This window comes from Shimazuella kribbensis DSM 45090, from assembly GCF_000428065.1.
Lineage (GTDB): Bacteria > Bacillota > Bacilli > Thermoactinomycetales > Thermoactinomycetaceae > Shimazuella > Shimazuella kribbensis.
In genome coordinates, this window is the sequence record NZ_ATZF01000011.1 from 57,672 (window position 1) to 115,342 (window position 57,671).

The window sequence follows — 57,671 nt, forward strand, 5'->3', positions numbered from 1 at the left end:
AGATGGATTACACGATAAGAGCCATTTCAGCCGATGGCTATGTTCGAGGGTTTGCGGCTTTGACAACAGATCTCGTCCAAGAATTACAAAGACGGCATTTTACCTTTCCCGTAGCAAGTGCAGCTCTAGGGAGAACTGCAACGATGGCTTCTTTGCTTAGTTTAACGATAAAAGATAAAAAAGAGCGTATCACCATCCAAATAAAAGGAGATGGACCGCTCGGAAAGATCGTAGCTGAAGCAGATGGTGATAGTGTTATTCGTGGGTATGTAGATAATCCAGATGTGTTGTTGCCGCTCAATGACAAGGGAAAACTCGATGTAGCCAGAGCAGTGGGACAAGGTTCTCTTTATATAACCAGAGACTTAGGATTGGGTACCCCTTATCAAGGAGCATCTCCAATTGTCTCGGGGGAGTTAGCAGAAGACTTTACTTACTATTATTCTTCATCTGAGCAAACCCCTACTTCTGTTGGGCTGGGTGTATTGGTAAATCGAGACAAAATTATTGTCTCTGGGGGATATATGGTCCAGCTTTTACCGAATGCTCCTGATGAAGTGATTGATGTTTTAGAGGAAAGAATCAGCAAAATAACCTCCATAACAGATTTGCTTGCTAAAGGGATTACACCTGAACAACTTTTGCAACAAATCATGGGAGAAGATGCACGCTTTCTAGACAAAAAAGATACTCGTTTTGGTTGCACCTGCTCAAGAGAAAAAGTAAAAACGATGCTGATTAGTTTAGGAAAGAAAGAGCTGAATGCCATTGTAAAAGAAGATGGTCAGGCTGAAATCGTGTGTCATTATTGCAATGAGAAATATCAGTATAATAAAGAAGAGCTGGAAGAGATCATAAGTTCCTTGTAGATAAGAAAGTATTAGGTGCAAAGCGAGCCCTATCTGAGGTACATAAGTGCAATTAGGCCTCTGTCTGCGCCTTGAAAGGCTAGCCAACCGGCAAGTTTTCTTTCGATTGACAAATTATTCATGTAGTTGTTAAGATAATCTCATATATTCCTGTTTTATTAATCGGAATTAGGGGGATTAAAATGAGAGTTGCGAACAACATCCTTGAATTAATCGGACAGACACCTTTGGTGAAGTTAAATCATATTGTTGGCAAAGCAGATGCTGATGTTTATTTAAAATTAGAGTTTTTTAACCCTGGTGGTAGTGTCAAAGATAGAATTGCTTTGAGTATGATTGAAGGTGCAGAAGAACGTGGTGAACTAAAACCAGGAGATACGATTATTGAACCAACAAGTGGAAACACAGGTATTGGGTTGGCAATGGTAGCTGCAGCAAAAGGTTATCGTGCTATTTTGGTTATGCCTGAAACAATGAGCATGGAGCGTCGAAATTTATTGCGTGCATATGGTGCAGAACTTGTACTAACTCCAGGTGCCGAGGGGATGAAAGGTGCAATCGCCAAAGCCGAAGAACTAAAAAAAGAGCATCCTGCGTATTTCATGCCGCAGCAATTTCAAAATACAGACAATGTAAAAATTCACCGTGAGACAACTGCTAAAGAACTTGCCAGCCAAGTGGATGGGAAAATAGATGCATTCATTTCAGGTATAGGAACTGGCGGTACCATTACAGGTGTTGGAGAAATATTAAAAGAATCATTCCCTGATCTGCATGTGGTTGCAGTCGAACCAACTGATTCTCCTGTACTATCAGGTGGAAAACCCGGTCCTCACAAAATCCAAGGGATTGGTGCAGGTTTTGTACCTTCTATTCTTAATACCGAAATATATGATGAAATTATCAAAGTAGAAAACGAAGATGCATTTACATGGGCACGTAAGTTAGCTAGAGAAGAAGGGATACTAGTCGGTATTTCTTCAGGAGCAGCAGTGTTAGCAGCCCTTAAGGTAGCACGTCGACTTGGCGCTGGTAAAAAGGTAGTTGTAGTGATACCAAGTAATGGAGAACGTTACTTGACCACACCTTTGTATCAGTTCGAAGAAAACAAATAGATGAAAAATTATAGATTGCGAGTGAGAAAACCCACGGTTTAAATCGTGGGATGAAAGCAAGCGTTGGACGAGAAAGGGTTCAGCCCTCTCACAAGTCCAACACTTTTTTCAGAAAATATATTTACAAACATACATTCTGATGATAAACTACCATCAATTACATTTCTTGGATAGTTTGAAATGCGAAAACCAAGCAGTAGGACTATTCTGTTGTAATGAACCGTGGGGCTCACGGGGTTAGCTTGGTAATGAAGTAGTCATGAGACTACCGTCCCAAGAATCCTACGGCTTTAGCCGTATGGAGTGTCAAAACTTTCTATTGACGAGAGGTAGATTTCTCATATAGTTAGGATACGAAGGCGGTCGACTTCGACCCCTCAAACTCTTAGGAGCAGTGATGTTATTCCAACCCTAGCTCGACTTCGCAGTACTGCGAAAGTCGAGCCCTAACTTCGCGACTTCTAGCGCAATGCCTTGCCGGCGGCAAGTAGTCCGGCGATGATCGAAGGAGTTCGGATGTGGGTTCGTGCGCCCTGAAGAGATCTACCCCCCAGCAGGGGGCGCTAAAAACAATGTACTTATCCATAAACGACAAAAATTCTTAGGAGAACCTAAGTTTTTTTGTCGTTTTCTGATGAAAGTGATTGTCTCATCCCACTTGAGGATCGTTTTTTCTTTGGATTTTGCTCGTTGTATGTTAAAATGGAGCATTATGGCGTAATTAGCAGAGAGAGCTTAGAGGAGTGGAGTAGAGATGATTGTAATGATTGATAACTATGATTCTTTTACGTACAATCTGGTGCAGTATTTTGGAGAATTAGGGGAAGATCTACGTGTTATTCGTAACGATGAAATGACCATAGAAGAGATTCGTAATTTATCCCCTAAAATGATCGTCATTTCCCCAGGACCAGGTACACCAGATGATGCAGGGATAACGCTCCGTGTAATTGAAAAATTGGCAGGAGACATTCCTATTTTTGGCGTTTGTTTGGGGCACCAATCTATCGGTCAAGCGTTTGGTGGTAAAATTATACGTGCTTCACAGTTAATGCATGGAAAAACATCCGATATCCATCATGATGGCAAAGGGATATTCCAAAATCTGCCCACACCATTTACTGCCACTCGATATCACTCATTAATCATAGATCCAGCATCCATACCCGAAACACTGGAGATAAGTGCACAAACCGAATCAGGAGAGATTATGGCAGTGCGTCACCGTTTCTTACCTATTGAAGGTGTTCAGTTTCACCCAGAATCCCTTTTGAGTCAATATGGTAAACAAATTTTGACTAACTTTATTCGAACGTATGCATCTTAGGAGGTATTTTGTTGCTAGTAGCTGGTCCATACTCCCTGCCTTTGGGAAAGCGCACCCTAGTCATGGGGATATTAAATGTCACACCAGATTCGTTTTCCGATGGTGGGAAATTTAATTCCTTAGACCGGGCATTGAGGCATGCCGAAAAATTGAAAGCAGATGGTGCAGATATCCTCGATATAGGAGGAGAATCTACAAGACCCGGTGCGGATGATGTCTCTACAGAAGAAGAGTTGGAGAGAGTGATCCCAATCATCGAGCAAATATCAAAGAGAATTGACCTTCCTTTGTCTATTGATACTTACAAAGCAAAGGTAGCCAAGGAATCGATTCAAGCAGGGGCGCATATCATCAACGATGTTTGGGGAGCAAAAAGAGATGATGATATGCCTAATGTAATGGGAGAGTTACAAGTTCCAGTAATTTTGATGCATAATCGAATGCCTTCTCCTTATCAACATCTCATAAAAGATGTCTTGCAAGATTTACAAATATCCATTGATCTTGTAAAACGCGCTGGTGTAACGAAGGACAAAATTATTCTCGATCCTGGTATCGGATTTGCTAAGAATGTAGAAGAAAACATTCAAGTTATGCAACATTTGAATCGAATTGTGAACCTTGGTTACCCTGTATTGCTAGCTACTTCACGCAAATCTTTTATTGGTCATACCTTGGATTTGCCACCAGAGGAAAGAGTGGAGGGAACCTTGGCCACTGTAGGTTGGGGTATAAATCAAGGCTGTCATATCGTGCGTGTTCATGATGTTAGGCAGACGGTTCGTTTTTGTAAGATGATGGACGTTTTAAAAGGAGCCGTAAGGGAAAATGGATAAAATTATTCTCAAGCAAATGAGCTTCTACGGATATCATGGTGCTTTCCCTGAGGAAAACAAACTTGGTCAACGCTTTCTAGTGGACTTGGAGCTTCGTTTGGATTTACAAGCAGCAGGAACAACAGACCAATTGAACAACTCCATTGATTATGGGGACGTTTTTCAAGTAGTACAACAAATGGTAGAACACCAACGATTTCGTTTGATAGAAGCTTTAGCAGAAAATATAGCAGATGAACTTCTTACCAAGTTTCCAGTGCCAGAAGTTTTGGTAAGAGTGACCAAGCCTGATCCACCTATCCCTGGTCATTATGAATCTGTTGGAGTAGAGTTGGTTCGCTCTAGATGAGTAAGCGAATTATTGCCTATCTGGGACTTGGAGCAAATTTAGGCGATCCTTTGAGTCAATTGCAACAGGCATTGGCACTTTTACATCATTCACAGGGGATATCAGTTAGACAAATATCTTCCTTGTATGAAACATCACCTGTTGGCTATGTGGACCAACCTAATTTCTTTAACTTAGTAGCAGAAATAGACACTGTCTTACCACCTTCGCAATTGCTATGTGCAACACAAAGGGTAGAGCAATGTTTGCATCGTGTGAGGAAAGAGCGTTTTGGACCTCGAACCATGGATGTTGATATTTTGTTGTATGATCAACGTATCGTTGAAATGCCTGAGTTAACGATTCCGCATCCAAGGCTGTTGGAACGTGCTTTTGCATTGATCCCGTTATATGAATTAGCTGGAGAAATGACGATTCCATCTGGTCAAAAGATAAAAGAAGCAATCGATGCATTACCCCAAGATCAATGGATAAAAAAACAGCCATTTTCTTGGTAGATAAGTTACCTGTTTATAAGGAAGCGGATTTTTATTTTTTAAAGAGGGAGGGAAGGACATGTTAAAAATCGGTTCGATTACGATGAAAAATAAGGTTGTACTAGCTCCAATGGCAGGGGTTTGTAATCCGGCCTTTCGCTTGATTGCGAAAGAATTTGGAACAGGCCTTGTTTGTGCGGAGATGGTGAGTGACAAAGCTATTTTGCACGGGAATAAAAGAACCAGAGAGATGTTGTTTGTTGATGAACGGGAGAAACCACTTAGTTTACAAATCGTTGGTGGTGATCGAGAAACATTGGTAGAAGCAGCCAAAGTAGTAGATCAAGAAACCAACGCAGATATCATTGATATTAATATGGGTTGTCCAGTACCTAAAGTCGTTAAATGTGATGCTGGAGCAAGATGGTTATTAGACCCTAGTAAGATTTATGAGATGGTCTCTGCTGTTGTGGAAGCTGTTGATAAACCAGTGACAGTGAAAATGCGTATTGGTTGGGACGATGAACATATCTTTGCGGTGGAGAATGCGCGAGCAGTCGAACGTGCAGGTGGATCTGCTGTTTCGGTTCATGGACGCACAAGAGTCCAGATGTACAAAGGAAAAGCCGATTGGGAAATGATTCGTCAAGTGAAAGAGGCAGTGAAAATTCCTGTAATCGGAAATGGAGATGTATTTACACCCGAAGATGCGAAGGCCATGCTCCATAAAACAGGTTGTGATGGAGTAATGATAGGACGAGCTGCTTTAGGTAACCCTTGGATGTTGTATCGCACTATACACTATTTGCAAAATGGTATTCTAAAACCAGAGCCAAATGCAAAAGAAAAGATGGAAATTGCGATCCTTCATATGGACAGGTTGATCGCCCTTCGTGGCGAAGAGGTTGCTGTCCGGGAAATGAGAAAACATGCTGCTTGGTATTTGAAAGGATTACATGATAGTGCAAAATTGAAAGATATCATTAATAGAGCGACTACACGTGATGAAATGGCTGGTTACTTGTTAACATTTGCACAAGAAGTTGAGGAAACCGTCGCATAAGGAACGGATCAAGGAGTGAGGAAGTTCATGATAGATCAAGCAGAACAAAGTGAACAAATGCAGGTTAGAAGAGAAAAAGTAGATGTATTAAAAGAAAAAGGCGTAGATCCATTTGGCAAAAAGTATGTCCGCACACATGTGAGCAAAGATTTAGAAGCGCATTATGATGGATTGACGAAAGAAGAATTAGCAGAAAAAGAAATAAATGTTTCGATTGCTGGTCGTGTGATGACCAAGCGTGTACAAGGGAAAGCATCTTTTGCTCACATCCAAGATACGAGTGGTCAAATTCAAATTTATGTACGTTTGGATCAAGTGGGGGAAGAACAGTACGATGTATTTTCTCAAAGCGATATGGGGGATTATTTAGGGATATCTGGGATCGTTTTTAAGACCAATCGTGGCGAATTAAGTGTTCGTGCGAAAGAATTAACTTTCTTGTCCAAAGCACTGCGCCCTCTCCCTGAAAAATATCATGGACTAAAAGATGTAGAGCAACGTTATCGCAAACGTTATTTGGATTTGATTATGAACCCTGAAGTAAAACAAACGTTTATTACAAGAAGCCAAGTACTCACTACCATGCGGCGTCATTTGACAGATTTGGGATATTTGGAAGTAGAAACCCCTACTCTGCATGTACTTGCAGGTGGAGCATCAGCTCGTCCATTTGTGACACATCATAATGCTTTGGACATGCCTTTGTATATGCGTGTGGCATTGGAACTTCATTTGAAACGTTTGATGATTGGCGGCGTAGAAAAAGTATTTGAAATCGGTAGATGCTATCGAAATGAAGGGATTTCTACACGTCACAATCCAGAATTCACCATGTTGGAACTGTATGAAGCATATGCAGATTTCGAAGATATCATGAACTTGACAGAAAACTTAATCGCTTATATCACCAAACAAGTACGTGGGACTTCGCTTATCACTTACCAAGGTCAAGAAATAGATCTTTCTCCTGGTTGGGCTCGTCGTTCGATGACGGATTTGATCAAAGAACATGTCGGCATTGACTTTACTGAGCAAATCTCTGATGAACAAGCTCATCAATTGGCTCGCGAACATGGAGTAGAAGTAACTCCAAATATGACATTTGGTCATATTGTCAATGAGTTTTTTGAACAAAAGATAGAGCACCTTCTCATACAACCTACTTTTGTTTATGGACATCCTGTTGCAATTTCTCCCCTTGCAAAACAAAATGCGGAAGATGATCGTTTTACAGATCGCTTTGAATTGTTTATTTATGGAAGGGAACACGCAAATGCCTTTACCGAATTGAATGATCCAATTGAACAACGGATTCGTTTTGAGGCTCAGATGGCAGAAAAAGCAGCAGGTAATGATGAAGCTCAACCTTTAGATGAAGATTTCTTGGAAGCAATGGAACATGGCATGCCTCCAGCAGGTGGACTCGGTATCGGTATTGACCGTCTTGTTATGCTATTAACAGATAGTCCATCCATTCGGGATGTTCTTCTCTTTCCTCATATGCGTGAACAACAATAGGAATAATAGCTTCTATCTGGGCAAAGGTAGAGGCTTTTTCCTATAGTCCCTTTAAAACTTATCTGATTTTTTGTATACTTATTTAGGATACAAATCTTAAAGTGCCAGTAAGGAGGTTAAGGTTTTACTTTTTAAAACTACATCATTTGAAAATAACTGAAATTATATACACATATTGCCAATAGAATAACAGATTAGTGCTAGTATCTTAAGTAGCTGATATAATAAAAAATAGTTTCTAGATTAGAGTATAAAGTATAACAGTATGTTTGCATCACAGGCACAAGTCTCGCTTTGCCCGGCTTGTCTAAAAAGAGTAAAGATACTATAATGTCCCTGTATCCATGGATCGGATAATGAGATAAATATGGATAATTTGGGAGAGTAATATGAATCTAAGTGAGGAAATACTCTATCTAATTCTGTTTTTGCTCACTTTTTATGCTAGCTTTACAGATTGGAAATATCGTCTAATCTATGATCGTGTTATTCTAATAGGACTTGTATCTGCTATCATATGTCGATCCCTTGATTTAACCGTATCATGGTGGGACTACATTGGTACAGGTCTTGTTACACTAATTGTTTTGTCTACTGTTGCAGTAGCAACAGGGGGTAGAGCGATTGGCGGCGGTGATATTAAAATACTCTCCATGCTAGGATTTTCCCTAGGTATCTTACCATTTCTCACACTATTTCTCGTCTCACATCTATCAGCTATATTTTTTCTATTGATATGGAAGGTATTTCATAGTAAAAAAGTGAATAAAGATACTACCTTACCTTTTGCTCCTTTCATCTTGTTGGGACTGATCGTGACCAAAATTGTGGTTTCAATAGGGCTAGTATCATCGCAAATGTAAACTCATGAATAGGGAGGAACATCTATGGGTCCCAAAAAAGAGAGCCAGAGATTCTTCAGTAAAGCTCCTCAGCTTCCGCAAAAGAGCCAACAAGCGTCTCGGATGAGTTTTTTATCCAGAGATCGTTCTGCTGCAACTTCTAAGGAAGTGTCGAAGGAGGTAAAATCACCCGATCGTCAACAACAACAGGTACTCTCTTTTTTGTCTGGTCTACAATCTAATTTCACATCACTTGTTCGATTAGTTGAGAAACGGTTGAGCTATGACAAAACTAAAGAAGTAGCATTTGAACGCTTGTATCAAGAAATGGATGATCTGAAACAAGATCAAGAACTCGCTCACTTGCGTCCACTATACATTGATTTAATTTTATTTCATGATCGTATGGAAAGCATTTACAAAGATGCGATAGATTCTGGGGTACTCTCTCCTGAGCTAGCAGATTTGCTGAAGTCGCTTAATGGTGAACTGATGGAAATACTATACCGTCGTGGAGTAGAGCCAATCATCCTCACATCGTATACCTTCGATCCAAAGTATCAAGAAGTAGTGAAGATAGAACCTACCTTTCATCCAAGTGAAGACAATCAAATCGTTGACATCGTTCGTAATGGTTTCAAGTACAAAGATGTTATTTTACGACCAACCAAAGTTGTTATTAAGAAATATCAACCAAAATAAAGCCGTTGCTCTCTATCGTTTATGGAGAATAAGAGGTAATGAGGGAGTAAGTCATACAAAAGGGAAATTGTGCTCTTAGGAATAAAAGTTATGATTTTATAGGATATTGGCATACAACATACCTATAAACGAAGAACCCTCTCACCTCTTTGTTTTTTTCTCTCAATAGATGGGCAACCATCTTTTCATTTTCTTCTGAAAAAACTAGCGAGCTTGGCGTTCATCTGACATTATGCGGTAAGAAGGAGTGAAAAAAGATGGCGCGAGTAGTAGGAATCGATTTAGGTACAACATACTCTGCGATCTCAATCGTTAACCAATATGGAAAACCAGAAGTATTAACAAACCGTGAGGGAGAAAGAATTACACCTTCCGTCGTTTTATTCGATGGAGATGACCCAATCGTAGGAAGCATTGCAAAGCGTTCAGCTGTTGCAAATCCATTCAATGTTATCCAATTTGTGAAAAGACAAATCGGAGACAAAGGTTGGAAATTTCGTACCGAAAATGCGGAAGTATACACCCCAGAGGAAATATCCGCAATGATTTTGCGTCGACTTAAAGAAGATGCAGAGACATTATTAGGTGAAAAAATTGAAGATGCTGTAGTTACTGTTCCTGCATATTTTGATGATGCACAACGAAAAGCAACACAAGATGCTGGACGTATCGCTNGTATTAATGTTTTACGTATTATCAATGAACCAACAGCAGCAGCTCTTGCTTATGGATTAAATAAGATGGATGAAACACAAACCATCTTAGTATACGATCTTGGTGGAGGTACATTCGACGTTACAATCATGCACCTAAGCCCAGATGGATTGAAAGTACTAGCTACTGGTGGGGCAAAGAGCCTAGGTGGTTTTGATTGGGATAATGCAGTGATGGAATATCTGAATGATCAATTCGTTAAAGCTGGCGGAGTAGATCTATTAGAAGATCCTATGCTGGAACAGGATCTCCGTGATAAAGCAGAAATTGCTAAGAAAACGCTATCTTCTAGAGAACGCACGAATGTGTTCCTTTCTGCTAATGGAGTGAACGTTACCATCCCACTCACTCGTCAAAACTTTGAAGAGGTAACCCATCATTTACTAAAACAGACCCAAAAAATTATGGAATTTGTGTTAGAAGATGCCGGTTTAGGTTGGAAGGACATCAATCGTGTACTTCTAGTAGGTGGATCTACTCGAATGCGCGCTGTTCCAGAATTGATGGAGCGCGTGACAGGTTTGAAACCTTCTCTTGATGTCAATCCAGATGAAGTCGTTGCCCAAGGTGCTGCGATTCAAGGATTGATTTTATTGATGAAAGAAGGCCGACAAGACCTTGTCGATAATCATGCCTTCCCAATGGTAGAAGTACAAGATGTCAATTCACATAGTATGGGTGTAGTAGCGTTGGATGAAAGCGGGCATGAAGTGAACTCCATTGTTCTAAAGAAAGATACTGCAATCCCAACCAGAGTAAGCAATCACTATACCACAACAGTGGACCAACAAACCCAACTACATATTCAGGTAACGGAAGGTGAAGATGTTGATCTGGACTATGTGAAAATAGTCGGAGAAGGTATGATTGATCTTCCTGAATATCCAAAAGGTGCTCCCATTGAAGTGATATTTGAATATGATAGTGATGGAATCATCCATATCTCTGTCATTGATTCTACTGCTGGTACGTTACTAGGCGAGCTAGATATTGAGCGTACTTCAAACTTGACAGAAGATGAAGTTCTAGAAAAACAAAAGCGTGTTGCCAAACTAGCAATAAGCTAATCACGAATAAAAAGGAATATCCACCATGGAGAACTACTATCGTTTTTTAGGGCTCTCCCCAAATGCATCTTCGGAAGAGATTGAAAAACTCATCCATTATCAAACCAGATTGTGGAGTGCTCGAACCAATGCTCCTCACATAAATCGTCGTCAAGAGGCAGAGCAGATGCTTAGCAAATTGGAGATGATGGGGGCAACATTACTTGATAAAGAGCAAAGAAGATTGTATGATGAACAGCTCCAAAATCATCCAACAAGCTGGCCGGAGGAAAAAATAAACGAAGCACTTTCGGAAGGTTTTCGATTATTAAACGAAGGTCAACCAGAAGATGCTCTGTTTATTGCTATTAAGATGACAGAGCATATACTAGATAGAGCCGAAGCTTGGGCACTACTTGGACAAGCTAGATTTGCTGTAGGCGAAAACCAAGAAGCTATTATTTCTATGTCCAAAGCTTGTGAACTTTCCCCCAGCGATGCTGAATATGCTTTTCTATTGGGTCAGATGTATCAATCTTGCAATCGTTTATCACGAGCAGAAGAAGCATTTGAACATGCCATATCACTAGAATCTTCTGAGACGAAGTATCAGTACCAATTAGGTTCACTTTATATTCAGCATGGAAATTTTAAACATGGCCTTCAATTGCTTGAAAAAAGTGTAGAACAAGATCCTAAAAATGATACATACAAAGAAGAATTAGTACGTGCATACTTAGATATTGCATTTAGCACTTGGAAAGAAATTGGAGAAGATCATGCTACGTTAGAACCAGGACAATACCCGACTTCACAAGCAGATGTTACAATGGCTTATATTTATGTAAAGCGAGCATCACGAGTTGGACTTAAAAACAAAGAATGGCTACACAAAATTAAACAAGCACGTGCAATTATACGCAAGCGTGAAGGCAGACAGTTTACTGGAAGTTGGCTCTTCGCACTTGTAAGTACAGCTGAACTGATTTTGATTCAGCAATATAATCCTAGTATGATAAATGTATCTTTGATTGGCCTTTTACCGCTCTTATACATTTTTGCTACTTTTACACCCCGTTATCGTGTCTATCAATGGGCTGTTATGGGTAAAAGTACACGAACAGATGCTGGTTATGTGCTAGAGGTTATTCGTTCTAAACTGAAGATTTTTGGCACCCTTATCATTTCGTTGTTTGCAATCTTGCCTTTTATTTACATGGTAAATCCGGTTTATTTTGTTACTGATAATGAAATATTCCGAAATGTAAACTTCTATTTCTACTTGGTAAACTATGTATTACCAGTTGTATTGATTATAAATCTGTATCGAAATTATGTTCGTAAACCTATTTGAGCTAGAGGGGAAACCTCTAGCTCCTTTCACATTCTAAAGCCGATTAGACATATATGGAGGAATGCAAACGATGGCACGTGGATTTACAGATGACGAAAAGGAAGTAATAAAAACCGCACTTTTAGTAGAAGGAAAAAAATTGTTTGGTAATTTTGGTGCATTAAACTGTGGAAAGTTTCCATTCTCACGTTATTCGTTGATTGGGATGAATTCAAGGCGCTACCAATCTTAATAATCGGTATGTAGGAGGAAAATAGGATGATCAACTATATCTCGCCGACTCCTGTGGCATCAGCACAGGGTTGTTTATCTGATTTGTACAAACAGATAAAGCGAGACTTTGGACTTGTCGGAGAAGTTTTTCATCGTTTTGATGCATGGAGACCCGTGACTTCAGTCATAGGAGGAAAGACGCTTTTGCCTTTTGGCAAACACACACTCTCTACACTTTTTCAACTCCTTTACATTGCTATCGAACAAATATTCTGTTATATTGTTTTTGTTGAAAGGGGTGAAACTTATGACTACCATTACTGCCAAAATTCAAATCTATGTTCCACAAGAAAAGGTGGAAAGCCTCTTGGTAACCACTCGCTCTTATCGGAAAGCATGTAACTTTGTATCCCGAAAAATTTTTGAAACAAAAATGCTAAAACAAAGACCGATACATGACTTGTACTATCATGAGTTACGTTCTGCTTTTGGTTTGAAATCTCAAATGGCACAATCCGTAATCAAAACCGTTATTGCTCGGTATAAGTCTGCCAAATCAAATGGTCACGATTGGTCCCTCATTAGATTCCAGAATCCAGAATACGACCTCGTGTGGAACCGAGATTACTCTCTCGTTCAAGACACTTTTTCGGTCAACACAATAGATGGCCGTATCAAGTGTTCATATGAAACGAAAGGAACGGAACATTTTTTTGTGGATAATTGGAAATTTGGAACCGCAAAGGTAGTGTTTCAACACAAAAAATGGTTTTTGCACATTCCGATGACCAAAGCATTTTCGGAATTACAGGATGAGGATGTATCTCAGGTGGTAGGTATTGATTTAGGATTGAACTTCTTGGCTACTACTTACGATAGCCAAGGAAAAACGTTATTTTACAACGGAAAATCGTTCAAACACAAACGTGCGAAATACAAAGCATTGCGCAAACAGCTTCAACAGAAACAAACGGCATCTGCTCGTCGTAGACTCCAGTCGATTGGTTCACGAGAAAACCGTTGGATGATGGATATCAACCATCGCATTACGAAGGCACTCGTGAACCAATATGGCGACCATACGCTCTTTGTTTTAGAAGATTTGCAAGGAGTTCGTCATGCTACGGAAAAAGTGAAAGTTTGTAATCGCTATGTTTCGGTATCGTGGGCATTCTACCAATTTCGACGAATGCTAGAATACAAAGCACGAATGAATAGACAGAAAGTAATGGTGGTTAATCCCAAATACACTTCCCAAACGTGCCCGAATTGTGGGCATGTAGAGAAATCCAATCGCGATAAGAAAAAGCACCTCTTTTGTTGTAAGAATTGTCACTACAGGTCGAATGACGACCGTATTGGTGCTATGAATCTTCAACGTCTTGGAATAGAGTACATCGTTGAAGTTACGACAGGAGCATAGCTCTTGTGGTAGGGGCGAAGTCAACCGTCCCATGATGTAACATCACGCTAAGGTAGGAGTTCGCAAGAACGTTAGTACTACTGGAGAGTTACAAGCCTAAAAGCCCTTGTGGGTGGCAAGCTCGCGACTTTAGTCGTGAGTTGTTGACATTCATTCTCTAACTCCCTCGTTATTATACGGGATGTGGGCTTCTTTTCGTGAAACAGAAATAGTTGGATCTATATCGAGATCGATCAAAGAGGCTGAGCAGTGGTGAAAGCATATGTACACAGATGGGATGGGAAAAGTCCAGGTATCGGTCGTGGTTGGGTAGAGGAAGCAACGCAATCGCTTACTGGAGTGGATAAAACAGTAAGTAAAGTTGGATTGCTGGCAGCTATTGCACCATATCAAGTAGATGAGGAACTCATTCGTGAGTTCAAATCTTATTACGATAAAGATGCTTGCTTGTTAAATATCGTATCTTGGGCTAGTTTCACGGCTTCTCGCAGGATAGGTTCTTGGTTAAGCTATAGGTAGGTATATCAAAATAGCATCCATTAACGTTGAATGCTATTTTGATCAATGTAATGCATACATGGATAGAAAAGGGTCTGATTTTGCCCCTTTGTTTCCTTAGTTAAAAATAAGATATCACTCTATCTTTCTAGTGTGTTATGATCTGCCGCTTTTTCTCTATTTGAAAGTTATGATATGCACACCCTCGAGTACTGTCGAAACAATACTCGAGGTGCCATCTTGGGTAGATGACCAAAGTGGAAGAGACTACTTCAGCCAGTTTACAGCCATCAGCTGCTTACCGACGAAGGTCAGACGAAGGAATCGCCGAAACTGTTTGTTGAACAAGATGACATGGCTCACACCTCCGCCAGTTTGGATCACCGCTTTGTAAGCAGTACCCCTGTGGATTCGCTTCAGGATGATCAGCTTTCCGAAGAAGATCAACTCCCATGTCTGCACGACGGAAAATGTGACGGTGTAGAGCTGTTTGCGGTTAGGATGGGAGTAGTCATCCTCCTGATGCTTGTACTCAAGGCGACTGACTCCATCGGGGAGTGTGTAGTAGTGTCCCCTTTGGAATGCTTGATCGAAGTCGGATTCCCCCTCCTCTTCGTTGAACAAATGTTCACAGTGATTCCTCATCCGTTTAACCTTCCACTCGATTTAGGTTGATTCACTTTAGTATAATCTTTGATTATATCAAATCCAAGACTCCTGAATGGATTAGGTATTCCTGAAGTCATGGTACAAAAAAGGAGCGGATCATTCCGCTCCTTTCTCTATATAGGAAACCAGTATTTTCGATCCCCCGAATTCCAGTGTGATGGAAAAGGGGATGTCATCTTTGCAGATGGGTTGATCGGAGCAGTTACCATGTTTCTTTGATGGTCAGAAGTCCATCTTCGAACCATACGTGTAGGAACTGGTGCTCTTGTTCGTTCGTCAGGATGAGGTACGCATTTCCCATCTGGACACCGATCTGTGCAGAAGAGGCATGACCAGCATACGTCCTTTTCCAGAGAAATGTTTTCCCGAAGAATGTCCACTTCCAGACCTGAAGAAAGGAATACTTCACAGAGTAGAGGTTATTGTCAACCTGCTCTGCATAATCGATCCAACTGACTCCATCGAGGAGCCAGAGTCGAGTTGTTCGAAGTACGACCTCTCCAGTTGGCAGAGAGTCTTCTTGCACCCTGCTTTCGCAAAGAGCCATTTGTTCCAGCCTTCCACTCCATGAGTTGGTACTATTTCTATTATAGGGAAATCAGTAGTCGTGTGACAATAATCGGATAGCTAACTATTTTCACCAATTTATGACAATGAAAGTAGTCGACCGACCATTCCAAAGAATGATCGGTCTTTGTACTACCTAGAGGTAGTTGTTTGCGAGATGATCAAGCAATCTGCTGGATTGAAAAATCATCTGCTGTGGTGACCTGAGGTCGTACTTTCGTATCAATAAGGGTGTCTGCTCCTCGCCTCAGTTTTACTTGTTTTGTAACAATCACAATCCCTGTGATGTTACCCTCCTTCTTGTGAAAAGAGAATGTGTTTCCTGCCCCGCCAGTGAATCGAAAACCCGTCGGAAGAGTGATCCTCCAAGTTTTATAAACGAGCTCGGTTCCCTCCTCACTGAGTAGGAATCTCTGATAGATGTGCTGGAACTCTTGGTTTTCTTTTTCACGAAGTCTCTTCCATTAGAGGTGCCATGGTATCCCAATTGTTTTTTTAGGGATACATGCTAATTAAAATAATAAAAAAATTGTTTGTAAATGTATAGACATGAAATCCTGATTATTCCTAATTTTACTTGATCTTAATATTTCAAATTGATAGTATAAAGTGTAGGATTTTTACAAATTTATACACAATAGGATAGGTGTTTGCAGTGCAAAGTGCCAAAAGGCGAGCTATTTTGTTTGGTTTACTCTCCCTCATATTCGCATCGATAGCAGGAGTTTTATTTTTAAATAAAACCGAGGAAGTAGATAAAAAATTAGGTGAAAAAACCACTATCTATGTAGCCATTAAAAATATAAATCCACGGGAAACTTTATCTCCCGATTTTTTCACTGCACAAGAAATTCCTACTCAATATGTTCCTCCTACAGCGCTGCAAAGTTTAAAAGGAATTGAAAAATTTGTAGCTGTTGTCCCGCTTGTAAAAGGAGATATGTTAACGACTCATTTTCTGCGTAAATCAAAAGAGCTGACATCTGGCAGTAATCGTCTCGTCTTTTTGGGCCGAAGTGAAAATGTGATCTATGACCAAGAAGTTGATCGGTTTGATCATGTAGATATTATTGTCAACAGAAAAGAAAATAACGGGGAACCAAAAACGTATTTACTTCTGAAAGATGTCCCTGTTATCGTTGCTGCTCGAGACAAACAGAAAATCTTCCAAGGTGCAGGCATCGAATTACCATTGGAAGCAGCCATTCAATTAATTCATGAGCAAACAGTTGCTCAGTCCATACGTATTTTAAAAGCTCCTCAGACTGAGACAAAGGAGAAGCAAAATTGAAAGTTTTGATCATCAGCCAGAAGGAAGAGCAAGCGTCTCACATCAAAGAGAGAATCGCAAACTTGCCAATAACACCCATTATTTTGGAATACGAAGAAGTAAAAAAGGAAATCTCTCGTCTTTATCCGCAGATTATCTTGCTTTGTGAACCAAAAGATGAGAACTATCTCTCTCTTTTACCTTACCTTCAGAAGGAACTACCTTTGGGTAAAGTTATCTATTTAATGGAAAAACGAGACCCAGTAAAATCGCGTGATGCTCATCGTGCTGGTGTACTGGATGTATTATTTCTCCCAGAAGAGTTGGAAGTGTTACCCGAAATACTCGAAAGAGCAATGGAAAGTGTCCGATCAGGAGAGAGTAGCGAACGGGTAGGAAAAAGAGGGCAGATTATTTCGATTTATAGTGGCAAAGGAGGAAGCGGAAAAAGTTTGCTTTCTGCTGTTCTTGGACAGACTTTATCTTTGGAGTGGTCTCAAAAAGTGTTACTTATTGATCTTAACTTGCAATATGGTGGTGTGGAAACCTATTTGCAGATGGAGACAGGGAGAAATCTCTCCGATCTAACTCCCGTACTGGAAGAACTAAATGATGTCCATATTCGAAATGTTACAACTGTTGAGCCATACTCTCATTTGGAAGTAATCACAAGTCCTACAAATATGGAGCAAGTGAATCAAATAACGGAGTATCATGTAGAGCGGATTTTACGTTCTGCACGGCTTTCTTACGATATGGTGATTGTGGATCTACCTTCCCATCTCAATTTGTTGTCTTACACTGCACTAGAAGAAGCAGATCAAATCCTATATCTACTAGAGCCAGAGATTTCTTCTCTGCAAATCTTGGGGAAAGTACTGCAACAGTTTCAGGCTGTAAAAATTGACCCTGCTGACCGTTTTTCACTCGTTTTGAATCCCGTATCCACTTTTCAAGATTTTCGAAGAACAGAAGTGAAAGAATATTTTTCTTTCCCCATTTGTGCAGAGTTGCGAGAGGATCGCAAAGGTATTCAATATCTTATCAACCGTGGAAAAATGATCCGTACAACCAAAAGGGATCGTAATATCCCCTTATATGCTCGAGATGTACAAAAACTAGCGTTGAGCCTGATCAAGCAGACACAAGGAGGCGACAAATAGTGTTTGTTTCCTCAGCATATACAAGTATGCCTTCCCAAGGTGTTGTCCCTCGAAAACAGCTAGATGAAAATCGATTGGATCATTTTGCGAAAATCCTAAAAGATCAGATCGTAAAGGAGTTTAATGCTCAAGAACTCACTCAGCTTCCGTATGCGGAAGTACGCGATCGTTTTGCCTCTTATGTAACTCAGTACCTGACAAAACAACAATTGGTATTGTCTGAGCAGATGAAAGAAGCTTTTATTACGAAAATCATCCATGAGTCAGTGGGATATGGTCCACTAGAAACATTACTGAAAGACGATTCTATTACCGAGATTATTGTCAATGGTACAGAGCCGATTTATTATGAAAAAAATGGGGTGTTGCACCGCTCTACTCTCACTTTTCGCAATGCAGAGGCTTTGATGCATGTGATTGACCGAATTGTTGCGCCTCTGGGTAGGAGGATTGATTTGCATTCTCCTATGGTAGACGCACGACTCCCAGATGGAAGTCGTGTGAATGCAGTTATCCCTCCTATCAGTTTGCATGGTCCTTTATTATCCATTCGTAAGTTTCGCAAAGAACCAATCACGATCTCGGAACTAGTAGAACGTAATGCAATGATAAAACCAATGGCAGATTTATTGACGGGACTTGTACAAGCCAAATGCAATGTGCTCATATCAGGTGGTACAGGAAGCGGAAAGACAACGCTATTGAATGCACTGGCTTGCCATATACCAGAACAAGAGCGTTTGATAACGATTGAAGATATGGCTGAGATGCGGATCACTCATCCCCATGTAGTCTCGATGGAAGCACGTCCACCAAACTTAGAGGGCAAAGGGGAAATAACGATTCGACATCTTGTACGCAATGCACTCCGGATGCGGCCAGATCGAATCATCGTCGGAGAGGTTCGTGGCTCTGAGGCCTTTGATATGTTGCAAGCGATGAACACAGGTCATGAAGGTTCGTTAACTACTGTTCACTCCAATTCGCCAACAGATGCTATCCATCGTTTGGAGGGAATGGTGATGATGTCAGGGCTTGATTTTAAAATGGATTTGATTCGTCAATACATCCGAAGCTCGATTGATATTATCGTTCAGTTAACTCGCTTGCCAGATGGTCAAAGAAAAGTTATTGCAATCTCAGAGATGATGGAAAAAAACGCTGAAATCAGCGATATTTACCGATTTGTACAGTCAGGTATTTCCTCAGATGGCAAAGTGGAAGGGTATTTTACACCAACGGGTTATAAACCACGGGCATTAGAACGATTAAAAGCTTATGGTGTATCGATTCCATCTTTGCATCTAGAACCTACAACAAGGGAGAGGAGTACATGATAGGACTGCTGGTAGCGGTTGCAGTTTTTAGTTTTTGCCTGATGATTTATGCCTTTATTCAAGCTTATTCGGATAATAAACAGAAAAAAGGACAGATGGTAAGTAAATTATTGAGTCAAAGGACGTATCTTTCTTGGTCAGATACACTAGTCAAGCGTTTGGAGCAGACCGAGTGGGCAATTGGACTTTCTCCTAAACTGACACGTTCTTCTATTTCGATCAGTGCAGTGGAATACATGCTTTTTTTGGTAGTAATAGGTATTCTTCTTCAGTTGATCCTCACTCTTTTGCTTGGACTACCATGGTGGCTTGTTTTGACAATCGTCTCGACACTTATTCCATTTGGATCAAACCAATATTTACGATTTCGTCAACGTGCTTATGTACGTCGACTGGAATTACAACTTCCGGAGATGTGCCGGTTACTCAGTAGTGCTATCTCAGCAGGATTGTCTGTATCTCAAGCACTGTTGCTTATTGTCCAAGAGATGGAAGAACCATTGAGCCAAGAACTCGCACCCATTTGTCGTGATATTCAACTTGGTGCTTCGTTGGAACAAGTACTGACGGATTGGTCATCCAGGCTTCCTAGTCAAGATTTCCATCTGTTTATTCATTCTATTTTGATCCAGAAAGAAGCAGGTGGGGATTTAGGCAAAGTAATGGCAGATATGAGCACCACCCTTGAGGAAAGAAAAGTAATCCAAAAATCGATCGATGCAGTGATTTCGCAATCACGGTCGACTGCTTATTTACTACCAGTACTGTCAGTTGGTTTTGTGCTTATGTTTCATCGCTTATTCGGTGGAATAGGGCTTTTGTTTCAATCTTGGATAGGTATTGTTATCATCATCCTATTTCTTGTCCTCCAAGTAATTGGATTTTTATTAGTAAAACGAATTTCTGCCATTAAAGTTTAATTCCAGTTGAGTAAATTTACTAACATTTTGTTCCAAATCCGCTCGATACCCTTTTCTTCCGCGTCTGTTGTAAAAAACACAAAGGACGCTACAGACAAGTGTATCTTCGCTGGGATATTTGTATCTATTTTTGCTCAAGTAGAGGTTTAAAAAATGGGCTGAGGTGAGGATGAGGAGCACGTGATATTTTTTCTTACCGTAGTTAGCTGGATTTGTTTGGTTTTAGCTGTGTTGTCTTTTTATCGGATGAGAGTCCAGCAAGATAATATCCATCGCACAGCTCGTAAGTATATGCAAGTAGAAGAAAACAAAAGAGATAAATATACATCTTGGCAAACCAAGATAGAAAAATGGGTCTGGGATTTGGCACCAGTGGGTCTTAGGATTCAATTTCTAGGAGACCCAGCTTATTTGGAACAATTGCTCATTCGAGCTGGTCGCGAACAGCGTTGGCAAGTAGAACAAATTCATGGAGCAAAAATGGTGGGGCTGCTTTGTGGTATTGTTGCCAGTTTCTTTTATTTATTACTAGGCTTACCTCTCGCTTTTCTTCTTGTTCCAGGTCTACTCATTGGTGGATTTCTCTCCCCGATCCTCTATCTAAAGACAGAGGGGAAAAAACGACAAGAAAACATGCGATTAGCCCTGCCAGATTTCCTAGATATGATGAGTGTTACGTTGAGGGCTGGTATGAGTTTTGATATCGCTTTGGGGTACTACACCAAAGTAACCAAAAGCCCCCTGTCAGAAGAATTTTCTCGCTTTTTACAAGAGCTTCACTTTGGCATAGAACGAGAGACTGCATATCGAGCGATGCAAAGAAGAGTTACTGTCCGTGAGTTACATGCATTGATCCAAACATTAGTCCAAGTACATCGCTTAGGAGCACCTGTGGCGCAAGTATTCGCTGATCAAGCCAAGCAAATGCGAGGACTCCGCACAGAGAAAGCAAAAGAAGCTGCTGGAAAAGCGGCTCCACGTATTTCTTTGATCAGTGGTCTAGTCATTGCACCATCTATTTTTATATTTGTACTTGGAATGATTATGTTAAAAAGCTTCTTTAGTCCTGATAGCCCATTACACATGTTTTTTAGTAAATAAAAAGCGTTTATGAATTAGTAAAACTTCGCTTTTAAAAAATAGGAGGAATTTACAATGAAAATGGTTAACAAATTATGGAATGCGTTTACTTCAGTTCTCACCAATCGCAAAGGTTCTCCAACGGTTGAATACGTTATTCTCATCGGTGTTGGTGCCGCTGTTGCAGGATTACTCGCTGTCGCTTTAAGCGGTGATAATAATAAAGATATCGTCACGACGATTGCAGATAAAATAAAAGAAATCATCGACACATCTACCACCCCTACAGGGGGAGAAACTCCTAAAACTCCAGGAAACATATTAAACAACTAGGGAGATAGCGATGAAAGGCATAGCATGGATATGCCTTTTCCTCTATAGTTTCTTTTTCTTCTCACCAATATTAGGGGTCTTTGCCTACGAACTGCCTTATCAACTGCCACAATATAAGCCATATGCCCCTAATATCAAACCATATATACCAAAAGGGGTAGAGTTGGAGGAGAAGAAGGAGAAACCAGAGGAAAAGAAAGAAGATGGTTTCTTAGAATATGTCTCTTGGGGTAATTTTGGAATCGTAACGCAAACTCTTTGGAATTTAGTCGGAGATGTCATGCCTAATGCATATGCAAAAAAATATGCAGAGAAAAACAAATTGCTAAAAGTTTTTAAAACAAATGGAAAAGGAGATTTACGAATAGGAGGAAGGAAACAAATCCCATATTGGTTGACACAATATAAGTGGTTAGAAAAAGGCAGTTATACAGTGGGTAAATGGAATTATGGAAAGTGGATGTATGGTGTATTAGAAGGCTGGCATTTGAAATTGAAGAGTATTGCCTTTGCCGATTTATCCTATGGAAAACGATACACGCAGGAGGAATTTAACAAAACCCAGTACGCAAAAAACCAAAAAGCGTTTTATTCAGGGATGCCTATCAACGAAGTAGGACAGCAAGCAATCCAGCAAGGCAAAAGTGCTTTTCAAGAGGCGATTTTAGTAACTAAAGAGTCTGTAAAAAAAGTTTCATGGTGGAAGCTCACTGGAAAAGTAGGACTAGGTTTTAGTGCTCTTATCACTAGCTTTGATTATTATATGGATGGAAGTAAAGAAAAATGTGAAAATGGTTCGAAAGACTACGGATGTTTTGGTACCACAGAGTACTTCGCAGCATTGCCTATAGACTTTGGCATTGGTGCAACTGTGGCAGTTATAAGTGCTCCTGTTGGAATATTTGCTACAGCTGTTTTATCTACCTTAGCAGGTGCAACATTTGCTGCTGTCATGGGTATCGCAATCACTATAGGTTTTGCTTTTGGACTTGGTTTATTAGTTGAAAATGTTCCGATATTAAAAAATGCAAAAGACTATGTTCATGGTAAGTTGACTTCGTTAATAAAAGAGGGAACAAAGAAAACAACATCTATATTTAAAAAGTTCTCTAGTTGGTTAACAAAAAAAATATTCTAAAAAGGGGAAATATCTGTGGTTTGGGTTCCATTGACAAGACTAAATTACGTTTTGTATATGCTATTTTTGTTTATTTTCCCTCTCATGACAGGCTTAGTTGCTGCATTTATACATTCGTGGTCTGATTTTTGGTGGAATGTAACTGTGAAGCTATTTTTTCTATGGATCAGTTGGATTTTGGTTTGTGGATTGCTCGGTTGGCAAAATAATAGGTTAGCTAGACTTTTACCTCTAATCATTATGTTAAATATTGGTTCATTATTAGCGCTTGTTCCATTATGGAGAGTGGCAAATGAATCTACCAATTTGGGATATATTCTAGTATTTTCCCATCTAATGATTACTATTTTTGCTTACATCTACAGTAAAGAATGGAGTTTAAAGAAGTTTTCTGCATTAGGAAATTTAGGGCGTGTGTTATTTGGGATTGTGATTGTTTGTCCTATAATTTGGATAGTATATCTTTTTTCATTAGACTATTTTCGTATAGCAATGGTTCAATCATTTATTTTTGCTCTCTGTTTTTATTTTTTAAACTTACCTTTTGTTTCGCTTTCCATTCGTTTTCGTGATCCAGATTGGAATCCAAACGAAAAGGTACGTTTTTAGTGGCACATATGGGTTGGAACAAATTATCGAGAGGTAGTTATATAGCTTGGTCACTACCAATTTTTATTTTACCTTTCTTTGCAGGACTTGGGGCAGCTGTCGTAGAACCTTGGTCAGATTTTTGGTGGGGATTTACAGTAGATTTTTTTTATGTTTGGTGTGGTTGGGTATTTTTATGTGCCATTTTCGGATGGCACAATAATCGCTTTTTAAGATTGTTTCCTTACATGGTTATGATGAACATTACTGTTTTGTTATCCTTTGTTCCCATGTGGAGAATAACAAATGAGTCTATGGTATTGGGTGTTTTTCTTCTTTTCTCCCATTTGTATTTAACACTCTTTGTTTACATTTATAGTAAAGAGATTTCTTCAAAACAATATAGAAAACGCGGAGTTAAAATCGGGTTACTTGTTTCGATTCTATTACCGATTTGTTGGATGATAATTGTGATTCAACAAGATCTATTTACCGTTAGAATAATAAAAGTTTATGGAGCAGCTATATGTTTTTATTTCTTAAACATCCCATTTGTTTCAGCCTCTATCCGTTTTCGAGAGCCAGATTGGGAGCCGCCAAAACAAAATTCAAAGAGTTTATAAAAAATGAATTCCCGTAGTAAGGAGCATCGACAATTAAATCTAGTGAATGGATACCGCCTGCACGTGGCGGATTTATTTTTGCTGGTCTGATATTAGGGATATTCCCACTATCTATAGGGTATTTTACAGCATTGTTTCCCATATGGTCCCGTTTTTGGTGGGATGTAACGTTACGTGTGTACTATGGATTTGCTATTGTTTATGCTGTTTTGGGAATTGTAGGCCTTCAAAAGATGCGATTTTTTGCTTTGATTCCGACTATTTTGCTGTCAAATACAACGCTATTCTTATGCTTGGTTGGATTGTGGAGACTGTCTTATGAGAATGGGATGTTTGCTCATTTATTGCTTTTTTCCCACCTTCTTAATGTAGTTTTTTCGTATATCTACAGCAAGGAATGTTTGACAAGAAATTTCAAAAAAGTCAGTGATATCGGTCGGACGATAATGAAAATCGTTTTGTTTCTCCCACTCACGTGGCTTTATTATTTCTATGAATATTTCTTTTTCGAGATGTATTTTTTCGCAGTTTGTTTCTACTATCTCAATTTGGGAGCAGTAGCAATGAGTATCCGTTTTCGTGAACCAGAATGGATGTCTCCAAAGAAAAAGGAACAGAAAACTTTTAAGAATGGATGATGGATGAGGAGTTTTCGTATGAAGAAGCAAGGGATTATATGGTTTGTTTTATTGATGCAAGCAGTGCTCTTCTTTTGTCCTATTTTGACCGTGTTTGCTTACGAACTACCCTATCAACAACCGCAATATAAACCTTATGATCCAAAGATTAAGCCATATATACCAAAAGGGGTAGAATTAGAGGAGAAGAAAGAGAAGGAAAAGAAGCCATCGGAAAAGCAATCAGAAGGGTTCGATGTTATTAGTTGGGGTAATGGGGGCATTTATACGCAAGTACTTTGGAATGTTTTTGGCGATGTCATTCCTGCGATTATGGGGAGAAATTATGTGCACAATAATCGTCTCCTCAAAGTGATTAAAGCCAATAATAGAGGAGATGTAAGAATCGTTGGCACAAAACAACCTCCCTATTGGACAACGCGTTGGAAATGGTTAGTAAGCGGAGATCATACCATAGGCAAATTTGATTTAGGCAAATGGTATTACAACAAAGTTTTATTGGGTTTCCACAATAGACTAACCAGCTATGGTTTTCTTGATTTGGTTCGTGGCAAGCGTTATACACAAGAAGAGTTTAATAAATCTGCTTACAACCAAGTTAGCGCGAAATTTAGTCGGCAGATGGGATTACGAGAATTATTAAAAAGTACGTATATTGAAGGTTCAAACACATTTAAAGAATCATTCTTGATATTTAGTTCGCAAACCAGACAAGTAGCATGGTGGAAGTTTACAGGTAGTGTAGGACTGGGTTTCAGTGCTTTTGTTACAACCATGGATTACACAGTTGGGAGTAATAAGGATGAAACGATTATAAGTTCCAAATATTTAGCAGCTTTGCCTGTAGACTTTGCCGTTGGGGCCCTTGTCGGTATAAGTAGTTCAATCTTAACTGCGGCCGCTGCCTCTCTTGGTGCTTTTATTTTAGGTATATCTATTCCAGCGATTGCTTTCATAATAACAACATTAGTAGTTGGTTTCTTTATGGGGTTGTATGTAGGAAATAATAAAGCTGCAAAAGCGGTTGTTGATAAAGTACATGATCATTTAACTTGGGTAGTAAGTAGATCGTTTCGCATTATGACCTACCCAAATAGGATAATAGCAAATGGTACCCATAAGTTATTAGGGAATTTGCAAAAGGCAGTTAAAAAGTTTTTCAAATGATTAGGAGGTAGATTGTTATTTTTAATCAATGGAATCTTATGACAAGACCTGCCTATATAGTAGCTATGCTATTTTCTATTGTTATTCCATTTGGTATAGGTTATTTAGCAGCTATGATAAACCCATGGTCTGCTATTTGGTGGGATATAACAAAAAAGTTGCTTTATATTTGGGTTGGTTGGGTTTTAATTTCTGCAATATTTGGTTGGCACAATAGACGATTTCCACGAATTTTTTCGTTTATCTTAATGCTGAATATTACCTTTGCTCTATGCCTTGTTATTGTATGGAGGGTTACAGGTGAGTTAAAGACAATGGGGTGGATTTTGCTGGCTTCCCATTTGATAAATACCAGTTTTGGATATGTATACAGCAAAACGCTGATTAAAAAATCTTTCTCTTCCTTAACTCTCATCGGTAAAGCTTGGTTGGCACTTACAGCATCCTGTCCTTTCATATGGATCTTATATCTCGTTTTTTTTCCTATTCCCAACTATACCTATGATATGAGTAACATTGTCGGTTCTTTTGGGATGAGTATATGTTTTTTTCTTCTTAATCCCTATCTTGTATCTACATCCATTAAATTTAGAGAGCCGGAGTGGGAGCCAAAACAAAATTCAAAGAGTTTATAAAAAGATAAATTTCTCAACAGAAGGAGAATCAACAATATAATTTGGTGAATGGGTACCGCTTGCATGTGGCCGAACCATAATGAAAATCGTTCTGTTTCTCCCGCTCACGTGGATTTATTATTTCTATGAATATTTCTTTTTCGAGATGTATATTTTTGCAGTTTGTTTTACTATCTAAATTTAGATGCAGTAGCAATGAGTATTCGTTTTCACGAACCAGAATGGATGTCTCCAAAGGAAAAGGAACAGGAACAGGAACAGGAAACTTTTAGGGATGGATGAGTGTTTGTTATGTTTTGGAAGACGATGTCGAAAGTTGAATATATTATTCAATCACTGATAATAGCCATTCTCCCTTTTTTTTCGGGGTTATTTGTAGCTGTTAGCCCAGTATGGTCCGATCTTTGGTGGAAAGTCGATCTATTTATCATCACTATTTGGTTTTTATGGGCTATTATCGCAGCTCTTTTAGGTTTGCAAAACAGCCGGATGGCAAGAGTTTTACCTCTAAATATTTTACTCAATGTTACCTTTCTGCTACTTATGATAGCTTTGTGGAGAATTTCAGAAGAATCTACTTCTTTAGGAGTATTATTACTCATATCTCATTTGATTGCTACCATATTTAGTTTTGTGTTTAGTAAAGAAATAATCTCACGAAATTTTAGTGATGTGAGTCGATTAAATAGAATAGGCAAGTATATGATTTTACTTTTGCCCATAGCGTGGATATTAACTATTTTTATGCAAGACATATTTGTCGCCAAATCGGTTCGGGCAATGGGTGCTTCTATTGTAGGTTATTACCTCAACTTTTATTTGATGGCAACATCAATTCAGTATCGTGACCCGAATTGGAAACCTAAGAAAAAAGTTAGTTTATAAGAGTATGGATGTGATAAGCAAATGATTTGGTGGAAGGCTACAAAAGTCACGGGGTTTGGTTTTTTGGTGCAACTTGTTTTAGGATTTTTTTATGGTGTTTTCATTAGCGTGATAGGTATTCAGATGGATTTGTTTGCGGAGTATGCGATCCTATTTGTATCTTATGTGCTTGCTGGTTTTTTTGCGGCAAGACGGAGTGAAAATCCATATACGACTGCTTGTTTAGCGGGGTTTCTCCTAGCAACTTGTAATTTACTTGTTACGAAGTACCTTTTTGGCATGGTTTTCTATCCAACGGTTATTCCGATTGGGTTAGTATTCACAAATGGAGTCGCATGTTTAGGGGCTTTTTTTTATCGTTTATGGGCTAAATATGATCGTGATGAATCCTTATTAGAAGGGAGGGAGCATCGTGAATACTTGGAAGGATAGCATCCATTTCATTGGACAGCATGCCGCCTTGATCAGTGTGATGTGTCTGCTGTTTGTATTGCCAATACAACTGGTCTATTGGCTCGGAAGTTCCATGTTTCCGCTGTTTTTTGATCTTCGTATCGCTACGGTACACACTTGGCTGCTTTTCCTTGTGTGTTTTGTTTTGTCACAAATCCCTTTTATTTTAATCGTACAGCAAATAGAAGAGTCAGGAGAAGTCTCTATTATACGTTTTTTACGGACAATAGTAGATTATTTTTGGTCCATAGGTCTTCGATTTTCTCTTTTTTTTCTGTTGATCTATCCAGGTTTGCATCTGTTTATTATTCCAGGAGCATTGTTATTTGTTGTGATGCTATTTCTTCCACAAGCTTTATATTTGGAGCCGAAAAATTGGAAAGTGGGGATAAGGACAGCATGGGATCTTGGCTTTCATTATTTAGGGAAAAATATCATGCTGTTTGTTAGTGCATTGAGTGTATTAAAACTGTTTCAGGATGGCTCTACTTATGTACTTAGTCTTTATGCAGGAGGACATCCACTCGCTATGCTTGTCCCTCCTCTACTAGGTACACTGGTTTTTCCACTGTACACCATCTACGTTACTTTTCTTTACTTGGATGGGAAGGAAGAAATACGTATAAGCAGAACGAAGTTGGAGGATAAAGAGAGTAATGCGTACGTTATACGCTGACTCATGGATAATAACTGAGTCTTGATCAAAAGAATATGTTATTCTTATCGATGAGGAATATGATCTTGTACACAAAATCATAGAGAACATCTGGTAGAATTTTAGCATTTATGGCACAAAGACCATGCAAAATGAGTACCAGGAAACAGGGAGTTAAAAAGCATGAACCAAGTTCGCATTTTGCAAGCAGTAGGGATTACGATTGCTTGCTTATTATTGGGTAGTGTTGTAACAGGTTTTATTATGGGGGCTCAAGGAGTATCCCCGCTTCAGCTTACAAATGAGCAGATTATCAAATACTTTTTGCCTATTCAAGTTATCGCTCAGTTTGTGCTGGGTTTTTGGTTAGGACGAAAAGTTGGTGGACGCTGGTTTTATCTTTTTTCGCATGTTTATTTTTCCAATATCGTGCTGTATTTGTTTCTCATTGTATTTGGCTTTTTATCTGGAACAAATGCTTTTTGGTTTGCTGCCTTTACACCATTTGTGGCTTTGGTGCTTTGTGTACCTTCCTATCCACTTGCACTTCTGGTACGCCGAAAATGAAGTTATTACACATACTACAAGCAAAAAGAGGAAGTGTAACCATGATGAGTGTGGGAATGCTTCCCGTTTTTTTGCTATTGGCCGGAACGATTGTCTTATTGTCGATATTTTGGACTTCGTATACTCGTCTGATTACAGCAGCTGATGCGGGCGCAATGGTAGCAACACAATATATGAAAAACAAAGAAATTCCTTTGGAGGTCGAGAATGTTCTGTTATCGACCAATTTCTCCCCTGTTCCGCAAGATTCAACCGAACAAAATCTAGCCAAGCAAGTTCAGCGAATCGTAATGCAAAATGGCGGGGATGCTCATGGAGAGATCATTTGTAGGAAAGGTAAGATTTCTGTAATTGCCAGTAGAAAAGTGTTACATCGTTGGACCATTCATGCCAAAGGTTATGGGCCTGAGCAAACAATTGCTTGTAATTGGCGGAAGATTCTGTACTAGGAGGTATAGGTGTGCGCAGAATATTTAGTTGGAGTCAAAAACATCGGAGAGGTTCTCCCACGATTGAATTTATTCTTTTGGTGCCATGTTTTATTCTATGTTTGTTACTCTTATGGCAACTGGTCATCTTGGGATTAGCGATGATGCAAACGCAAGCAGTAGTTAGAGATGTCGCCAGAGTAATGGCATATACAAATGATGAAGAAAAAGCCAAAGAGCAGGCAAAGTTATCTTTCCCTCCCACAAGTAGTTATCAGATGGCTGATTTATCAGTGGAAAAAAAGAATGGCGAGGCTTTGGTACAAATAAAAACGGAGGTGAAACTTGTTCTTTTGCAAACACCCTATCGATTTCATTTTAAAGAACAGGCTACAACTCCGTTACTAGATGATAGGCAACAAAACAAATCCAATGTTTTAAGTGATATGCCTATCATGGAATCCATAACAGAGTAAGGATCGCGTATCAATCACAGACACTGTTTTGTGGTTCTTCCCTATAAATTATAGTATTATTTTCCTATGAAATGATTCCATTGTGATTACCGGTATCAAGGAGAGTATATCAAGTGAAATTAAATCAGATACGTATTCTACAGGCTAGTGGAATCGGCGCAGTTATTATGTTTGCTCTTTCCTATATTTTCGATCTATTCTTTTCTCTGTTTCAAGTGCAGATGGAGCCAAATACAGCAATCATTGTATTGACCTTACCTCCAGTTATTATTGGACAAATTGTTATCGGGTATTGGATAGGAAAGCATGTTGATAAACAGCTTTTCTTGCACGTATTTCTAGCAAATACACTTATTGTAATCATGAATTATTTATATACGTATTTTGCATATGGCATGCTTCTAAAAAGTCCTGGTTCTAGTTTGGTTGTTACCGTTATTCTCACTTGGCCTACTGCGATATGGGTTAGTAAAAGACGTTTAAAAAGAGGATGGAGATAATGAGTGTCCATCTGGCTAGATTGAAAGAGTTGATTCCTCCCCCAAGTAAGCGAAAGCAGTTTGATTGGGCTACGGCTGAAAAGAAGTTAGGAGTAACGTTACCATCTGACTATAAGCAAACAGTAGAAATATATAGTGGAGGCCAGTTTGAGGATTATCTCTATTTATTAGAACCGGACAATGAATACTATGACTTAGTAGAGTTGCATGAAGAGCGAGTAGAAGCGTATGAATCATTATGGGAATGGGAGAGAAAACCTGTCGAGTTAGAAGAATTGGGAAGTAGAATTATTCCGTGGGCAACAACGGATAGTGGGGAGTACCTTTTTTGGTTGGTTCGATCTGGATGGGAACATGATTCTGATCGATGGACGGTTCTGATTAATGAAGCCCGCGGTGATCGCTGGGAACATTTCCACATGGGATCACTTGCATTTTTTGTTCAAGCTCTAGAAAGAAAAGTGAGCTCGGACATTTTGTGGTCTAGATTTCCTTTGCGGAACCATACCTTTCAACAGTTTATTCATCCTTGAAAAAGGAGAAGGCCATAAGATGGTATGCAAATGGCCTTCGTTTTGTCAGGTTATTGGGGATGAATATCACGACTTGCTTCTTGTTTTCCTTTGTCTATATTGAGTTTCCATAACAATGCTATTCCAATGAGAAAGAAAATTGCCAGAGAGAGAATGCCGAAGCGGCTGGAACCAGTCAGTTGTCCAGCTAATCCAAAAACAAAGGGTCCAAAAATAGCGGAAAATTTACCAGATAATCCATAGAATCCAAAGAACTCAGCGTTTCTGCCGGCAGGAACTAGTTGACTATAGATGGATCTGGATAATGCTTGGCTGCCACCTTGGACGATTCCAACAAGTATAGCAAGTGCATAAAAATGAAAAGAAGTAGTCATCCAATATCCCAGCAGCACAATGAATAAATAAATAATGATCGTGATAATCAAAGTTCTTTTGCTTCCAAACCACCCAGCAAACTTACCAAACAATAGCGTAAAAGGAAGACCAACAAATTGCGTGATCAGTAAAGCAAGAATTAAGTCACTTGTCTCAATACCGATTTCTCTTCCATAAATCGTAGCCATTTTGATGATGGTATTGATTCCGTCATTAAAAAACCAAAAAGCGATGAGGAAGCGCAGTAATTCCGGATACTTTGGCAGTTGTTTAATTGTTTGGACTACTTGGCGGATACTACTTTTACTCAACTTCAACAAACTCTCATTTGTTTTTTTGGGTGTTTCTTTTACATGACGAAACAAAGGGATAGAAAATAGAAACCACCAAACTCCTACAGAAGCGAATGAAATTTGAGTTGCCAAAACAGTAGTTAATCCAAACCAAGCTGGCTGTTGGATCAACACCAATTGAAGTGCCAGTATGACACCGCCGCCAATATAGCCAAAAGCATAGCCGCGACTGGAAACCATATCTCGATCTTTTTCATCTGCAATCTCTGGGAGAAAAGCATCATAAAAGATATTGCTAGAGGCAAATGCAAGCGTTCCAACAATCACAAGTGCGACAGCCCACATCCATTCTCCTTCTCCAATGGTGGCCATCAATAACGAAGAGGCAATGCCTACATAGGTGAAAAAACGTAGAAATTGCTTTTTTTTACCAGCTTTATCTGCGATAGAGCCAAGGATAGGGGAGAGGATGACGAGCAAGACCAAGGAAATGGATTCTGTGTATCCCCAGTAAGCAGTAGCAGTATTTTTGGACAATGATTTTGCCGCTACATCAGAAAAAAAGATGGGCATAACAGCAGCGATCATTGTCGTTGCAAATGCAGAGTTTGCCCAGTCATACCATATCCAAGCACGAACCGATTTTTTGTCCACGATATTCCTCCTTCATCGATTTTTATAGAGGTTAGGAGTTCTCATCAAAACATAGAAATAAGATTTTTTTGATGCCAATTTTAGTAAAAGGATTACTTTTTACTATTATATGAATTTTTTGGCGGAATAAGATATAGTGGATGAAGGAAATTATTCGTTATACATAAAATGAACTGGTGTGATAGAAGAAATATGTTAGGAATACCAATTCACCAACCTAAAATGGACTTGTGTCCTATCCCCTTTTGTTGAGATAGTTCGCCAGATTATAACCAAAATGCCATTCATCGTTTGAGTTACTCATGTTACAATAGGGGATATGAAAATGTACGTTTGATAGAGTGAGGAGAGGCTATGGAGATAAAACAACAAGGAGAGCGAATTAAACGCAGTTACCAAGTGATTAGTGTATTCCCTTTTGTTGATGGAGTTTTATACTATGCTACTTTTGACTCGTTTGATCCTGAGGAAACACCGACACGTTTTATCCATGCGATTCAATTGCAACCTGTACCTGATGAAGATACCATTGCCAAACTGCCATTGCGGAACGAGAATATTTTTGTACCATTGCAAGAGGTATTTGTGGAAGATGGTATCTTGTATCAAGTATTTGAGAAGATGGAAGGAAATCTACTGGGGATTTATCTCTACCAAAATGCACCACTTGCATTGGGGGAAATAGCTGAGATTACTCAAACCATTTCTAATCATCTAATGGAATGTGAATCACAAGGTGAATTTGCTCTCATCGACCCACAAAATATGGTGATAGAAGAAGGAAAGATTCGGTTTTTATACGGGGGACCAATATCCGTTTTTCCAACAGAGAATGCTAATGCATACAGTGAAGCAGAACTAGCTCAACAATTAGCCGAATTATTGTTTGTTATGTTAACTGGTCAGAACATCGATGAACATAAAAATAAATTGCGACCACTCCGTTCTTTACGTGATGATACACCAGTCGAATTAGAATCTTGGATCATGAAAAGTGTTTCACCCGATCCTGCTATGCGACCTCCTTTACATGAGCTGTGGAAATGGGCGCATTCATTTGGCAGTAAAAAGCCTAAAGGTATCGAGCTCGTTTCAGATAACGAAAAGAAGTCTGGAAAATCCTTTGTAGAGAAGCTATTACCTTCCAAAAAGTCAGTACTGGATTCCTTTGGAGTAAAAGACGTTAAAAATGCTCAAGGGAAAGTAGAGGAAAAGAAAGAGAAGAAGAAGTTACCTGCTTGGGTTACTTGGGTAGCATTAGGACTACTTGCACTTATTTTCTTGGCTCAATTATTAGCGAAACCTGGTCCAGATACTGCTTCTCTGATCGATGCTAAAATCATTCAACAAGTAGAACAAGATGAACAGAAAGCTGTCGGTCTCTATAACCAATCCGTAAAAGCATATGAAAAAGAGGATAGGAATAAGGCGATGATTTTCGCAAAACAAGCCTTAGCATTTGATCCAGAGACCAAGCAGTATTACGTTCACCTTGCCAATCTCTATGGACTTCAAAAGGATTACACATCAGGTTTGACCGTCATGAATGCAGCAACTGTTTATTTTACAGATGATGCAAAACTATTTGATCAACTAGCTGTTTTTCATTACTATGTTCGAGATTACCAGAAATCAAAAGAAGCTATTGATACAGCAGTAAAGCTGAATAACAATTTGGCGAGTGTTCATTATCATCGCGGTAAAATTTACAATGTCCTAAAGGATAGTAATACAGCGGTTGCTAGTATGAAAAATGCAGTTTTGAAAGATCCGAAAAAAGCATTGTACTTCCATGATTTTGCCCTAATCCAATTACAAGCTAAAAATGTGCAGGCTGCTGTTGAAAATGAAAAAAAAGCAGTTCAATTAGATGCCAAAAATGTCGATTATCGTATCACGCTTGGACTTTTGTATTTGAAACAACAAGACGAACTACGTCTCAATCAAAGTTTACGGCTTGAGGAAAAAAGAAAACAAATAAAAGAAATGCTCGATTCAGCTTGGGTACAATTTACAGAAGTACACAAAATAGATGATAAAAATGCAGAAGCTTACTACTACAAAGCACGAGCCTACTATATATTCAGAAACTATGACTCTGCCATTAAATCTTCCATAAAAGCGGTTAGGCGTGATCCTAACAATGCGTTGTATTCTTATCAATTAGGGGTTTGTTACATGGCTGTAAATAATAAAGCTGCAGCAGTGGCTGCTTTCCAACAGGCAACCAAGCTCGAATCTAGTAGTCGTCTCTACCAAAACGCGCTATCAAAAGCTCAGGCAATGAAGTAGTTTGCCAGAAAGGAGTAACGTGCGTGTGAAGCTATTCCAATTAACTCTTTGTTCTCTGTTTCTTATTGCTATTCCGATAGCGGTAATCCATGCAGATACAAAAGTAGTAACTCCTTTTCTGGAATTGGAACCTGATTTCATTCAGATTTCACCGATGCCTGCTAAAGTTGGGCCAGGCGGAGAAGGAGATATCAAAGTCAACTTTACCAACTCCTAAAAAGGTGGATCACTGATGCGACATGTAACTTCTAGTAGTCAATTTACAAAAGAACATCTCAAAGATTTATTCGCTTTAGCCACGGAACTCAAACAGAATCCGAGTCGCTACGGTCAGTCCCTTTCTGGTAAAGTAGTAGCTACCTTATTTTATGAACCGAGTACTCGTACTCGGCTTTCTTTTGAGTCCGCTATCCAGCGACTAGGTGCGAGTTTGATCAGTACGGAAAATGCAAAAGAAGTCTCATCTGCGGTGAAAGGCGAGAGCCTTTCGGATACGATACGAATTGTGGAGGGATATGCAGAAGCAATCGTCATGCGACATCATGAAAACGATGCTGCATATGAGGCTAGTAAAATCGCTGCCGTACCGATTATCAATGCGGGTGGGGGTTCAGGAGAGCATCCTACCCAGTCTTTATTGGATTGCTTTACGATCTACGAGCAACGTTTTTCGTTAGACAAACTATCCATTGCTGTGATTGGTGATTTGCGATATGGTCGAACGGTTCATTCTTTGGTGAAAATGTTATCTCTTTTTGATGATTTGACTGTTTACGGGGTAAGCTTACCGGGATTGGAACTCAGTGAAGAGTATATCCATTACATCGAAGAACATGGGGGAAGGTTCATTTCCTGTCGTTCCTTGCAAGGAGTACCAAGTGATGTAGATGTACTGTATCAAACAAGGACACAGCGAGAGAGAATGTCTGTTGCAGAAGGGGAAGTACAAGAGATCATCATTGATCAGCATGTGTTGGATCGTTTTGAAAAGCATACCATTGTTCTCCATCCCTTGCCTCGTAACCAAGAAATCGCCCCAGAAGTAGATCATGACCCGCGAGCGTTGTATTTTGAACAAGCAAAGAATGGAATGTGGGTACGTATGGCATTGCTTTATATGTTATTGAAAGAAAACCACTAACGATTGTTGGTGGTTTTTTTATAGAATGCAGCGTGCCCGCCACCTTGTCACGGATAAGGTGGCGGGCACATGCATCTCCTCTAGAACGGGGAAATCCCCGGCTTATATGCCGGCTTCGTTTCGATCATCTTCAGCTGATCGATCTCCTTCTGTACCGTTGCAGCATCCTTCTTCATGCGGTTGGGCTCTTCCATCCTGTCGGACTTCATTCGCTCCCCGCACTTCTCGAGTTCAGCATGAAGCTGCTGCATGAACGAGTGTGCTTCGGGATACATGTCGAACGGGAAGTAGAGTTCGAAGAACTTCGCGCTGTTCAAGCTGCGGAGCCGGTGCTTCTTGTTGAGGTGACGGTGGTACCTCAGCACCTGATTCTCGAGCTAGTGGAACTTCCGGCGGAGATCTCGGGTCTGGACTCCAGCTCGCTTCAACGCACGAAGCTGCCGAGCAGTGTTGCAGTGCCAGTGGTTGAGATCAGGGCAGTCAGCGAGATCCATCTTTTCCTCCGTAGAGAGACGCGGTTGCTTGTTCACATTATAGCACTTACCCCTGCTCGAATCATCTAGGATTCGAGCAGGGGTATCCTAATTTGGAAGTGCTTGGAGTATTTGCCTTGCCTGTACGTAGATGGTATGTTGCTTGACGAGGTTTTCGGCAAGCCGGCTGAGTTGTACGACGGTAAGTCTGTTGGGCTCTATGTCTGTATCTTTTATGAACAGTGGATCTTTGATAGCAGACAGTGCCTCTTCTATTTGTTGCGTAGCACTGTCTGCCTTTTCTTGGAGGTGGAGCAGAGAGGAGGTGGCATTTTTCACTACTTCCTCATCTAGCTGCTTACACCTCTGAAGATAGTAATCCAGTTTCTTGAGCCCATCTGGGACTGCAAAGAAGAGTGTGAGATGGAGATCGAGCAGTGTTTCGGAGATGATTGCTGGATCATACTCGCTGACCATATTCCCTCCAAATTAGTTGCTTACTTGTATTTAGTCTAACATAGCCTCTATTTCACCACTAGGGTTTGCTCGGTGTGATCATGTACCTTCCCTTTTTCCACATGCATTTTGATTCGATAGGTACCAGGTGTTTGAAAATGATAGGCACTATAGTATTCACCAGGTTTGGTCTCAGCTACATCGGTAAAGTCATGTTTGTTCGTTCCTTCTTTCCAAATTTCATACTGAACATTGGCTTCGGTGAAAGGTTTGTTGTTTTGTGCGATATGACCAAATATCTTCGTATCCTGTCCGCTCTTTGCTGTTTCAGGTAGTTGAATATGCAGCATTAATTTATTTGCACCTGCATGGTGATCATGCTGATCGCTTGGTGTTTCCCCGATAATAAAAGTTTTCGAGATCATTTGATGGACTTGTGGAGTAGTGGCATGGATGATGACGTTATACGTTCCTGAAATTGGAAACGTATTGGTAATCGAATATTTTCCATTTCCCACTCGCTTTGTTTTCAACATGGCATGATCCTTGGCGTCTTTATGCCAGACCTCGAACTCTACCCTGGCATCATTAACAGGTTTGTTGTTGCCTGTTACATTGGCGTTTAGCGTGACAGGTTGATTTGGGGTTGGTTTAGACGGGTTTACTTCAAAGTTGAGGGAGATGGATGTGGGGGCATTGGGGGTTGTTGGTGTTGTAGGTTGTGAGGTACATCCGCTTATGAGGAGCAAAACTAACGCGAGCAACCATCCTATTTTTTTCACAATAAGAACTCCTTTGATTCTTTTTGATTTCTTTCGTATGAATATAGTATTTCCAATTGCTATGACAAATTGGAAAAAAAACCATCACTTTCGATTGTAAAAAAAATAAGGAATAAAAACTATCCCTCTTAAGTGCTATTTTGTATATGAAATTTACAAGAATCCTTGCTCAAAGGCGTAGCGTGTCAATTGCACACGGTTGTTGAGGTGTAGTTTTTGCATGATGTTTTTTAAATGATTTTTTACGGTGTGTTCCGAGATCACTAACTCCTTTGCTATCTCTTTATTGCTTAAACCTTGGGCAACGCGAGTTAATATTTCTTGTTCTCTAGGAGTGAGAATGGTATCTTCCGTTGATTTTGTATTGGAAAACTCAGCCAATATCCGGTTAGCTATTGCCTGAGGCATGGGTGCAGAATCTGTAGCAAGGGAATGCAAATAAGATAGCCAAATGGAAGGATTCAAGTTTTTCATCAAGTATCCTTGAGCCCCATTTTTGATCGCTTCGAACAGATTGGTGACATCATCGGAGACAGTAACCATTACGATTTTGACATAGGGAAATTTTTCTTTTACGAGGCGTGTAGCTTCCAATCCATTCATGACAGGCATATTAATGTCCATCAAGATCATATCTGGCATGAGCTGTTCTGTTAGAGGCAGTATTTCATCTCCGCGTTTTGCTTCTCCAACGATCGTAAAACGATCATCTTCGGCTAAGATCATACGCATCGCTTTTCGCGCGTGTTCATGGTCATCTCCTATCAGTATCCGGAAACTCATATTCATTTACTCCTTTGTTATTTGCACTTTTGTTTTCTTATTTTCACGGGAAATAGAAAATTGAGCATGGCATTCTATTGCGCGTTCTTCCATCATACGTAATCCAAAAGAATTTGCAGAATGTAATTTATCCTTTTCCAGTCCTATCCCATTATCTTCTATCATTAAATACCAACTCGATGGTGTGGAACGAAGTCCAAAGTTAACGGAAGTAGCATATGCGTGTTTATGTATATTCGTCAATGCTTCATTGGAACATGCGGTAATTTCCCATACCTCTTTTTGAGTAAAATGATTGTCTTGGAAATCGGCAATATAGTTGATGGATATCCCCGTATCCAATTGAAATTGTTTGATAAGTGCTTGGAGCTGCTCGGTCAATGTAAGCTGGTTTTCTGTTTTTAAAGTGAAAATAGATCTTCTGACATATTCCTGAATGTGGTGGAGGCTTTGCTGTAGGTCTCTCCACTGCTCGTGTGGTGCAATAGATTTTAGTTTTTCTACTTGTACGGAAGAAAGAAACAAAGTCTGGGCGATGCCGTCATGCAGTTCTCTAGCGATTCGCTCCCTTTCTGCCATTACTTGTTTGATTTCTCGTTCTTTTTTTAGTTGTTGGGATAAATGATCGTATGCTTGGAAGAGAGGATTTAGCAAAGTGATTGTGACCAAAAAAACTATGACAGGAGAGAGCCAGTTTCCAAGCTCCATCGAAACATGGGGTAGTAGTATGGTGTGACGTAGGTATTCCCAGATGCCAATTGTTAAAGTTGGTATCGTAAGGATCAGCCATTTGATCTGTTTACTAGACATTAGTTTTCACCGCTTCTTGTTTGAAGGATTTCCTCCTCATGATAGCGGATATTTTTCTGTATATCTATAGAAAGAAAGTCGACGGCCGGGTATCTAGTCACAGATACCCGGCCGGTGCACGTCAGAACTTTGGTTCAAGGTACTGCCGTGCTGTATGCGCATTTTCCATTGCGGCGATGATCCTGCCGAGGTCAACCGCATCGAAAGAGAGCTTCTCGGCTCCACTTCTTGCTACTGTGAGGTCGTTTTCGACTTTCCGCCTTCCGCGTTTGAGAGTCTTGAGCGTTTGTTCTAGAGAGGAGATCTCATCTTCTTCCTTCTTCAACCGTGTGGTTGTGGTAGTCAAAAGAAACCTCAGTTCCCGAACCGCTTCCTCGATGTGGTTCATGAAGGGAACCTTGCTAGCTAGTAGCAGTTCAAATACGAGGTTTGTGGGTCCCTTATGAGGCAAGCGAAAATCTCTGCGCTTCAATTCGAGGATAGGTTCTAGAATGGAGGTGTTTTCTTTTTGGAAGTCGTAGTCCATCTTGGAGTCTTTCTGCTAGCTTGACCTTACATAAATTATACTCAAAATTTCCATGTATGTAATAGAAAAAAGTATCAGGATGAAACTGTTTGATTCATGAATAAAAATATATAGAAAAAGGGTAATTGTATGAAGGGAGGAGGACTTACTATGTATGATGTTTTATATCCAAGCTATTGGGTTTTAACTGAACGATTATTTATGGCTGCACTAATGGGTGGATTGATTGGATGGGAAAGAGAATTAAACCATTCTCCCGCAGGATTTCGAACACATATATTGGTTTCCGTTGGATCGGCATTGATAATGCTCATTTCCATTTATGGTTTCTCGGATTTTGCTCATTTGAAAAATTTTGTCCTTGATCCTTCTCGGATTAGTGCACAAGTAGTCAGCGGGATCGGCTTTCTTGGTGCAGGGACCATTTTACGCCAAGGGGTGACGGTGAGTGGCTTAACGACAGCAGCATCATTATGGGTAGTTGCAGCAGTAGGTCTCTCCGCAGGAGCAGGATATTATTTTCCAGCCGTTATTACTACTTTAATCGTATTTATTGGACTCATTATTCGTCGTTGGTTGGATCGGATGTTTTGGAATAAGAAAACAAGAGCAGTGCTCGAGGTATGGGCAGATAATGATGAATCCAGATTGAGCGAGATGGTAAGCATCATTGGAAGAAACAAAAGTATTTCGATCAAAAAATTGCGGATCGAAGAAGATCGAGAGGATATGTCCAAAATCACGTTCATCATCAAAATAAAAGGAACGAGTTTGGAGGCCCAGTTGTTAGAGGAGTTACAGCATTTAGAAGGTATTCATCGCGTTGAGCAAGTGTATTGATTGTTAAATGGCTGATATGGCTTCTGTTTGGGTTTGAATGTGAGACATTATTTTTTATTGCGGGTAAATTTCGAATAATGTAAGATAAATGTAAGAACCGACCGTGTGCATGAGATGCACCGAACCCGAGGAGTTACGAATGTTCGACCTGACTTCCCTGATCATGATGCGTGACGCTGTCGCCGCCGTCGAGAAGAACGCCACGGAGGTCCGAAGGGCCTTCGATGTACTCATCGCCTCCCTTCCGGAGCTCGAGGAGTCGATGCACCTGCTGAATGCGGTGCCGATCATGTCCGCCGACGAGGACGAGCCGAAGATCGAGGACAAGCCGAGGCCCACTCCGGCGTGCATGGCCAAGGAGGAGACGCTCCACGTGGCGCGGCGTTCGGACTCGGACCTCAAGGGCCCCGATCTGAAGGTGCTCGCGACGGAACTCGAGAATCGCAAGGAGGAGCGTGAGGACGGCTACAAGCCGGCCGCGAAGGACACCAAGCTGGAGTCCGATGAGGGGCCGCAGCTGTCCGAATCGACGATCCCCCCTGCCGTCCAGAAGCGACTCGAGGACGCCAAGACCCGAGCCAAGGCTGGGTGTGGTGGCCCGCTCACCCCTGAGCGCCTGCGTGAGCTGAAGGACAAGCTCAGGGACTCGATCATCAGCGGAGATGTCGTCGAGTTCTCGAAGGAGGAGAACGACGACATCGATCAGCTCCATATCCTTCGGATCATGAGGAAGATCATGCTGGAGGAGGAGCTCACGGATGTTGACCAGCAGGTCGTTCGGCTCAACTCGTACCTGAAGGGACTGCGGAAGAAGAGTCAGGTGAAGCCGGCTCCCTCTTCCGTACCCAGCAAGGTCGTCCCGTCCGACAAGCTCGACCAGTGGTACACACTCTTCCAGGCCGGCAACCCGCTCCACAAGACGCAGCTGAGGAAGTTGCGAGACGCGGGGTACAACCTCGATGTGCGACACGCGAGTAAGTGATTCTCGCTGCATCATCACACGCGGTCACCCCTTCCGGCATTAGCCGGAGGGGGTGGGGCACAGTTTGCTATCAGCACTCTTGTTGCCCCCGTGCAAATAATGATGAAATTTATTATAGATAATGGATAAAAAGAAGTTAGTCCTCTTGGGCTATCTTTTTTTGTATATTTGACAGACTGATGACCAAAAATAAGAAAAAGCATTGCCATTTTGGATCATTGGTGTATAATAAAAACAGAAGGTCAAAGTTAGTCAAAGTCAGCAAGGGGGTGTCCGGTGTGGGAAATATTTCGGACATCATCGAAAAATATCTACAACAGATGTTAGCAGCAAGTGACAACGGGATGGTAGAGATCAAACGAAGTGAATTGGCGGAAGAATTTCAATGTGTCCCTTCCCAAATCAACTATGTGATTAGTACTAGGTTTACCGTTGAAAAAGGGTACTTAGTGGAAAGCAAAAGAGGTGGAGGCGGATTTATTCGCATACGTCGGGTAAGGCTTCATTCCCAAAGAGAGTACTTTGCTGATCTCTTGCTTCATATCGGAGATACGATTCCTCAAATTACGGCTGAACATGTCATTAGTCGTTTAGTTGGGGATCAATTATTAACCGAACGAGAAGCAATGTTGATTACAGGTATTGTTTCAAGGGAAACCCTTCAACTACCGATTCCTCTTCGTGATGAGCTCCGAGCCCGTATGTTACGATCGATGGTCTCCATTCTGTTTGGAAGGTTAGGAGGGTGATGAGCTTGCTTTGTCCTGAGTGTGGAAAACGTCCAGCAACACTTCATTATACGAAAATCGTAAATGGAGAAAAGACCGAAGCTCACTTGTGTGAGGTTTGCGCACAGGAAAAAGGCGAGTATATGCCTGGTTTTGATAATGGCTTCTCGTTTCATAACCTGTTATCTGGATTACTAAACTTTGATATGGTTTCAAGTGAATCCCCTAATATTGCACAACAAAAGACTATGCCACGATGTGCAACATGTGGGCTGACGTATAATCAATTTAGTAAAATTGGTCGATTTGGCTGTAGCGATTGTTTTGAGACATTTCGCGATCGTTTGGACCCGCTTCTTCGCCGTATTCATGGTTCTACCGCACATCAAGGGAAGATACCAGAACGGACGAAAGGCGAGTTGAAAATAAGGCGAGACCTAGAAAAACTTCGCGAACAGCTCGCTCGATCTGTTGAGTCAGAGGAATTTGAAGAAGCAGCACAACTCCGCGATCAGATTCGTTCCTTACAGGAACAACTATCGGAGTAAGGAGGCGGAAAAAAATTGTCCTTGAATCATTTTCTAGAAAATGCAATGAGTGAATGGATGCGGGTAAAAGGCGCCGATTCCGATGTGATTTTTTCCAGTAGGGTTCGGATTGCACGTAATTTGGCTCATATCCCATTTCCGATGCTCAGTACCGCCTCCCAGTCAGAAGAAGTGATTCACCTGATTGAAGAAGCTCTTACAAAAGATGATATTCCAGAGATTTTAGAGAATGCAGAACTTATTCAAATGGCGGATTTGACCGATCTCCAAAAAAGAGTATTGGTAGAAAAACATTTGATCAGTCCTCATCTAGCAGAAGAATCGACATCTGGTGCGGTTCTCTTTAGCCAAGATGAGTCTGTGAGTATCATGGTAAATGAAGAAGATCATATACGTATACAATGCTTATTTCCAGGTTTTCAATTAGAAAAAGCGTGGAAATTAGCATCTCAAATAGATGACTGGTTAGAAAAGCATGTGAGCTTTGCGTTTGATGAACAATGTGGTTACTTGACGAGTTGTCCAACAAATGTTGGTACTGGTATTCGAGCTTCTGTGATGATTCATCTTCCAGCACTTGCTCTTACACAGCAGTTGAATCGTTTCATACCTGCGATTACCCAGGTAGGTTTAGCTGTGAGAGGGATTTATGGGGAAGGAAGCGAAGCGCTAGGGAATCTATATCAAGTATCCAATCAGGTGACTCTTGGTCAATCTGAAGAGGAAATCATCAATAAACTACAGGGTGTCGTTCGTCAAATGATTGATCATGAAAAACAGGCACGTGAAAGACTGCTAGGTATGTCACCCATTCAGTTGGAAGATAGAGTGACGCGTTCATTTGGTATTCTTGCTCATGCCCGTATCATTGATTCCAAAGAAGCGATGAAACGTTTGTCTGATGTCCGTTTAGGTATTGATTTGGATTTATTGACAGGAGTTCCATCTTCGGTGATGAATGAGTTAATGGTATTGATTCAACCAGGATTTCTGCAACAGTATGCTGGGGAAAAATTAGGCGCAGAAGAGCGGGATATTCGCAGAGCTGAGCTGATTCGTGAACGACTTGGAATGGAAAGAGATTGACAGATAAAAGAAGAGGTGAAGCGATATGATGTTTGGAAGGTTTACAGAACGGGCGCAAAAAGTACTCTCTTTGGCACAAGAGGAAGCAGTTCGTTTAGGACACACCAATATTGGTACCGAACATATTCTTTTAGGATTGATCCGTGAAGGGGACGGAATTGCAGCCAAGGCACTAGTTGCTTTAGGGCTTGGTATGGAAAAAATCCAAAAAGAAGTCGAAACGTTAATCGGACGTGGAAGTGGTCAACCTACTAGTATCGCCTATACACCAAGGGCCAAAAAGGTAATTGAGTTGTCCATGGACGAAGCTCGTAAGCTTGGTCATACTTACGTTGGTACCGAACATATTCTTCTGGGCTTGATTCGTGAGGGCGAAGGAGTAGCAGCACGTGTATTAAATAACCTTGGAGTTAGTCTGAATAAAGCACGTGGTCAAGTTCTTCAATTACTCGGAAGTACGGAGTCCGTCTCTTCTCATCAAGGGGGAACACAAATGAGTGCCAACACACCTACGTTAGATAGCTTGGCTCGTGATTTGACCCAATCGGCGAGGGAAAGCAACCTAGACCCAGTTATCGGTAGAAGCAAAGAGATTGAGCGTGTGATTCAAGTATTATCTCGTCGTACCAAAAATAATCCTGTACTTATTGGGGAACCAGGTGTAGGAAAAACAGCAGTAGCAGAAGGCTTGGCACAACGAATTGTCGAAGGCGATATTCCAGAAACCCTTCGCGGTAAACGAGTGATGACGCTGGATATGGGTACGGTTGTAGCAGGTACGAAATATCGTGGAGAATTTGAAGATCGCTTGAAAAAGATCATGGATGAGATTCGCCAAGCAGGTAACATCATTCTCTTTATTGATGAATTGCATACCTTGATCGGAGCAGGTGGTGCAGAAGGTGCGATTGATGCCTCCAATATTTTAAAACCTGCACTTGCACGTGGGGAGCTTCAATGCGTAGGTGCCACAACACTGGATGAGTATCGCAAATATATTGAAAAAGATGCAGCATTAGAACGACGCTTCCAACCTATTACTGTAGATGAACCTTCAAAAGAAGAAGCTATTCTCATCTTACAAGGACTTCGTGATCGGTATGAAGCACACCACCGAGTAAAAATAACAGATGAAGCGATTGAACAAGCTGTTAAACTTTCCGATCGTTACATTACGGATCGTTATCTACCAGATAAAGCGATTGATTTGATTGATGAAGCAGCATCCAAAGTAAGACTTTCTTCTTATACCGTTCCACCAGAATTAAAAGAATTAGAGCAACGAATGGAAGAAGTGAAGAAAGAAAAAGATGCTGCTGTTCAAAGTCAAGAGTTTGAAAAAGCTGCTTCTCTACGCGATAAAGAGCAAAAATTACGAGAGGAATTGGAAACTACTCGTAACCGTTGGAGACAAGATCAAGGAAAAACAGATTCTGCTGTCACTTCAGAAGATGTAGCAGATGTAGTAGCTAGCTGGACAGGAATTCCTGTAGTGAAGCTAGCGGAAGAAGAAACAGAACGTTTGCTAAAAATGGAAGATATCTTGCATAACAGAGTAATCGGACAAGAAGAAGCAGTAGTTTCTGTTGCCCGTGCTATCCGTCGTGCTCGAGCAGGTCTGAAAGATCCCAAACGTCCTATTGGTTCCTTTATTTTCTTAGGTCCTACTGGCGTTGGTAAAACAGAACTGGCAAGAGCATTAGCAGAATCCATGTTTGGTGATGAAGATGCAATGATCCGAATCGATATGTCTGAGTATATGGAGAAACATTCTACTAGCCGTCTTGTTGGTTCCCCTCCAGGATATGTTGGATATGATGAAGGTGGTCAGTTAACGGAAAAAGTTCGTCGCAAACCATATTCTGTTGTACTCTTTGATGAAATTGAAAAAGCGCACCCAGAAGTATTTAACGTGCTACTTCAAGTGTTGGAAGATGGTCGCCTCACAGATAGTAAGGGACGAACTGTTGATTTTCGTAATACCATCATCATTATGACCTCGAATGTGGGTGCATCTACCATCGGGAAAAATACGAAACTTGGATTTACCGTTGGAGATAACAGCAAAGATGAATACGAGCGCATGAAACAAAATGTGATGGAAGAACTGAAGAAGAGCTTCCGTCCAGAATTTTTGAACCGTATTGATGATGTGATCGTGTTCCATTCTTTAAAAGAAGAACATCTCAGAGAAATCGTTACTCTCATGTCTGAAGAATTAAAAAAACGTTTGGCTGATCAGGATATTCATGTTGAAATGACACCTGAAGCAACCAAACATTTAGCCAAAGAAGGATTTGATCCTGCATACGGTGCTCGTCCATTGCGTCGTGCTATTCAAAAACATGTAGAAGATCGGCTTTCTGAGGAATTACTCAAAGGTAATATTGTCCGAGGGGATAAAGTATCCATCGATTTAAAAGATGGAAAATTAGTAGTAGAAAAAGCAAATGTCAGTACAACATAAAGATGGAAAATAATCTCCTTTGGTTGCACGAAGAATAAATAAATTTACTATCATTAGAAAAAAGCGGCATTTATGCCGCTTTTTTGCTTTCATTTAATAGGGAAATGCTGAAAAATCGATGTAAATATGATAGATTAAGTAAGGGAATCATATTTTTAATAATGATAGTATTTTTATTATAAATATAGCTCGGCAAATTTAGAGTCATATTTTACTGGGTCAAATTCTAACAATTCATATGTAGCAAGATCAAGGGTGTGGAATGGGTCTTTTGAGATGATGGTTTCTACTTCTTTTCGATCAGAGGTAGCAAATACAATTATCCCCCCAGATTTATCTGTTTTTCGTCCAGAAACAATCAGCTTACCTGTTGCATATAAAGTGTCCAAATACTCTCGATGATCTTTCACATGGCGCTCAATCACATCAATAGGTCTTTGATAGTGTAAATGTGCAATAAACACATTTTATCCCCCCTTTTGTAACTATCTATAGTTTATCCTACTCCTAGTGATTTGCCAAAAGCATCATGTCTTTGGTTTCATTTGTTATAATGTTTAACAAAAGATGGGATAAGGATGAATGAAAATTGGCAAAAAACAAGAGTGTATTTGTATGTGGCGAGTGTGGATATGAGTTGCCCAAATGGATGGGACGTTGCCCAGGTTGTGGAGTATGGAACAGTCTTGTTGAGGAAAAGGTGATAACAGGGGGAAATAAACAAGCAAGTTCCCGTTCATCGAAAAAAACAAGAGAAAAGGCTACTCCTATAACCAAAGTAGAGAAGCTGGAAACTCCAAGATACGATACTCGAATGAAAGAATTAAATCGAGTTTTAGGAGGCGGTTTGGTTCCAGGTTCTATGGTATTAGTAGGTGGCGACCCAGGTATTGGTAAATCCACCCTTTTGTTGCAATCGACACATCTTTTAGCAGCGGGTGGAATGCAAGTTTTATATGTATCTGGGGAAGAATCTATGGAGCAGATTAGACTTCGAGCAGAACGTTTAGAAGCTCTATCTGATCAGCTGTTGGTTGCAGCGGAAACGGATTTACTTGCTATTGAAGAACTAGTAGAGGAGACTTCGCCACAACTAGTTGTTATTGATTCGATACAAACAATGTTTCATCCTGAAATTACGTCTGCTCCAGGGAGTGTTTCCCAAGTAAGAGAGTGTACGAGCCAGTTGATGCGCTTAGCCAAAGAAAAAAGAGTGACAATCATTATTGTTGGCCATGTCACAAAATCTGGTGCACTTGCGGGTCCAAGAATGCTGGAACATATGGTAGATTCTGTTCTCTATTTTGAAGGAGAAAGACACCATACATACCGTGTACTTCGAGCGGTGAAAAATCGTTTTGGTTCCACAAATGAAATTGGTGTATTTGAGATGAAAGAATTAGGACTAGTGGAAGTCGGAAATCCATCCGAGTTATTTTTATCAGGGCGTCCAGTTGGAGTTTCTGGGACAGCTGTTGCAGCTAGTATTGAAGGTACAAGACCAGTTTTAGTGGAGTTACAAGCACTAGTTACGCCTACAAGTAACGCGATTCCAAAACGAATGGCAACCGGTGTCGATCATCATCGTGTTAGTATGATGTTGGCTGTTTTGGAAAAAAGACTAGGTTTCTCTCTCCATCAACAAGATGTCTTTCTAAATGTTGTAGGAGGAGTAAAATTGGATGAACCAGCTATTGACCTAGCTATTGCCCTAAGTCTCGCTTCTAGTTTTCGTGATCGTCCAATAGGGGTAGACTATTTATTTATAGGTGAGATCGGTTTGACAGGAGAAGTTCGAGGTGTTAGTCGAATCGAACAGCGGGTGGCAGAGGCCCATCAGATGGGATTTTCTAATGTCATTATTCCAGAAAAAAATATGCGAGGATGGAACCCGCCAGAAGGAATTGAACGAATCGGAGTCAAAACATTGAAAGAAGCATTGGAAGTCGCATTGGGAGGGTAAATAAGTTGCGAGAGGAAAAAATAGGACATATTGATGATATGCTGTCGTTAATAGCACCAGGAACTGCTTTTCGAGAAGGCTTGGATAATATTTTAGGAGCTAAAACTGGTGCTCTCATTGTAATGGGTTATGATAGTGCAGTTGCAGATATAGTAGATGGTGGTTTTCATATCGATTGTCCGTTCTCATCTTCATTTCTTTATGAACTAGCAAAGATGGATGGTGCGATCATTTTATCCAATGATGGTAAACGTATTTTGTATGCAAATGCGCAACTTGTTCCTAGTGCTACACTCCCCTCCACAGAAACTGGAATTCGTCATCGCACAGCTCAGAGAACAGCTAGACAAACAGGTAAACTAGTTGTATCGATATCTCAACGTCGGAATACGATTACCCTCTATCGAGGTACTGTTCGATACTCCCTTAAAGATATTCGTGTCATTCTAACGAAAGCCAATCAAGCTGTTCAAACGCTAGAAAAATATAAATCAGTTCTGGATCAAGCTACAACGAACCTCAGTGCTTTGGAATTTGAAGAGTTGGTGACGCTTGATGAAGTAACGAACGTTTTGCAACGAATGGAAATGGTTTTGCGTGTAAAACGTGAGATTGATAGTTATATACATGAATTAGGAATTGAAGGTCGCCTTATTCGAATGCAATTAGATGAGTTGATGGGTAATATGGAGCAAGAGGCGCATTTATTAGTAAAAGATTATGCTATTGATAGGCAGCAGTACCAACCGCAGAATGTTTTTGCTGCGCTCAAACAATTATCTGCTGACGAACTATTGGATCATCAAGTTGTAGCCAAACTGATTGGATATGCAGGACCTCTCAATTTACAAGAAGAACCTGTATCAGCAAAAGGATACCGGATATTAGGGAAAATCCCTCGAATTCCTAGCACGGTTATTCAGAAATTAGTGGAGCGATTTGAGGTGTTGCCGCAAATGATGTTAGCAACGATGGAAGAATTGGATGAAGTAGAGGGAATTGGTGCAGTTCGAGCAAGAGCTGTTCAAGATGGGTTGAAACGAATTCGTAGTCAAGTATTTATTGATCGGCATCTTTAGAATTATGTCATAAAGGAATGTTTATATTTAAAATAGAATATTTTGGTGAATGCCTATTTTACTTGTGGTAGAATGACTTTATGAATGGGATTTGGACAAAAACATTTTTTGTCCTACCTGCTTTACTATTCACCATAATTATTTGTTGTTGCCATGGAACATCACTCAGGCAAAGTACTAAAGAATGGATCCAGATAAGAGGTTATCCCATATTCATAGGATGATGGGTTTTCTCTAATTTTCTGTACGACAGATGCTTTTTTCGGATGTCCTTTCTGTTTTAGAAAAGATGTTCAAGATTAGATCAGATACCAAAGTAGCGTTGTTAAGCAATATGATACATTCCGACCAGTACCTCTGATTAACTCGGTATTTGATCGCTAGGAGGTTCGTTATGTTTGCAAGAGTTTTACCTAACTTATTTACAGTGGGGAATTTATTTCTAGGTGTCATGGCTATTCTTTTAGCAATAAACAACCACTGGGAGTATGCTGCCATTACCGTTATTATTGGAATGCTACTCGATGGTTTGGACGGTAAAGTTGCACGTATGTTAAACACACAGAGTGAATTTGGTAAAGAACTGGACTCATTATCTGATGTTATAACTTTTGGTGTTGCCCCAGCAATTATTATGTATGTTTCTGTTTTGAAAAGCTTTGGAGCTGAAGGTTGGTTTATTACCGCTATCTTTCCTATCTGCGGTGCTTTAAGACTTGCTCGCTTCAATGTCCAAAGTGGTCCTAAAGGATACTTTGTTGGTCTGCCAATAACAGCAGCAGGTGGTATACTTGCTACAATGGCTTTGTATGACAAGTATATTGACAATCATTACATCATGGCTATTGGAATGATTTTTTTATCTTTCTTAATGGTTAGTCAAGTCAAGTATCCTGCTTTTAAGAAAATGAAAACCCCCAAAGCTTTCTTGTGGATTTCCGCTGTATTCGTAGTAGCAATTGCGATTTCTGCAATTTTTTATCCTGCTGAGTTGCCGAAGGTGATTTTTGTACCTTTAGCATTATATGCTCTATATGGTTTGAAAAAATCAATCCGTAGAAAACGCGCCAACAAGAATGAAGAGCCAGTAGAAGATTAAAACAACCCTCTTAAAAAGGGTTGTTTTTTTTTGTTATTTATATATAAAGAGAGATTACTTTGTCTAAAAATCGATAAATTACAAACAAAACTTGTGTCACATTCGTTAAAAAACAGAATCTCCATAATATCTCCAAGTTTATTTGCTAGAATAAAGTAAGTTTCCATCAGATTTCTCTTATTTTCACAAGTGAAGGGCTTTGAATTTTTCCCGTTGAATGATTATAGAGGCTCGGAATAAACAGTATTACAAATTATCGGATAGGAAAGGATGGAATTAGGGGGAATTTATTTAGGGAAACAAAACAATTATGATCCAATTCAGTGACTTTATTGAAAAAGTGTCAAATGTTCCTTTTCTTTGTAAAAAAAATACTCAAAAAGCGTTGACGCATCTCTATTAGTGTGCTAATATGTTCTGTTTGTTTCGTATTGACATCAATGCCGCTTTGTGATATCTTGGAAATAGACATTGTCTTTGGAGGTGGCCCAATTGTTCAACATAGGTGACAAGGTGGTTTACCCAATGCATGGAGCCGGCGTTATTGAGTCAATCGAAGAGAGAGAAATTTTGGGTGAACGGCAACAATATTATATTATGCGCATGCCAATTGGGGACATGAAAGTAATGGTCCCGCTTAAGAATGTAGATACAATTGGTCTGCGAGAAGTGATTGATGATAATACGGTTGAGCTTGTTCTGCAACGAATGAGACAGTTTGAAGATGATGATACAACAAACTGGAACAGAAGATTTCGAGCAAATTTAGATAAAATGAAAACGGGAGATATCTACGATGTAGCTGAAGTCGTCCGCTCTCTCATGCGTAGAGATGGCGAAAAAGGCTTATCTACTGGTGAGCGAAAGATGCTGGACAATGCAAAGCAAATTCTGATCAGTGAGTTTGTTTTGGCTCGTGATTTAGAAGAAGAACAGGCATTTCAGCTCATAGATGGATTAATAACCAACGAAGAGCAATAAAGAAGTATAAGAAACCCCCTTTTAGGCTGGGATGATGCTGTTTTACATGCAGTAGATAAGAGACATCATATACATTTTTATCTGTTCGGGAAAATAAATTTTTCTGGATTCGATTATTCTGACTATGATTTGTTTATAATTACTAATATCAGGTATGCGTAAAAGTAACGTTGTAGCCTGAAAAAGGCTTATACGCTAGAGGTGTTGTGGATACGCCTATACGAATAAGGATAGTCTAACTGTCAAACTTCGTAGATGAAGCACACGATTTTAGTCGTGAGTAGTTCACAATGTTAACAACTAGAGTTGATAAGAGAGGGGGTGAAGCCCCATGATGAAACGTTTCGTGCAACTCGCCTTCGCACTTGCTGGAGCATCTGCTGGATATTATGTAGGACCAAAGTTGTTCGGGGTGCTTCTCAGGTCTCCTCTTAATTTTGGTGAAGTTCCTGCACCACATTGGATTGGAGCTATTCTTGGGGCAATCATTCTGTTTGTGGCAGCCATGTGGTTGGCTGACCCTATTGTATCTTGGATAAAATGGTCTGAGGAAAGATTGGTGAAAATACCTGCGGCAGATGGACTTTTTGGCGCGCTTGGCCTCATCTTTGGACTCATAATTGCGTTTTTAATTCAGCAGCCATTGTCTCAGTTGCCTAATATTCCTGGTGTTTCACGTATCTTGCCTTTTGTATTATCTGGGTTCCTCGGCTATATCGGTTTTCGAGTCGGATATAAAAAACGCGATGAATTGATTACGGTTTTCACTTTAGGAAGACAATCAAGAGAAAAGGCTAGACAAAAGGAAAAGCAAGCATCTGCAATTCAAGAACATAAAATTTTGGATACAAGTGTAATTATTGACGGTAGAATAGCAGATATTTGCCGTACTGGTTTCTTGGAAGGTACACTAGTTATCCCTGGGTTTGTTCTAGAAGAATTGCAACATATTGCTGATTCATCTGATTTATTGAAACGAAATCGTGGCCGGCGTGGTTTGGATATCTTGAATAAGATTCAAAAAGAACTGGATGTAAAAGTGATGATTTACGAAGGTGATTTTGAAGATATCCAAGAAGTAGATAGCAAATTAGTGAAGTTGGCTAAGGTGCTCTCAGGTAAAGTGGTTACCAATGACTTTAATCTCAATAAGGTTTGTGAACTGCAAGGTGTAAAAGTACTTAATATTAACGATTTAGCAAATGCAGTAAAACCTGTTGTTTTACCAGGTGAAGAGATCCATGTGCAAGTGATCAAAGATGGAAAAGAACATGGTCAAGGGGTAGCATATTTAGACGATGGTACCATGATCGTGATCGAAGGTGGACGAGAGTTTATTGGCGATGAGATTGATGTACTTGTCACCAGTGTACTTCAAACATCTGCTGGTCGAATGATATTTGCTAAACCAAAATTGTTAGAACGTGCTCTATAGCCCAGTTTACATACTGGGCTTGTTTTATGTTTGTGGTAAATGTGGTATTCTCAGCTCATCAACATAAAAGGAGTATCCTATAGTGGAAATAGGTGTAGTGATTCCAGCAGCGGGAGTTGGAAAGCGAATGAACAGCATTACTCCCAAGCAATTTTTAGAGTTGTTTGGAAAGCCGATCTTGATACATACATTGGAAGTTTTTGACGAACATCCCTTCATTACAGAAATCAATGTGGTTACCAACCAAGAAAATGTGAAACAGGTAGAAAAGCTGATCAGAAAATATAACTTAAAAAAAGTGAAGCAGGTTGTAAGGGGCGGTAAAGAACGGCAAGACAGTGTTTATGCTGGAGTAGTGGCTACACAAACGGAATGGGTGATGGTGCATGATGCTGTTCGTGCTTTTGTTACGGCTGCTGAGATCTCCGCACTTATTCGAGCAGTAAACGATCAACAGCTAGCAGCTACGCTTGCTGTTCCTATAAAAGATACAATTAAAAGAGTTAACCATGCTAAAATTGTAGTAGAGACACTGGAGCGAGAACAATTGTGGAGTATACAGACGCCGCAATTGTTCCATCGGAAAATATTATTGGATGCACATCAATATGCAGAAGAACAAAATTTAGTTGGAACAGATGATGCTATGTTGGTGGAAAACCTAAGTATTCCTGTGAAAGTCGTAGAAGGGGCGTATACCAACCTTAAAATAACGACCCCAGAAGATATTTTATTAGGAGAAACCATTTTGGCAAAACGAATGAAAGGTAGCGAACAAACAACATGATTCGATTTGGACAAGGATTCGATGTACATCAACTTGGAGGGGATGGACCTTTGCTCATCGGCGGAGTATCTATTCCTTATGAAAAAGGGTTGATAGGTCACTCTGATGCTGATGTTCTATTGCACACCATAACAGATGCGATATTAGGTGCACTGGCTCTTGGAGATATAGGCAAACATTTCCCGGATACGGATATGGCTTACAAAGGGGCAGATAGTAGTCTCTTACTCCATGATATATGGCAGATAGTAAAAGAAAAGGGCTATAGGCTAAATAATTTGGATGCGACGATTATTGCCCAAAAACCAAAAATGGCTCCCTATATCCCACAAATGGTAGAAAGAATTGCCGAATTGTTAGAAGCAGATCTAGATCAAGTGAATGTTAAAGCTACTACTACAGAACAGCTTGGTTTTACGGGAAGAAAAGAAGGAATTGCTTCCATGGCTGTTGTAGCTTTAGCGAAGAAATAAGTATAAAATCAAATGCTAACTGCATAGAATTAATTAATCTTCTGTGAGCTTACAAGGGGTAGTTATCTTTCATGGCAAAATCTTGACAAACATAATCTGCTCCAACAGAATAGAGTATGAAGAAAAACGATGATTAGGAGAAGTACAGTAACTCGACATTTTAGAAAGAAGCTGGTTGATGAAAAGCTTTATGTCGTCTACTGGAAATGCCCCTATGAGTGATCATTTGAACCGAAAAGTAGGATGATCCGGTAAACTGCCGTTATCAGTCTAAGTGGGACTAATTAATTCCAAGCAGAGTGGGACCGCGGATTTTTCCGTCTCTGTAGCTTTTGCTACGGAGACGGTTATTTTTTTAGAAGGGACTGGTTATTTTGTCGATTCTCAGTAGTTGGAGAAATTGTAAACGAAATATCCAAGCAGATATTCAAGCAGTATTTGACCGAGATCCGGCCGCTAGGACAACCATAGAAATTATCCTTACTTATTCCGGNATTCATGCACTATGGTCTCATCGTATCGCCCATTTTCTCTATCGTCATAAAGCATTTTTGTTAGCAAGGATTATCTCGCAAGTAAGTCGTTTCTTTACAGGGATCGAGATACATCCTGGTGCTTCTATCGGTAAAGGGGTTTTCATTGATCATGGAATGGGTGTTGTTGTTGGTGAAACATGTGAGATTGGGGATTATGTAACGATTTTCCAAGGAGTGACATTAGGTGGAACAGGGAAAGAAAAAGGAAAGAGGCACCCTACCCTAGAGGATCATGTGATGGTGTCATCTGGAGCTAAAATACTTGGTTCTATTCGAGTTGGTCGCTGTGCCAAAATAGGTGCAGGATCAGTTGTCCTTCGAGATGTTCCAGCTAATTCGACTGTAGTGGGAGTACCAGGGCGAGTTGTTGTCCAAGATGGTATTAGGGTCCAAGCAGATATGGATCATGTTAATATTCCTGATCCAGTTGCAGAAATGTTTCGTTCTATTCAAGATGAAATAGCAATACTTAAAAAAGAAGTAGATTGGTTAAAGAGACACACAGGGGGAAAATCACCAGATGACAGTCAAAGTTTACAACACATTGAGTAAAGAAAAAGAAATGTTTCAAACAGAGGATCAAGCCGTTTCTATGTATGTATGCGGTCCTACTGTTTATAACTATATTCATATTGGAAACGCACGTGTTTTTGTATTTTTTGATGTGGTGAGACGCTATCTTGCACATCTTGGTTATAAAGTGACCTATGTACAAAACTTTACAGATGTGGACGATAAACTGATCAAAGCATCCATAGAAACTGGAAAAAGTGTGGCTGATATTGCTGAGCAATATACAGAAGCCTATTTTGAAGATATGGATGCACTTGGTGTTCATCGGGCGGATGTTCATCCAAAAGCAACCGAGCATATCGGACAAATGATCGATGCCATACAAACCCTGATAGAAAAAGGGAAAGCATATGAAGTGAATGGAGACGTATATTTTCGCACACTTCGCCAAGATGGATATGGAAAATTATCGCATCAATCATTGGAAGATCTTCAATCCGGTGCTCGTGTGGAAGTGAATGAAATAAAAGAACACCCTTTTGATTTTGCATTGTGGAAACATGCCAAAGAGGGTGAAATCAGTTGGGAAACCCCTTGGGGCGCAGGTCGTCCTGGTTGGCATATTGAATGCTCTGTAATGGCGAAAGAATACTTAGGAGAAACATTAGACATTCATGCAGGGGGGATTGATCTGTGCTTTCCTCACCATGAAAATGAAATTGCTCAAAGTGAGGCATTAAACGAAAAAGAATTTGTCCGTTACTGGTTGCATAATGGATTTATCAACATGGAAAACGAGAAAATGTCAAAATCACTTGGGAATGTAATGCGTGTTTATGATATGCGCAAAATGTATTCTCCAAAAGCGATTCGATATTTCCTTCTTTCCGCGCATTATCGCAATCCGATTAATTTCACTTCAGAAGTGATGAAACAGGCAGAACAAAGCGCGGAGCGATTACAAACTGCTGTAAATAATCTTCGTCATCGATTACAAACCTCCTTATCTGGAGTGATTCCTACTAACTTAACGGAACAGCTGGAAAAACTTTCAACCCAATTTGCAAAAGAAATGAACGATGACTTTAATGCAGCAAATGGAATAACGGTCTTATTTGATGCTGTTCGAGTTGCGAATGAATGGTTAGCTGAGTCAGTGCTAAGTAAAGAATCCATTGAATCATTATTAAATTGGTTCCAGATATATGGCGAAAATGTACTTGGTTTAGTGGATACTCATTTTGAGGAAGTATTAGAAAATGACATCGAAAACTTGATCGAAGAGCGACAAGCCGCACGTAAGGCGAGAAATTTTGATCGTGCAGATGAAATTCGAAATCAGTTGCTTCTTGCAGGTATTGTGTTAGAAGATACCCCTCAAGGTGTTAGGTGGAAGAAAAAATGATGGAACAAAATCTATTAGGTACATTGGGAGCTCTCATGCGTAAGCCAGATGAGCTTCCTCCTCTTACTCTCGCTTATATAGGAGATGCTGTACAAGAATTATATGTACGGCACCATTTGATAGCATCCGGTGAAGTAAAACCACAAAAGCTACAACAAGTTGCGGTTCGATATGTATCTGCTGCCGCTCAAGCCCATGCCATTCAAACGATTATGGACCAGCTAAAGGAAGAGGAAATAGCGGTCTACAAGCGAGGTCGTAATGCGAAGACGACAAGCGTTTCCAGAAGGGTAAATGTAAGTCAATATCGTCAAGGCACAGGTTTAGAAACTCTCCTTGGATATTTGTATCTAATGGGACAAGCAGACAGGCTGCAAGAAATTATGAAGATGCTAATCGAACTTGGACCATTAGAAAAGGAGATGAAGAAATAGTGGCAGATTGGATATTTGGAAAACATGCTGTTTTGGAAGCTATGTCAGCGGGTAGAGATATGGAGAAGGTATGGTTTGCAGAAGGTTTAAAGAAAAAAAGTGTCGAGGATCTGGTTCTTCAGTTAGAGGAGCAAAAGATACCTTATCATTGGGTGCCTCGTACAAAACTAGATCAAGTAGCAGAAAATCAGAGGCATCAAGGAATAGCAGCCCAAGTAAGTAGTTATCAATATGCCTCAGTAGAAGAAATTTTAGCCAACGCCTCAGATAAAGGAGAACAGCCTTTTCTGTTACTGTTAGATGGTATTGTAGATCCTCATAATCTGGGTACTGTATTGCGTACAGCAGATGCGACAGGAGTTCATGGTGTCATCATTCCTAAACGACGTGCAGTCGGATTAACAGCAACAGTAGCAAAAACTTCTGCTGGGGCAATTGAATATGTTCCCGTAGCAAAAGTGACCAATGTAAACCGAACAGCAGAATATTTAAAAGAACAAGGTATTTGGTTAGTTGGAACTGCTGGAGAAGCCAAACAATCCTATGAAACTGCGGATTATGATATGCCAATCGCTCTCGTCATCGGCAATGAAGGCCAAGGTATTAGCCAACAGTTGAAGAAAAAATGTGATTTTCTGGTTCATCTGCCGATGAAAGGGAAAATTTCTTCGCTAAATGCTTCTGTTGCCACAGGAGTTTTGTTGTATCAAGTACTGCAAAGTCGAAAGACAAAAGGTACTTAGGATGGAGGAATGGCTGG

At 40.2% G+C, this 57,671-nt stretch carries 66 protein-coding genes and 1 other annotated feature (1 of these 67 only partly in view); of the genes, 55 read left to right on the forward strand and 11 right to left on the reverse strand.

Features of this window, described 5'->3' with window-relative positions:
* Positions 1 to 2 precede the first annotated feature (2 nt).
* From hslO to A3GQ_RS0114265, 15 genes are all read left to right on the forward strand, one after another.
* Positions 3 to 869, forward strand: coding sequence for an Hsp33 family molecular chaperone HslO (gene hslO, locus A3GQ_RS0114190; RefSeq protein WP_028777611.1), 867 nt, complete (start codon positions 3 to 5; stop codon positions 867 to 869).
* Positions 870 to 1,051: 182 nt separating this feature from the next.
* Positions 1,052 to 1,984 carry a cysteine synthase A gene (gene cysK, locus A3GQ_RS0114195; protein WP_028777612.1) on the forward strand — a complete coding sequence of 311 codons (933 nt, stop codon included), beginning with the start codon at positions 1,052 to 1,054 and terminating at the stop codon, positions 1,982 to 1,984.
* Positions 1,985 to 2,738: 754 nt separating this feature from the next.
* Positions 2,739 to 3,311, forward strand: a complete 573-nt coding sequence (locus A3GQ_RS0114205; protein ID WP_028777614.1) for an anthranilate synthase component II — start codon at positions 2,739 to 2,741, stop codon at positions 3,309 to 3,311.
* A gap of 62 nt (positions 3,312 to 3,373) precedes the next feature.
* Positions 3,374 to 4,147: a dihydropteroate synthase gene (folP, locus tag A3GQ_RS0114210; RefSeq protein ID WP_083964255.1), complete on the forward strand. Its 774-nt coding sequence runs from the start codon at positions 3,374 to 3,376 to the stop codon at positions 4,145 to 4,147.
* The gene (gene folB, locus A3GQ_RS0114215; RefSeq protein ID WP_028777616.1) at positions 4,140 to 4,496 is read left to right on the forward strand and encodes a dihydroneopterin aldolase; all 357 of its coding nucleotides are present in this window, start codon (positions 4,140 to 4,142) and stop codon (positions 4,494 to 4,496) included. The genes folP and folB overlap by 8 nt, the downstream gene beginning before the upstream one ends.
* The gene (gene folK / locus A3GQ_RS0114220; protein ID WP_028777617.1) at positions 4,493 to 4,993 is read left to right on the forward strand and encodes a 2-amino-4-hydroxy-6-hydroxymethyldihydropteridine diphosphokinase; all 501 of its coding nucleotides are present in this window, start codon (positions 4,493 to 4,495) and stop codon (positions 4,991 to 4,993) included. The genes folB and folK overlap by 4 nt, the downstream gene beginning before the upstream one ends.
* A gap of 58 nt (positions 4,994 to 5,051) precedes the next feature.
* A complete protein-coding gene (dusB, locus tag A3GQ_RS0114225) occupies positions 5,052 to 6,035 on the forward strand; it encodes a tRNA dihydrouridine synthase DusB (RefSeq protein WP_028777618.1) in 984 nt (327 codons plus the stop codon).
* A gap of 30 nt (positions 6,036 to 6,065) precedes the next feature.
* The gene (gene lysS, locus A3GQ_RS0114230) at positions 6,066 to 7,553 is read left to right on the forward strand and encodes a lysine--tRNA ligase (protein ID WP_156877746.1); all 1,488 of its coding nucleotides are present in this window, start codon (positions 6,066 to 6,068) and stop codon (positions 7,551 to 7,553) included.
* 389 nt (positions 7,554 to 7,942) lie between these two features.
* Positions 7,943 to 8,416, forward strand: coding sequence for a prepilin peptidase (locus A3GQ_RS0114235; protein ID WP_028777620.1), 474 nt, complete (start codon positions 7,943 to 7,945; stop codon positions 8,414 to 8,416).
* Between the two features lie 24 nt (positions 8,417 to 8,440).
* Complete coding sequence (locus A3GQ_RS0114240; protein ID WP_028777621.1) at positions 8,441 to 9,097, forward strand: nucleotide exchange factor GrpE; 657 nt, start codon at positions 8,441 to 8,443, stop codon at positions 9,095 to 9,097.
* 257 nt (positions 9,098 to 9,354) lie between these two features.
* Positions 9,355 to 10,878 carry an Hsp70 family protein gene (locus A3GQ_RS0114245; protein WP_028777622.1) on the forward strand — a complete coding sequence of 508 codons (1,524 nt, stop codon included), beginning with the start codon at positions 9,355 to 9,357 and terminating at the stop codon, positions 10,876 to 10,878.
* A 25-nt stretch (positions 10,879 to 10,903) separates the two neighbouring features.
* The gene (locus A3GQ_RS0114250; protein WP_028777623.1) at positions 10,904 to 12,211 is read left to right on the forward strand and encodes a tetratricopeptide repeat protein; all 1,308 of its coding nucleotides are present in this window, start codon (positions 10,904 to 10,906) and stop codon (positions 12,209 to 12,211) included.
* Between the two features lie 70 nt (positions 12,212 to 12,281).
* On the forward strand, positions 12,282 to 12,443 hold the full coding sequence (locus A3GQ_RS27145; RefSeq protein WP_156877732.1) for a hypothetical protein: 162 nt from the start codon (positions 12,282 to 12,284) through the stop codon (positions 12,441 to 12,443).
* Between the two features lie 288 nt (positions 12,444 to 12,731).
* Positions 12,732 to 13,847, forward strand: coding sequence for an RNA-guided endonuclease InsQ/TnpB family protein (locus A3GQ_RS0114260; RefSeq protein WP_028777624.1), 1,116 nt, complete (start codon positions 12,732 to 12,734; stop codon positions 13,845 to 13,847).
* A gap of 249 nt (positions 13,848 to 14,096) precedes the next feature.
* Positions 14,097 to 14,366 (forward strand): hypothetical protein, encoded by a 270-nt coding sequence (locus A3GQ_RS0114265; protein WP_028777625.1) that lies wholly within the window; start codon positions 14,097 to 14,099, stop codon positions 14,364 to 14,366.
* A 246-nt stretch (positions 14,367 to 14,612) separates the two neighbouring features.
* On the opposite strand, the gene A3GQ_RS27745 is transcribed toward A3GQ_RS0114265, so the two are convergent.
* Both A3GQ_RS27745 and A3GQ_RS0114285 read right to left on the reverse strand, forming a co-directional pair.
* A complete protein-coding gene (locus tag A3GQ_RS27745; RefSeq protein WP_028777626.1) occupies positions 14,613 to 14,990 on the reverse strand; it encodes a hypothetical protein in 378 nt (125 codons plus the stop codon).
* Positions 14,991 to 15,216: 226 nt separating this feature from the next.
* Positions 15,217 to 15,561 (reverse strand): hypothetical protein, encoded by a 345-nt coding sequence (locus tag A3GQ_RS0114285; RefSeq protein ID WP_028777627.1) that lies wholly within the window; start codon positions 15,559 to 15,561, stop codon positions 15,217 to 15,219.
* A 675-nt stretch (positions 15,562 to 16,236) separates the two neighbouring features.
* Here A3GQ_RS0114285 and A3GQ_RS0114295 point away from each other — a divergent pair.
* From A3GQ_RS0114295 to A3GQ_RS0114345, 11 genes are all read left to right on the forward strand, one after another.
* Positions 16,237 to 16,872, forward strand: coding sequence for an SAF domain-containing protein (locus A3GQ_RS0114295; protein ID WP_037465068.1), 636 nt, complete (start codon positions 16,237 to 16,239; stop codon positions 16,870 to 16,872).
* Entirely contained in the window at positions 16,869 to 18,014 is a 1,146-nt protein-coding gene (locus A3GQ_RS0114300; RefSeq protein ID WP_028777629.1) for a CpaE/TadZ family protein, read from the forward strand. The genes A3GQ_RS0114295 and A3GQ_RS0114300 overlap by 4 nt, the downstream gene beginning before the upstream one ends.
* On the forward strand, positions 18,014 to 19,351 hold the full coding sequence (locus A3GQ_RS24505; RefSeq protein WP_245596792.1) for a TadA family conjugal transfer-associated ATPase: 1,338 nt from the start codon (positions 18,014 to 18,016) through the stop codon (positions 19,349 to 19,351). Before A3GQ_RS0114300 ends, A3GQ_RS24505 begins: the two co-directional genes overlap by 1 nt.
* Positions 19,348 to 20,271, forward strand: a complete 924-nt coding sequence (locus A3GQ_RS0114310; RefSeq protein ID WP_028777630.1) for a type II secretion system F family protein — start codon at positions 19,348 to 19,350, stop codon at positions 20,269 to 20,271. The genes A3GQ_RS24505 and A3GQ_RS0114310 overlap by 4 nt, the downstream gene beginning before the upstream one ends.
* Before the next feature lie 180 nt (positions 20,272 to 20,451).
* Positions 20,452 to 21,372, forward strand: coding sequence for a type II secretion system F family protein (locus A3GQ_RS24510; RefSeq protein WP_051271848.1), 921 nt, complete (start codon positions 20,452 to 20,454; stop codon positions 21,370 to 21,372).
* Positions 21,373 to 21,426: 54 nt separating this feature from the next.
* The gene (locus A3GQ_RS0114320) at positions 21,427 to 21,684 is read left to right on the forward strand and encodes a hypothetical protein (RefSeq protein WP_028777631.1); all 258 of its coding nucleotides are present in this window, start codon (positions 21,427 to 21,429) and stop codon (positions 21,682 to 21,684) included.
* Positions 21,685 to 21,694: 10 nt separating this feature from the next.
* On the forward strand, positions 21,695 to 22,822 hold the full coding sequence (locus A3GQ_RS0114325) for a hypothetical protein (RefSeq protein WP_028777632.1): 1,128 nt from the start codon (positions 21,695 to 21,697) through the stop codon (positions 22,820 to 22,822).
* 15 nt (positions 22,823 to 22,837) lie between these two features.
* Positions 22,838 to 23,431: a hypothetical protein gene (locus A3GQ_RS0114330; RefSeq protein ID WP_028777633.1), complete on the forward strand. Its 594-nt coding sequence runs from the start codon at positions 22,838 to 22,840 to the stop codon at positions 23,429 to 23,431.
* A gap of 8 nt (positions 23,432 to 23,439) precedes the next feature.
* Positions 23,440 to 24,033: a hypothetical protein gene (locus tag A3GQ_RS0114335; RefSeq protein ID WP_156877735.1), complete on the forward strand. Its 594-nt coding sequence runs from the start codon at positions 23,440 to 23,442 to the stop codon at positions 24,031 to 24,033.
* 131 nt (positions 24,034 to 24,164) lie between these two features.
* Positions 24,165 to 24,671, forward strand: a complete 507-nt coding sequence (locus tag A3GQ_RS0114340) for a hypothetical protein (protein WP_156877736.1) — start codon at positions 24,165 to 24,167, stop codon at positions 24,669 to 24,671.
* An 18-nt stretch (positions 24,672 to 24,689) separates the two neighbouring features.
* Positions 24,690 to 25,838, forward strand: a complete 1,149-nt coding sequence (locus A3GQ_RS0114345) for a hypothetical protein (RefSeq protein WP_028777636.1) — start codon at positions 24,690 to 24,692, stop codon at positions 25,836 to 25,838.
* A gap of 163 nt (positions 25,839 to 26,001) precedes the next feature.
* Here the strand turns inward: A3GQ_RS0114345 and A3GQ_RS27155 are convergent, their stop codons facing one another.
* Positions 26,002 to 26,295 (reverse strand): hypothetical protein, encoded by a 294-nt coding sequence (locus A3GQ_RS27155; protein ID WP_156877738.1) that lies wholly within the window; start codon positions 26,293 to 26,295, stop codon positions 26,002 to 26,004.
* 469 nt (positions 26,296 to 26,764) lie between these two features.
* Here A3GQ_RS27155 and A3GQ_RS0114360 point away from each other — a divergent pair, with 469 nt between their 5' ends.
* The 8 genes from A3GQ_RS0114360 to A3GQ_RS0114395 all read left to right on the forward strand — a co-directional run bounded on the left by A3GQ_RS0114360 (position 26,765) and on the right by A3GQ_RS0114395 (position 30,970).
* The gene (locus tag A3GQ_RS0114360; RefSeq protein ID WP_156877739.1) at positions 26,765 to 27,358 is read left to right on the forward strand and encodes a hypothetical protein; all 594 of its coding nucleotides are present in this window, start codon (positions 26,765 to 26,767) and stop codon (positions 27,356 to 27,358) included.
* 21 nt (positions 27,359 to 27,379) lie between these two features.
* On the forward strand, positions 27,380 to 27,790 hold the full coding sequence (locus tag A3GQ_RS0114365) for a hypothetical protein (protein WP_028777639.1): 411 nt from the start codon (positions 27,380 to 27,382) through the stop codon (positions 27,788 to 27,790).
* Positions 27,771 to 28,487: a hypothetical protein gene (locus A3GQ_RS0114370; protein ID WP_028777640.1), complete on the forward strand. Its 717-nt coding sequence runs from the start codon at positions 27,771 to 27,773 to the stop codon at positions 28,485 to 28,487. Before A3GQ_RS0114365 ends, A3GQ_RS0114370 begins: the two co-directional genes overlap by 20 nt.
* A gap of 162 nt (positions 28,488 to 28,649) precedes the next feature.
* The gene (locus A3GQ_RS0114375) at positions 28,650 to 29,033 is read left to right on the forward strand and encodes a hypothetical protein (RefSeq protein WP_028777641.1); all 384 of its coding nucleotides are present in this window, start codon (positions 28,650 to 28,652) and stop codon (positions 29,031 to 29,033) included.
* A 41-nt stretch (positions 29,034 to 29,074) separates the two neighbouring features.
* Positions 29,075 to 29,482 carry a TadE/TadG family type IV pilus assembly protein gene (locus tag A3GQ_RS0114380; protein WP_028777642.1) on the forward strand — a complete coding sequence of 136 codons (408 nt, stop codon included), beginning with the start codon at positions 29,075 to 29,077 and terminating at the stop codon, positions 29,480 to 29,482.
* An 11-nt stretch (positions 29,483 to 29,493) separates the two neighbouring features.
* Complete coding sequence (locus tag A3GQ_RS0114385; protein WP_028777643.1) at positions 29,494 to 29,937, forward strand: TadE/TadG family type IV pilus assembly protein; 444 nt, start codon at positions 29,494 to 29,496, stop codon at positions 29,935 to 29,937.
* Between the two features lie 113 nt (positions 29,938 to 30,050).
* Positions 30,051 to 30,437, forward strand: coding sequence for a hypothetical protein (locus tag A3GQ_RS0114390; protein WP_028777644.1), 387 nt, complete (start codon positions 30,051 to 30,053; stop codon positions 30,435 to 30,437).
* A complete protein-coding gene (locus tag A3GQ_RS0114395) occupies positions 30,437 to 30,970 on the forward strand; it encodes an SMI1/KNR4 family protein (RefSeq protein WP_028777645.1) in 534 nt (177 codons plus the stop codon). The genes A3GQ_RS0114390 and A3GQ_RS0114395 overlap by 1 nt, the downstream gene beginning before the upstream one ends.
* Positions 30,971 to 31,020: 50 nt before the next feature.
* Here A3GQ_RS0114395 and A3GQ_RS0114400 read toward each other — a convergent pair whose 3' ends face one another.
* Positions 31,021 to 32,292 (reverse strand): MFS transporter, encoded by a 1,272-nt coding sequence (locus A3GQ_RS0114400; RefSeq protein WP_028777646.1) that lies wholly within the window; start codon positions 32,290 to 32,292, stop codon positions 31,021 to 31,023.
* A gap of 354 nt (positions 32,293 to 32,646) precedes the next feature.
* Here A3GQ_RS0114400 and A3GQ_RS0114405 point away from each other — a divergent pair, with 354 nt between their 5' ends.
* The 3 genes from A3GQ_RS0114405 to pyrB are packed head-to-tail and all read left to right on the forward strand — an operon-like array spanning position 32,647 to position 35,725.
* Positions 32,647 to 34,584 (forward strand): tetratricopeptide repeat protein, encoded by a 1,938-nt coding sequence (locus A3GQ_RS0114405; protein ID WP_028777647.1) that lies wholly within the window; start codon positions 32,647 to 32,649, stop codon positions 34,582 to 34,584.
* 25 nt (positions 34,585 to 34,609) lie between these two features.
* Complete coding sequence (locus tag A3GQ_RS0114410; RefSeq protein WP_028777648.1) at positions 34,610 to 34,801, forward strand: hypothetical protein; 192 nt, start codon at positions 34,610 to 34,612, stop codon at positions 34,799 to 34,801.
* Positions 34,802 to 34,816: 15 nt separating this feature from the next.
* Positions 34,817 to 35,725: an aspartate carbamoyltransferase gene (gene pyrB, locus A3GQ_RS0114415; protein WP_037465073.1), complete on the forward strand. Its 909-nt coding sequence runs from the start codon at positions 34,817 to 34,819 to the stop codon at positions 35,723 to 35,725.
* Positions 35,726 to 35,805: 80 nt separating this feature from the next.
* Here pyrB and A3GQ_RS27160 read toward each other — a convergent pair whose 3' ends face one another.
* The 6 genes from A3GQ_RS27160 to A3GQ_RS0114450 form a co-directional block, all read right to left on the reverse strand.
* A complete protein-coding gene (locus A3GQ_RS27160) occupies positions 35,806 to 36,042 on the reverse strand; it encodes a hypothetical protein (RefSeq protein WP_156877742.1) in 237 nt (78 codons plus the stop codon).
* 264 nt (positions 36,043 to 36,306) lie between these two features.
* Complete coding sequence (locus A3GQ_RS0114430; protein ID WP_028777651.1) at positions 36,307 to 36,675, reverse strand: hypothetical protein; 369 nt, start codon at positions 36,673 to 36,675, stop codon at positions 36,307 to 36,309.
* A gap of 47 nt (positions 36,676 to 36,722) precedes the next feature.
* The gene (locus tag A3GQ_RS0114435; RefSeq protein ID WP_028777652.1) at positions 36,723 to 37,436 is read right to left on the reverse strand and encodes a FixH family protein; all 714 of its coding nucleotides are present in this window, start codon (positions 37,434 to 37,436) and stop codon (positions 36,723 to 36,725) included.
* A gap of 153 nt (positions 37,437 to 37,589) precedes the next feature.
* On the reverse strand, positions 37,590 to 38,225 hold the full coding sequence (locus A3GQ_RS0114440; protein WP_028777653.1) for a response regulator: 636 nt from the start codon (positions 38,223 to 38,225) through the stop codon (positions 37,590 to 37,592).
* Positions 38,226 to 39,029 carry a sensor histidine kinase gene (locus A3GQ_RS0114445; protein WP_028777654.1) on the reverse strand — a complete coding sequence of 268 codons (804 nt, stop codon included), beginning with the start codon at positions 39,027 to 39,029 and terminating at the stop codon, positions 38,226 to 38,228.
* Positions 39,030 to 39,150: 121 nt separating this feature from the next.
* Positions 39,151 to 39,555, reverse strand: a complete 405-nt coding sequence (locus tag A3GQ_RS0114450; RefSeq protein WP_028777655.1) for a hypothetical protein — start codon at positions 39,553 to 39,555, stop codon at positions 39,151 to 39,153.
* Positions 39,556 to 39,705: 150 nt separating this feature from the next.
* Here A3GQ_RS0114450 and A3GQ_RS0114455 point away from each other — a divergent pair, with 150 nt between their 5' ends.
* The 6 genes from A3GQ_RS0114455 to A3GQ_RS0114480 all read left to right on the forward strand — a co-directional run bounded on the left by A3GQ_RS0114455 (position 39,706) and on the right by A3GQ_RS0114480 (position 46,206).
* Positions 39,706 to 40,395 (forward strand): MgtC/SapB family protein, encoded by a 690-nt coding sequence (locus A3GQ_RS0114455; protein WP_028777656.1) that lies wholly within the window; start codon positions 39,706 to 39,708, stop codon positions 40,393 to 40,395.
* Positions 40,396 to 40,534: 139 nt separating this feature from the next.
* Positions 40,535 to 41,377, forward strand: coding sequence for a hypothetical protein (locus tag A3GQ_RS0114460; protein WP_028777657.1), 843 nt, complete (start codon positions 40,535 to 40,537; stop codon positions 41,375 to 41,377).
* A gap of 278 nt (positions 41,378 to 41,655) precedes the next feature.
* Positions 41,656 to 42,126 carry a CtsR family transcriptional regulator gene (locus tag A3GQ_RS0114465; protein WP_028777658.1) on the forward strand — a complete coding sequence of 157 codons (471 nt, stop codon included), beginning with the start codon at positions 41,656 to 41,658 and terminating at the stop codon, positions 42,124 to 42,126.
* A gap of 5 nt (positions 42,127 to 42,131) precedes the next feature.
* On the forward strand, positions 42,132 to 42,653 hold the full coding sequence (mcsA, locus tag A3GQ_RS0114470; protein ID WP_028777659.1) for a protein-arginine kinase activator protein McsA: 522 nt from the start codon (positions 42,132 to 42,134) through the stop codon (positions 42,651 to 42,653).
* Positions 42,654 to 42,668: 15 nt separating this feature from the next.
* Positions 42,669 to 43,739, forward strand: a complete 1,071-nt coding sequence (mcsB, locus tag A3GQ_RS0114475; RefSeq protein WP_028777660.1) for a protein-arginine kinase McsB — start codon at positions 42,669 to 42,671, stop codon at positions 43,737 to 43,739.
* Between the two features lie 25 nt (positions 43,740 to 43,764).
* On the forward strand, positions 43,765 to 46,206 hold the full coding sequence (locus A3GQ_RS0114480; protein ID WP_028777661.1) for an ATP-dependent Clp protease ATP-binding subunit: 2,442 nt from the start codon (positions 43,765 to 43,767) through the stop codon (positions 46,204 to 46,206).
* A gap of 176 nt (positions 46,207 to 46,382) precedes the next feature.
* On the opposite strand, the gene A3GQ_RS0114485 is transcribed toward A3GQ_RS0114480, so the two are convergent.
* Positions 46,383 to 46,670 carry a YciI family protein gene (locus tag A3GQ_RS0114485; RefSeq protein WP_028777662.1) on the reverse strand — a complete coding sequence of 96 codons (288 nt, stop codon included), beginning with the start codon at positions 46,668 to 46,670 and terminating at the stop codon, positions 46,383 to 46,385.
* Positions 46,671 to 46,795: 125 nt separating this feature from the next.
* Between A3GQ_RS0114485 and radA the strand changes: the two genes are divergently transcribed.
* The 12 genes from radA to A3GQ_RS0114550 form a co-directional block, all read left to right on the forward strand.
* Positions 46,796 to 48,169, forward strand: a complete 1,374-nt coding sequence (gene radA / locus A3GQ_RS0114490) for a DNA repair protein RadA (protein WP_028777663.1) — start codon at positions 46,796 to 46,798, stop codon at positions 48,167 to 48,169.
* A 38-nt stretch (positions 48,170 to 48,207) separates the two neighbouring features.
* Positions 48,208 to 49,248: a DNA integrity scanning diadenylate cyclase DisA gene (disA, locus tag A3GQ_RS0114495; RefSeq protein WP_425423382.1), complete on the forward strand. Its 1,041-nt coding sequence runs from the start codon at positions 48,208 to 48,210 to the stop codon at positions 49,246 to 49,248.
* A 394-nt stretch (positions 49,249 to 49,642) separates the two neighbouring features.
* Positions 49,643 to 50,347: a CDP-diacylglycerol--serine O-phosphatidyltransferase gene (pssA, locus tag A3GQ_RS0114500; RefSeq protein ID WP_028777665.1), complete on the forward strand. Its 705-nt coding sequence runs from the start codon at positions 49,643 to 49,645 to the stop codon at positions 50,345 to 50,347.
* A gap of 483 nt (positions 50,348 to 50,830) precedes the next feature.
* Entirely contained in the window at positions 50,831 to 51,328 is a 498-nt protein-coding gene (locus A3GQ_RS0114510) for a CarD family transcriptional regulator (protein ID WP_342665007.1), read from the forward strand.
* 331 nt (positions 51,329 to 51,659) lie between these two features.
* A complete protein-coding gene (locus A3GQ_RS0114515; RefSeq protein WP_028777667.1) occupies positions 51,660 to 52,763 on the forward strand; it encodes a PIN/TRAM domain-containing protein in 1,104 nt (367 codons plus the stop codon).
* An 82-nt stretch (positions 52,764 to 52,845) separates the two neighbouring features.
* Positions 52,846 to 53,550: a 2-C-methyl-D-erythritol 4-phosphate cytidylyltransferase gene (ispD, locus tag A3GQ_RS0114520; protein WP_037465077.1), complete on the forward strand. Its 705-nt coding sequence runs from the start codon at positions 52,846 to 52,848 to the stop codon at positions 53,548 to 53,550.
* Positions 53,547 to 54,023 carry a 2-C-methyl-D-erythritol 2,4-cyclodiphosphate synthase gene (ispF, locus tag A3GQ_RS0114525; protein ID WP_028777669.1) on the forward strand — a complete coding sequence of 159 codons (477 nt, stop codon included), beginning with the start codon at positions 53,547 to 53,549 and terminating at the stop codon, positions 54,021 to 54,023. The genes ispD and ispF overlap by 4 nt, the downstream gene beginning before the upstream one ends.
* 120 nt (positions 54,024 to 54,143) lie before the next feature.
* Positions 54,144 to 54,351: a binding site (T-box leader), on the forward strand.
* A 52-nt stretch (positions 54,352 to 54,403) separates the two neighbouring features.
* Complete coding sequence (gene cysE / locus A3GQ_RS0114530) at positions 54,404 to 55,111, forward strand: serine O-acetyltransferase (protein WP_037465125.1); 708 nt, start codon at positions 54,404 to 54,406, stop codon at positions 55,109 to 55,111.
* On the forward strand, positions 55,080 to 56,477 hold the full coding sequence (gene cysS / locus A3GQ_RS0114535) for a cysteine--tRNA ligase (protein ID WP_028777671.1): 1,398 nt from the start codon (positions 55,080 to 55,082) through the stop codon (positions 56,475 to 56,477). The genes cysE and cysS overlap by 32 nt, the downstream gene beginning before the upstream one ends.
* Positions 56,474 to 56,911, forward strand: a complete 438-nt coding sequence (locus tag A3GQ_RS0114540) for a Mini-ribonuclease 3 (protein ID WP_342665005.1) — start codon at positions 56,474 to 56,476, stop codon at positions 56,909 to 56,911. Before cysS ends, A3GQ_RS0114540 begins: the two co-directional genes overlap by 4 nt.
* Complete coding sequence (rlmB, locus tag A3GQ_RS0114545) at positions 56,911 to 57,654, forward strand: 23S rRNA (guanosine(2251)-2'-O)-methyltransferase RlmB (protein WP_028777673.1); 744 nt, start codon at positions 56,911 to 56,913, stop codon at positions 57,652 to 57,654. The genes A3GQ_RS0114540 and rlmB overlap by 1 nt, the downstream gene beginning before the upstream one ends.
* A 1-nt stretch (position 57,655) precedes the next feature.
* Positions 57,656 to 57,671 carry the beginning of an NYN domain-containing protein gene (locus tag A3GQ_RS0114550; RefSeq protein ID WP_028777674.1) on the forward strand. The gene runs 491 nt beyond the window's last position, so 16 of the gene's 507 nt are visible here — the first part of the coding sequence; it begins with the start codon at positions 57,656 to 57,658; its stop codon lies off the right edge, out of view.

Coding starts and splice junctions, on each gene's coding strand:
- hslO (WP_028777611.1), top strand. CDS start 3: ATGGATTACACGATAAGAGCCATTTCAGCCGATGGCTATGTTCGAGGG.
- cysK (WP_028777612.1), top strand. CDS start 1,052: ATGAGAGTTGCGAACAACATCCTTGAATTAATCGGACAGACACCTTTG.
- A3GQ_RS0114205 (WP_028777614.1), top strand. CDS start 2,739: ATGATTGTAATGATTGATAACTATGATTCTTTTACGTACAATCTGGTG.
- folP (WP_083964255.1), top strand. CDS start 3,374: ATGGGGATATTAAATGTCACACCAGATTCGTTTTCCGATGGTGGGAAA.
- folB (WP_028777616.1), top strand. CDS start 4,140: ATGGATAAAATTATTCTCAAGCAAATGAGCTTCTACGGATATCATGGT.
- folK (WP_028777617.1), top strand. CDS start 4,493: ATGAGTAAGCGAATTATTGCCTATCTGGGACTTGGAGCAAATTTAGGC.
- dusB (WP_028777618.1), top strand. CDS start 5,052: ATGTTAAAAATCGGTTCGATTACGATGAAAAATAAGGTTGTACTAGCT.
- A3GQ_RS0114235 (WP_028777620.1), top strand. CDS start 7,943: ATGAATCTAAGTGAGGAAATACTCTATCTAATTCTGTTTTTGCTCACT.
- A3GQ_RS0114240 (WP_028777621.1), top strand. CDS start 8,441: ATGGGTCCCAAAAAAGAGAGCCAGAGATTCTTCAGTAAAGCTCCTCAG.
- A3GQ_RS0114250 (WP_028777623.1), top strand. CDS start 10,904: ATGGAGAACTACTATCGTTTTTTAGGGCTCTCCCCAAATGCATCTTCG.
- A3GQ_RS27145 (WP_156877732.1), top strand. CDS start 12,282: ATGGCACGTGGATTTACAGATGACGAAAAGGAAGTAATAAAAACCGCA.
- A3GQ_RS0114260 (WP_028777624.1), top strand. CDS start 12,732: ATGACTACCATTACTGCCAAAATTCAAATCTATGTTCCACAAGAAAAG.
- A3GQ_RS27745 (WP_028777626.1), bottom strand. CDS start 14,990: ATGAGGAATCACTGTGAACATTTGTTCAACGAAGAGGAGGGGGAATCC.
- A3GQ_RS0114285 (WP_028777627.1), bottom strand. CDS start 15,561: ATGGCTCTTTGCGAAAGCAGGGTGCAAGAAGACTCTCTGCCAACTGGA.
- A3GQ_RS0114310 (WP_028777630.1), top strand. CDS start 19,348: ATGATAGGACTGCTGGTAGCGGTTGCAGTTTTTAGTTTTTGCCTGATG.
- A3GQ_RS0114320 (WP_028777631.1), top strand. CDS start 21,427: ATGAAAATGGTTAACAAATTATGGAATGCGTTTACTTCAGTTCTCACC.
- A3GQ_RS0114325 (WP_028777632.1), top strand. CDS start 21,695: ATGAAAGGCATAGCATGGATATGCCTTTTCCTCTATAGTTTCTTTTTC.
- A3GQ_RS0114335 (WP_156877735.1), top strand. CDS start 23,440: ATGGGTTGGAACAAATTATCGAGAGGTAGTTATATAGCTTGGTCACTA.
- A3GQ_RS0114345 (WP_028777636.1), top strand. CDS start 24,690: ATGAAGAAGCAAGGGATTATATGGTTTGTTTTATTGATGCAAGCAGTG.
- A3GQ_RS27155 (WP_156877738.1), bottom strand. CDS start 26,295: ATGAAAGGACAGGATGCTGTAAGTGCCAACCAAGCTTTACCGATGAGA.
- A3GQ_RS0114360 (WP_156877739.1), top strand. CDS start 26,765: ATGTTTTGGAAGACGATGTCGAAAGTTGAATATATTATTCAATCACTG.
- A3GQ_RS0114365 (WP_028777639.1), top strand. CDS start 27,380: ATGATTTGGTGGAAGGCTACAAAAGTCACGGGGTTTGGTTTTTTGGTG.
- A3GQ_RS0114375 (WP_028777641.1), top strand. CDS start 28,650: ATGAACCAAGTTCGCATTTTGCAAGCAGTAGGGATTACGATTGCTTGC.
- A3GQ_RS0114380 (WP_028777642.1), top strand. CDS start 29,075: ATGATGAGTGTGGGAATGCTTCCCGTTTTTTTGCTATTGGCCGGAACG.
- A3GQ_RS0114395 (WP_028777645.1), top strand. CDS start 30,437: ATGAGTGTCCATCTGGCTAGATTGAAAGAGTTGATTCCTCCCCCAAGT.
- A3GQ_RS0114405 (WP_028777647.1), top strand. CDS start 32,647: ATGGAGATAAAACAACAAGGAGAGCGAATTAAACGCAGTTACCAAGTG.
- pyrB (WP_037465073.1), top strand. CDS start 34,817: ATGCGACATGTAACTTCTAGTAGTCAATTTACAAAAGAACATCTCAAA.
- A3GQ_RS0114430 (WP_028777651.1), bottom strand. CDS start 36,675: ATGGTCAGCGAGTATGATCCAGCAATCATCTCCGAAACACTGCTCGAT.
- A3GQ_RS0114440 (WP_028777653.1), bottom strand. CDS start 38,225: ATGAATATGAGTTTCCGGATACTGATAGGAGATGACCATGAACACGCG.
- A3GQ_RS0114445 (WP_028777654.1), bottom strand. CDS start 39,029: ATGTCTAGTAAACAGATCAAATGGCTGATCCTTACGATACCAACTTTA.
- A3GQ_RS0114450 (WP_028777655.1), bottom strand. CDS start 39,555: ATGGACTACGACTTCCAAAAAGAAAACACCTCCATTCTAGAACCTATC.
- A3GQ_RS0114455 (WP_028777656.1), top strand. CDS start 39,706: ATGTATGATGTTTTATATCCAAGCTATTGGGTTTTAACTGAACGATTA.
- A3GQ_RS0114460 (WP_028777657.1), top strand. CDS start 40,535: ATGTTCGACCTGACTTCCCTGATCATGATGCGTGACGCTGTCGCCGCC.
- A3GQ_RS0114480 (WP_028777661.1), top strand. CDS start 43,765: ATGATGTTTGGAAGGTTTACAGAACGGGCGCAAAAAGTACTCTCTTTG.
- disA (WP_425423382.1), top strand. CDS start 48,208: ATGCTGTCGTTAATAGCACCAGGAACTGCTTTTCGAGAAGGCTTGGAT.
- pssA (WP_028777665.1), top strand. CDS start 49,643: ATGTTTGCAAGAGTTTTACCTAACTTATTTACAGTGGGGAATTTATTT.
- A3GQ_RS0114515 (WP_028777667.1), top strand. CDS start 51,660: ATGATGAAACGTTTCGTGCAACTCGCCTTCGCACTTGCTGGAGCATCT.
- ispF (WP_028777669.1), top strand. CDS start 53,547: ATGATTCGATTTGGACAAGGATTCGATGTACATCAACTTGGAGGGGAT.
- cysS (WP_028777671.1), top strand. CDS start 55,080: ATGACAGTCAAAGTTTACAACACATTGAGTAAAGAAAAAGAAATGTTT.
- A3GQ_RS0114540 (WP_342665005.1), top strand. CDS start 56,474: ATGATGGAACAAAATCTATTAGGTACATTGGGAGCTCTCATGCGTAAG.